This is a genomic window from Paraglaciecola chathamensis S18K6, assembly GCA_000314955.1.
GTDB lineage: Bacteria > Pseudomonadota > Gammaproteobacteria > Enterobacterales > Alteromonadaceae > Paraglaciecola > Paraglaciecola chathamensis.
Genome location: BAEM01000008.1, coordinates 1 through 57,671, shown reverse-complemented (window position 1 = coordinate 57,671; position 57,671 = coordinate 1). Strand labels below are relative to the sequence as shown.

General features: G+C 45.2%; 40 protein-coding genes and 1 pseudogene (1 of these 41 running past the window's edge). 18 read left to right on the top strand and 23 right to left on the bottom strand.

Features of this window, described 5'->3' with window-relative positions:
* Window positions 1–1,205: pseudogene (locus GCHA_RS03540) on the bottom strand (transposase) (it extends 10 nt beyond the left edge of the window).
* A 298-nt stretch (window positions 1,206–1,503) separates the two neighbouring features.
* Here GCHA_RS03540 and GCHA_RS03535 point away from each other — a divergent pair.
* From GCHA_RS03535 to GCHA_RS03520, 4 genes are read left to right on the top strand one after another with little or no spacing between them, the layout of a single operon-like run.
* Window positions 1,504–2,241 carry an ABC transporter ATP-binding protein gene (locus GCHA_RS03535; protein ID WP_007985112.1) on the top strand — a complete coding sequence of 246 codons (738 nt, stop codon included), beginning with the start codon at window positions 1,504–1,506 and terminating at the stop codon, window positions 2,239–2,241.
* Window positions 2,238–3,701: an ABC transporter permease gene (locus GCHA_RS03530; RefSeq protein WP_007985110.1), complete on the top strand. Its 1,464-nt coding sequence runs from the start codon at window positions 2,238–2,240 to the stop codon at window positions 3,699–3,701. The genes GCHA_RS03535 and GCHA_RS03530 overlap by 4 nt, the downstream gene beginning before the upstream one ends.
* Window positions 3,698–5,008 carry a DUF3526 domain-containing protein gene (locus tag GCHA_RS03525; RefSeq protein ID WP_007985108.1) on the top strand — a complete coding sequence of 437 codons (1,311 nt, stop codon included), beginning with the start codon at window positions 3,698–3,700 and terminating at the stop codon, window positions 5,006–5,008. The genes GCHA_RS03530 and GCHA_RS03525 overlap by 4 nt, the downstream gene beginning before the upstream one ends.
* 26 nt (window positions 5,009–5,034) lie before the next feature.
* Window positions 5,035–7,158, top strand: a complete 2,124-nt coding sequence (locus GCHA_RS03520) for a TonB-dependent siderophore receptor (RefSeq protein WP_007985107.1) — start codon at window positions 5,035–5,037, stop codon at window positions 7,156–7,158.
* 120 nt (window positions 7,159–7,278) lie between these two features.
* Here the strand turns inward: GCHA_RS03520 and GCHA_RS03515 are convergent, their stop codons facing one another.
* Together GCHA_RS03515 and GCHA_RS03510 are read right to left on the bottom strand one after the other, a co-directional pair.
* Window positions 7,279–8,544, bottom strand: coding sequence for a M24 family metallopeptidase (locus GCHA_RS03515; RefSeq protein WP_007985105.1), 1,266 nt, complete (start codon window positions 8,542–8,544; stop codon window positions 7,279–7,281).
* 536 nt (window positions 8,545–9,080) lie between these two features.
* Entirely contained in the window at window positions 9,081–9,386 is a 306-nt protein-coding gene (locus tag GCHA_RS03510) for a hypothetical protein (RefSeq protein ID WP_007985102.1), read from the bottom strand.
* 562 nt (window positions 9,387–9,948) lie between these two features.
* Here GCHA_RS03510 and GCHA_RS03505 point away from each other — a divergent pair.
* Together GCHA_RS03505 and GCHA_RS03500 are read left to right on the top strand one after the other, a co-directional pair.
* Window positions 9,949–10,407, top strand: a complete 459-nt coding sequence (locus GCHA_RS03505; RefSeq protein WP_007985100.1) for a hypothetical protein — start codon at window positions 9,949–9,951, stop codon at window positions 10,405–10,407.
* Window positions 10,408–10,678: 271 nt separating this feature from the next.
* A complete protein-coding gene (locus GCHA_RS03500; RefSeq protein WP_007985098.1) occupies window positions 10,679–11,452 on the top strand; it encodes a hypothetical protein in 774 nt (257 codons plus the stop codon).
* 199 nt (window positions 11,453–11,651) lie between these two features.
* Here the strand turns inward: GCHA_RS03500 and GCHA_RS03495 are convergent, their stop codons facing one another.
* On the bottom strand, window positions 11,652–13,781 hold the full coding sequence (locus GCHA_RS03495) for a TonB-dependent siderophore receptor (RefSeq protein WP_007985096.1): 2,130 nt from the start codon (window positions 13,779–13,781) through the stop codon (window positions 11,652–11,654).
* A gap of 273 nt (window positions 13,782–14,054) precedes the next feature.
* Between GCHA_RS03495 and GCHA_RS03490 the strand changes: the two genes are divergently transcribed.
* The 3 genes from GCHA_RS03490 to GCHA_RS22865 all read left to right on the top strand — a co-directional run bounded on the left by GCHA_RS03490 (window position 14,055) and on the right by GCHA_RS22865 (window position 15,455).
* Window positions 14,055–14,561 (top strand): LEA/WHy family protein, encoded by a 507-nt coding sequence (locus tag GCHA_RS03490; RefSeq protein ID WP_007985094.1) that lies wholly within the window; start codon window positions 14,055–14,057, stop codon window positions 14,559–14,561.
* Between the two features lie 214 nt (window positions 14,562–14,775).
* On the top strand, window positions 14,776–15,234 hold the full coding sequence (locus GCHA_RS03485; protein WP_007985092.1) for a cytochrome b562: 459 nt from the start codon (window positions 14,776–14,778) through the stop codon (window positions 15,232–15,234).
* Complete coding sequence (locus GCHA_RS22865) at window positions 15,210–15,455, top strand: hypothetical protein (protein ID WP_153810699.1); 246 nt, start codon at window positions 15,210–15,212, stop codon at window positions 15,453–15,455. The genes GCHA_RS03485 and GCHA_RS22865 overlap by 25 nt, the downstream gene beginning before the upstream one ends.
* Window positions 15,456–15,540: 85 nt before the next feature.
* Here GCHA_RS22865 and GCHA_RS03480 read toward each other — a convergent pair whose 3' ends face one another.
* Window positions 15,541–16,266: a substrate-binding periplasmic protein gene (locus GCHA_RS03480; RefSeq protein WP_007985090.1), complete on the bottom strand. Its 726-nt coding sequence runs from the start codon at window positions 16,264–16,266 to the stop codon at window positions 15,541–15,543.
* A gap of 193 nt (window positions 16,267–16,459) precedes the next feature.
* Here GCHA_RS03480 and GCHA_RS23145 point away from each other — a divergent pair, with 193 nt between their 5' ends.
* Window positions 16,460–16,711 (top strand): hypothetical protein, encoded by a 252-nt coding sequence (locus tag GCHA_RS23145; protein ID WP_007985088.1) that lies wholly within the window; start codon window positions 16,460–16,462, stop codon window positions 16,709–16,711.
* A 52-nt stretch (window positions 16,712–16,763) separates the two neighbouring features.
* Here the strand turns inward: GCHA_RS23145 and dgt are convergent, their stop codons facing one another.
* Window positions 16,764–18,212 carry a dGTPase gene (dgt, locus tag GCHA_RS03470; RefSeq protein WP_007985086.1) on the bottom strand — a complete coding sequence of 483 codons (1,449 nt, stop codon included), beginning with the start codon at window positions 18,210–18,212 and terminating at the stop codon, window positions 16,764–16,766.
* Between the two features lie 206 nt (window positions 18,213–18,418).
* A complete protein-coding gene (locus GCHA_RS03465; protein WP_318248921.1) occupies window positions 18,419–19,219 on the bottom strand; it encodes a hypothetical protein in 801 nt (266 codons plus the stop codon).
* Window positions 19,220–19,768: 549 nt separating this feature from the next.
* Here GCHA_RS03465 and GCHA_RS03460 point away from each other — a divergent pair.
* Window positions 19,769–22,411, top strand: coding sequence for a TonB-dependent receptor (locus GCHA_RS03460; protein ID WP_007985083.1), 2,643 nt, complete (start codon window positions 19,769–19,771; stop codon window positions 22,409–22,411).
* A 109-nt stretch (window positions 22,412–22,520) separates the two neighbouring features.
* Here GCHA_RS03460 and GCHA_RS03455 read toward each other — a convergent pair whose 3' ends face one another.
* Window positions 22,521–25,769: a tetratricopeptide repeat protein gene (locus GCHA_RS03455; RefSeq protein WP_007985080.1), complete on the bottom strand. Its 3,249-nt coding sequence runs from the start codon at window positions 25,767–25,769 to the stop codon at window positions 22,521–22,523.
* Between the two features lie 742 nt (window positions 25,770–26,511).
* Complete coding sequence (locus GCHA_RS03450) at window positions 26,512–28,443, bottom strand: fibronectin type III domain-containing protein (protein WP_007985078.1); 1,932 nt, start codon at window positions 28,441–28,443, stop codon at window positions 26,512–26,514.
* Window positions 28,444–28,734: 291 nt separating this feature from the next.
* On the opposite strand from GCHA_RS03450, the gene GCHA_RS22860 reads away from it, so the two are divergent.
* Window positions 28,735–28,989, top strand: a complete 255-nt coding sequence (locus tag GCHA_RS22860) for a hypothetical protein (RefSeq protein ID WP_039992016.1) — start codon at window positions 28,735–28,737, stop codon at window positions 28,987–28,989.
* Window positions 28,990–29,006: 17 nt separating this feature from the next.
* Here GCHA_RS22860 and GCHA_RS03440 read toward each other — a convergent pair whose 3' ends face one another.
* The 10 genes from GCHA_RS03440 to GCHA_RS03390 all read right to left on the bottom strand — a co-directional run bounded on the left by GCHA_RS03440 (window position 29,007) and on the right by GCHA_RS03390 (window position 45,600).
* Window positions 29,007–30,437 (bottom strand): efflux transporter outer membrane subunit, encoded by a 1,431-nt coding sequence (locus GCHA_RS03440; RefSeq protein ID WP_052017985.1) that lies wholly within the window; start codon window positions 30,435–30,437, stop codon window positions 29,007–29,009.
* A gap of 7 nt (window positions 30,438–30,444) precedes the next feature.
* Window positions 30,445–33,606, bottom strand: a complete 3,162-nt coding sequence (locus GCHA_RS03435; protein ID WP_007985073.1) for an efflux RND transporter permease subunit — start codon at window positions 33,604–33,606, stop codon at window positions 30,445–30,447.
* Between the two features lie 3 nt (window positions 33,607–33,609).
* Window positions 33,610–34,800 (bottom strand): efflux RND transporter periplasmic adaptor subunit, encoded by a 1,191-nt coding sequence (locus GCHA_RS03430; protein WP_007985071.1) that lies wholly within the window; start codon window positions 34,798–34,800, stop codon window positions 33,610–33,612.
* Between the two features lie 495 nt (window positions 34,801–35,295).
* Window positions 35,296–35,958: a methyltransferase family protein gene (locus tag GCHA_RS03425; protein WP_007985069.1), complete on the bottom strand. Its 663-nt coding sequence runs from the start codon at window positions 35,956–35,958 to the stop codon at window positions 35,296–35,298.
* 62 nt (window positions 35,959–36,020) lie between these two features.
* A complete protein-coding gene (locus GCHA_RS03420) occupies window positions 36,021–37,151 on the bottom strand; it encodes an FAD-dependent oxidoreductase (RefSeq protein WP_007985067.1) in 1,131 nt (376 codons plus the stop codon).
* A 310-nt stretch (window positions 37,152–37,461) separates the two neighbouring features.
* Window positions 37,462–38,394, bottom strand: coding sequence for an alpha/beta hydrolase (locus GCHA_RS03410; RefSeq protein WP_007985065.1), 933 nt, complete (start codon window positions 38,392–38,394; stop codon window positions 37,462–37,464).
* 134 nt (window positions 38,395–38,528) lie between these two features.
* The gene (locus GCHA_RS03405; RefSeq protein WP_007985063.1) at window positions 38,529–40,172 is read right to left on the bottom strand and encodes an AMP-binding protein; all 1,644 of its coding nucleotides are present in this window, start codon (window positions 40,170–40,172) and stop codon (window positions 38,529–38,531) included.
* Between the two features lie 77 nt (window positions 40,173–40,249).
* Window positions 40,250–41,032 carry an enoyl-CoA hydratase/isomerase family protein gene (locus tag GCHA_RS03400; protein ID WP_007985061.1) on the bottom strand — a complete coding sequence of 261 codons (783 nt, stop codon included), beginning with the start codon at window positions 41,030–41,032 and terminating at the stop codon, window positions 40,250–40,252.
* A 222-nt stretch (window positions 41,033–41,254) separates the two neighbouring features.
* Window positions 41,255–41,848, bottom strand: a complete 594-nt coding sequence (locus GCHA_RS03395; protein ID WP_013754758.1) for a winged helix DNA-binding protein — start codon at window positions 41,846–41,848, stop codon at window positions 41,255–41,257.
* Window positions 41,845–45,600, bottom strand: a complete 3,756-nt coding sequence (locus tag GCHA_RS03390; protein WP_007985057.1) for a hydantoinase B/oxoprolinase family protein — start codon at window positions 45,598–45,600, stop codon at window positions 41,845–41,847. The genes GCHA_RS03395 and GCHA_RS03390 overlap by 4 nt, the downstream gene beginning before the upstream one ends.
* 215 nt (window positions 45,601–45,815) lie before the next feature.
* Here GCHA_RS03390 and GCHA_RS03385 point away from each other — a divergent pair, with 215 nt between their 5' ends.
* Window positions 45,816–47,042: an Nramp family divalent metal transporter gene (locus GCHA_RS03385; RefSeq protein ID WP_007985053.1), complete on the top strand. Its 1,227-nt coding sequence runs from the start codon at window positions 45,816–45,818 to the stop codon at window positions 47,040–47,042.
* An 84-nt stretch (window positions 47,043–47,126) separates the two neighbouring features.
* On the opposite strand, the gene GCHA_RS03380 is transcribed toward GCHA_RS03385, so the two are convergent.
* The 3 genes from GCHA_RS03380 to GCHA_RS03370 form a co-directional block, all read right to left on the bottom strand.
* Complete coding sequence (locus GCHA_RS03380) at window positions 47,127–47,573, bottom strand: DUF3010 family protein (protein WP_007985051.1); 447 nt, start codon at window positions 47,571–47,573, stop codon at window positions 47,127–47,129.
* Between the two features lie 156 nt (window positions 47,574–47,729).
* Window positions 47,730–49,016: an MFS transporter gene (locus GCHA_RS03375; protein WP_007985050.1), complete on the bottom strand. Its 1,287-nt coding sequence runs from the start codon at window positions 49,014–49,016 to the stop codon at window positions 47,730–47,732.
* Window positions 49,017–49,098: 82 nt separating this feature from the next.
* Window positions 49,099–51,525, bottom strand: a complete 2,427-nt coding sequence (locus GCHA_RS03370; RefSeq protein WP_007985048.1) for a TonB-dependent receptor domain-containing protein — start codon at window positions 51,523–51,525, stop codon at window positions 49,099–49,101.
* Window positions 51,526–51,838: 313 nt separating this feature from the next.
* Here GCHA_RS03370 and GCHA_RS03365 point away from each other — a divergent pair, with 313 nt between their 5' ends.
* Window positions 51,839–53,776 (top strand): alpha-amylase family protein, encoded by a 1,938-nt coding sequence (locus tag GCHA_RS03365; RefSeq protein ID WP_007985047.1) that lies wholly within the window; start codon window positions 51,839–51,841, stop codon window positions 53,774–53,776.
* A 129-nt stretch (window positions 53,777–53,905) separates the two neighbouring features.
* On the opposite strand, the gene GCHA_RS03360 is transcribed toward GCHA_RS03365, so the two are convergent.
* Window positions 53,906–54,940, bottom strand: coding sequence for a LacI family DNA-binding transcriptional regulator (locus tag GCHA_RS03360; protein WP_083881817.1), 1,035 nt, complete (start codon window positions 54,938–54,940; stop codon window positions 53,906–53,908).
* A 184-nt stretch (window positions 54,941–55,124) separates the two neighbouring features.
* Here GCHA_RS03360 and GCHA_RS03355 point away from each other — a divergent pair, with 184 nt between their 5' ends.
* The 4 genes from GCHA_RS03355 to GCHA_RS03340 all read left to right on the top strand — a co-directional run bounded on the left by GCHA_RS03355 (window position 55,125) and on the right by GCHA_RS03340 (window position 57,444).
* A complete protein-coding gene (locus tag GCHA_RS03355) occupies window positions 55,125–55,787 on the top strand; it encodes a glutathione S-transferase family protein (protein ID WP_007985043.1) in 663 nt (220 codons plus the stop codon).
* 69 nt (window positions 55,788–55,856) lie between these two features.
* Entirely contained in the window at window positions 55,857–56,051 is a 195-nt protein-coding gene (locus tag GCHA_RS03350) for a zinc ribbon domain-containing protein (protein ID WP_007985042.1), read from the top strand.
* Between the two features lie 24 nt (window positions 56,052–56,075).
* Entirely contained in the window at window positions 56,076–56,432 is a 357-nt protein-coding gene (locus GCHA_RS03345) for a hypothetical protein (RefSeq protein WP_007985038.1), read from the top strand.
* On the top strand, window positions 56,401–57,444 hold the full coding sequence (locus GCHA_RS03340; RefSeq protein WP_007985034.1) for a hypothetical protein: 1,044 nt from the start codon (window positions 56,401–56,403) through the stop codon (window positions 57,442–57,444). The genes GCHA_RS03345 and GCHA_RS03340 overlap by 32 nt, the downstream gene beginning before the upstream one ends.
* Window positions 57,445–57,671 lie beyond the last annotated feature (227 nt).

Sequence of the window (57,671 nt, the reverse complement as noted above, 5' to 3'; positions counted from 1 at the left end):
TTCAGCAGCTCTTTTGCTTTGCCCATTCCTCGTATTCGTTGATGATGAGTGTGGCGTTTAAAGGCGTTCATCATTTGCTCTGCGCCTGCTGCGTAGCAGAAGTGTTTTTCAAATTCAGTGGTTAAGGCTAACCACTGTGCTGAGTCTAATCCTAGTCTTTCTAGAATAGGGCTTTGAGTGTTGTCGATATAACCTGCCTTGTCATCACGAATACAGCGGCCTGTGGTATCGATAAGCTCACAGTAGTCTTTGAGGGAGTAGGCGATTCCTTTGGGCATGTTTTCCCTTGAACTTCCCGCAAAGGGCATTAGTGTGCTTGGTTGGGCGTGATGATGTTTAGCGGCGTGAGTGCGCTTTTTGATACTGGTGTGTTTTGCTGTTTCGAGTGTTTTGGCTATTTTCGCCCTAATTGGGTTTAAATCTACATAGGCCATACACGCCAGCACGGCACTTTCATCTAACAAGGCTTGAGATTTAAATCGCCCTTCCCACTAATTTATCAGGAATAAATTAGAACAGCTTTAGCTGGCCCGCAGGGAGAGCGCCAAGGATGGCTGCGAATAAAACCGGCCTGTGCATTCATCTTCTTTATTGGCTTGACGGGCAATATATTCATTCAAGTCACGCATAAACCAGCTAATGTCGTACAAGCGTTTTCTGTAAATTTCAACGGTATCATCAAGGGTGATTAACTCCCCTTGGGTTAAGGTATCACCGTTTATAAATTTTTGAGTCAGTAACGTGCCTTTATGAAGCGTGTGATAACGCTTTAGTACCGATTCGGTATCCCAGTTATCAGCTAGGGCTTTATCCACACAAAGCACCACATGGGTCTACTTCAGGCATCCTGCCTTACGCCCTTCGGGCCAGCTAAAGCTGTTGTAAAATGCTCCCGACATTTTTACTGATTACTCATTACTGCATAAGCACAAATGCGGTAGCCGCGCTATCGATAGCGAGCACAGTAGATAAAAACAACAAACGCGCTTCTACCCAGCCACGACGATGCTCGTAGCTTTGCCCTGTCAGCGTGTTTGTACCGCATAAGAAAGACTGGCGTACACAACGGGACACACAGTGACAAATTTATCGGGAATATAATTTGAACAGCTTTAGCTGGCTTCGAAGAAGTGAACGACATGGATGTTGTGAATAAAATAAGGCGTATCGACTAAGCTGATTTGGCTTTTTCGTGACTGAGGCATAAACAGTCGACTCAATAAAATGAAACACGCATCAAGTGTAGTTGAGGGATGAAAATTAACCATTTTTATAATGGATGTCTTGATATCTTCCTATTTTTATCATGGGTGTCTCGATATCTTTCTTTTAGAGTACAACACGCCTTGCCCTAACATCACAGTGGTTAAAACCGAAATAGCACCGGTTACTAATCGAATAGTTATGTTTTGTTAAGTTGTTCTCATTTGTTAGTTGCAAACCATTACCGTTACATTATAACATATCTTAAATTATGTTATAATATAACGATGTGAGTTTCACGTGATAGAAATAGTGCAGGCTACGGCCGTCATTGAGGCAAATTCGCTTTGCGTCAATATTAAAAATAATTCCATTTTGAAGAGTCTCAATTTCCGCGTTGAAGCGGGTGAAATATACGCTTTGCTCGGTGGCAATGGGGCGGGTAAATCAACCACACTGAAGACCCTTTTAGGGTTTAACGCCCCAAGCAGTGGCTCGGTGAAAGTTGATGGTAAAGAGGTTATCAATGCACTCAATCATGTACGCGAAAAAACCGCCTACTTGCCAGAATCCGCAACCTTATATACTCATCTAACGGCCAGAGAAAACGTCAAATATTTCTTGTCTTTAGCTGATATACAAAAATCAGATGACGAGATTGACCAAGCGTTTGATCGTGTTGCTTTGCAACGTAACGCGCGGGATCGCCACATGCAAACTTATTCAAAGGGCATGCGCCAAAAAACCGCAATAGCGTTAGCCTTGCTGCGCGAAGCACCCATATTTTTGTTAGACGAACCCACCTCGGGCCTCGACCCTGTGGCTATCGATGAATTTAACCAACTCGTTCGAGAGCTTGCATCTGGCGGCGCTACCATATTAATGGTGACCCATGACGTATATGGTGCCTGCCAAGTAGCAGATCGTATTGGCTTATTGCGTGATGGCGAGCTTGTGGGCGAATTTTCAGCCCCGCAAAACGGACAAATTGAAACCGAACAAGTACACGCGGCATTTGCCCAACGAGGCGCAGCGTGAGCGAGCATTCATCTTCAACAGCACGTTTTGCAAAAATGATGGTTGTCGCCAAAGACGAATGGCGGTATTGGCTGCGCTCTAAATTAGCAATATCAGTGTTGGCAATTGGCTTGATCCTTACATTGTCTTCTGTGGTGGTAACCGCCATCAATACAATGGAACTAAGCCATACCCGTCACGCGCTGCAAGAGGACGCAGAGCAGACCTTTGCAGACCAACCGGACAGGCACCCCCATAGAATGGTGCACTATGGGCATTATGCATTTAGAGCCCCATCGCCACTCAGTGTGTTAGATCCCGGCGTTGATGCCTACACTGGAAATTCCATATTTCTAGAAGGACATAGGCAAAACAGTGCGATGTTCGCTGACCAAAAACAAGGTACAGCGTTAACTCAACTTGGTAGCCTAACGCCGGCTTTTATCCTGCAAACATTAGCTCCGCTGCTTCTCATTCTTATTGGCTACAGCTCGGTCAGTCGTGAGCGCGAATCCCAAACACTCACCTATTTACTATCTCAAGGCACGTCTGGTTTCACCCTAATTGCAGGCAAAGGCTTGGCCTTAATGTCAGTCATCGGCCTCATTTTAGTGCCTGTAGCCATCTCGGCGCTTTTTAGCCTGCATGAAGGTGAAAGTATCACGGCTATTGTTGGCTTTGTTTTGGGTTATGCCCTGTATCTGACAGTCTGGGCTTTGTTGGTATTACTGTGCTCTAGCGCACTTTCCAAAAACAGCGAAAGCTTTACCGCGCTGGCACTTACTTGGATATTGCTCTGTGTGGTCATGCCAAGAGTCGCTAGCTCTACAGCAATAACCACAGTTCCTGCTGCAGGTAAGTTAGAAACAGATTTTGCGGTTGCCGCCGAAATGAGAAAATTAGGTGATGGCCACAATGCGAACGACCCAGCATTTGCCCAAATAAAAGCGTCTTTATTAGAAAAATATAACGTGGACTCAATTGATCAGCTTCCTGTCAATTATCGAGGTGTGATAGCCATGACATCGGAAGCAAAGTTAACCCAAGTGTTAAATGAGTTTGCCGAAAAGCGCATGCAAACCGAGCTAGCCCAAACGGACGTATCGAGAGACTTCGGTTGGTTATCGCCGATGGTAGCCATTCGCTCTTTATCAATGCTCACAGCCGGCACAAGCATAGAGACCCACCATAAATTCCTACGTGAAGCTGAAGAGCTGAGATTCGATTTCGTGCAAGGACTAAACAAGGCTCATGTGGAGCAGCTCAGCTACCAAGTTGATATGAATCGAAACAAGGACACTGACTCTGGGCAAAAAGCCCGGGTAAATGCGCAAAACTGGCAAGTATTAGATGATTTTTCGTTTGCTGTTGATACGCCCAGCCTTCGATTGCAGCGCGGTGCTCCTGCATTTTTACAGCTGTTAGCCTGGATAGCAGCGCTAATCATTGTCATTCGATTGGTAGGGAAACGCTTAGTATGAGTTATATGTTTAAACAACTTAGCCGCGAATGGCGATTTATGTTGCGCCAGAAGTATCTTTTAGTGTTGCTAGGCTGCGCTATCTTAATATCTGGTTTTTCAGTACAAAGTGGCTTGAATGAGGTTGCGCAACAACAGCAAACCATTGAACGCTTAAAAGCAGCTGATGTAGCCGATCGCACTGACACGCAAAATAAGCAAGACGAAATCGGAATGTTAGCCTATTACACCTTCCATCTTACTTATTCACCACCGTCAGATTTAGCCTTTGCGGCGTTGGGTGAGCGCGATATTTACCCGTGGAAGCACCGCATTAAAATGCTCGCTATCGAAGGGCAAATTTACGAAAGCGATACCCAAAATGCAGAGCTTACCCAAGCAGGAAAAATCGATTTTCTGTTTGTGATAAGTGCGCTCTCACCACTTATTGTCATCCTATTGTTTCATGATTTATTCGCTAACGAGCGCAGTAGTGGCAGGCACGACTTATTAGTCACCACGGCTAAATCCCCTTGGGCTTTGTGGGGAGCAAGAGGCGCAATACGTTTCATCTCGCTTTTCCTGTGCTTAATGCTGCCATTTTATGTGGGCGCGTGGGTCAGTGGTACGTCACTGGTGGCTGTAGGGCTAGTCTCTTTATGCTGCTTCATGTACTTAGCATTTTGGGCAATATTAAGCGTTTACTGGGGCAAGAACGCAAACAGCGGCCCTAAAGTCGCCTCTGGGTTAATAGGAATATGGGTATTGTTCGCCTTTATTACGCCTATTTTAGGTGACTTAGCGATCAACAAATTTGTTCACTCTCCTAAGGGGGGCGACATCATGCTAACCCAGCGAGAAGCCGTGAACGACGCCTGGGATCTCCCGAAAGAAGCCACGATGGACGCCTTCACTGCAACCTACCCTGAATGGAAAGACCATGTCGCCATGCAAAGCATGTTTGAGTGGAAGTGGTACTACGCCTTTCAACAGGTCGGAGACCAAATTGCGGCTCCTATCTCTCAAGAATATCGTGCTGCATCCCAGAAAAAATATGAATTAGCTGGGTACGCTTCTTTGCTCTCTCCGCCTCTGTTACTGCAACGGGTGTTAACTCGCCTCGCTGAAACAGACGCCGTGGCCGCGCATAAGTACGAGCAGCAAGTACGAGCCTTCCATAAAACGTTGCGCCTGTATTACTACCCTTTCTTATTTGCACAAGGCGAATTCGACAAAGGGAATCTGGCTAACTTGCCTAGTTTTGACAAGTTCATTAATAAACAACACGGCGTAAGCGATACAGATAGCGCTCAAACGACCAATAAATAACACACAACTTTCAAAAAGGTTTCACCATGAACTCTGGTACACAAGGGCTAAAGCTCACCTATCTCAGTGCTTGCTTAGCTAGCTTGTTTATACAACAAGCTATCGCAGAAGATGAACAAAGTGCATCACAAAATGTCGACCAAGACAGTACTATCGAAACCTTAAGCATTGTAGGGTCACGACAAGCGTATCAAGGCAACTTTAGTCCTTTAGAGACTCCTCAATCAGAGTTAAGAATAAATTCTGAAGCATTAGCAAATGCAGGGGCGATTGACTTAAACCAAGCACTAGATTTATCTGCCTCTGTTTCCCGTCAGAATAACTTTGGCGGCCTTTGGAACAGCTTTTCACTACGTGGCTTTGTAGGCGATGAAAACCTACCGAGTAACTACTTGGTGAATGGTTTCAATGCGGGTAGAGGTTTTGGCGGCTCTCGTGACCTATCGGGTATCGAATCTGTTGAAGTGTTAAAAGGCCCACGTGCTGCATTATTTGGTCGCGGTGAACCTGGCGGCACGGTAAACCTAGTAACCAAACGCCCAACATTTGACACCCAGGGCGAAATAAAAATATCCGCAGGAAGCTATGATACATACCGAGCTGATTTGGATTACACCACTCCGTTATCCGACGATGTAGCAGTGCGCTTTGTGGGTTTTTATGAAGATGCTGGCAGCTTTCGTGACACTGTTAAAAGCAAAAAAGAAGGCTTTAGCCCTTCTATCGCATGGGAGATTGACGATCAAAGCACCTTAGTTTACGAATTAGAATATGCTCATCAAGAAGTGCCTTTCGACCGAGGTGTATTAGCGATAGACAACAAACTTGGGGTCATCCCACAAAGTCGCTTTCTGGGCGAGCCAGCCGATGGCCCAATCGAAACTGATGCGTTGGGTCACCAAGTAGAATTTCACCATGATTTTGATGATAACTGGAGTCTTTTGCTAGGCGCTAACTACCGAGATACTTCGCTAGAAGGCTTCGCGACCGAAACGGGTTTTGCAGGCGTTGTTGATGATGAAGTAAATCGTTTTCGTCGTTACCGCGAATATGATGCCGAGTATCAAGTATTTCGTGCTGAGCTTTCCGGCAGCCTAGTGGTAGCAGGTATTGAACATCGCCTCATCCTCGGGGTCGATTCAGACAAGTTTGATAATGACCAATTTGCGCTGCGCGACCGCACCACGGAGCAGTACATCAACATATATAATCCCGTTTACAGTGACGCTGATGATCTAGCGAATGACTTCTCTACTCAAATCGACCGCCTTGAAACACAAGAGTCTCTTGGCGTGTTTATACAAGACCAAATTAGCATAACCGACAAGCTTGATGTGCGTATCGGTGCTCGTTTTGATGACTATCAGCAAACCATGGATAACCGTTTATCTGATAGCAAGTCAAAGCAAAAAGAATCACGGGTCAGCCCGCAGTTTGGTGTTGTGTATGAAGCATCTGACGTGCTTTCGGTGTATGCGGCTTATGGTGAAAACTTCCGTCCATTGTCAGGTACAGACAGCAACGGTGATGGCTTTGAACCAAACCAATCAACCTCAGCCGAGATTGGCATTAAGTTCACTTTGAACGACGAAGGGTTGTTCGGCACAATCGCCATATTCAACGTTGAGCAAGATAACCTTCTGGTAGTTGACGACCCAACTAGTTTTACTTACGCCGCCATTGGCGAGGCCGAGAGTCAAGGTGTTGAAATTGACATCAATGGCGAAATTGCCGATGGACTAACCCTTTGGGCATCTTATGCGTATGTGGATGCGAAAACGAAAAATTCGTTTTTTGATGGCAATTTTGGTTACACGATTGAAGCCGGAACAGACCTGCTCAATGTGCCTGAGCAACAACTTAGCCTGCAACTGGTTAAGTTGCTTGAGTTAGATGGCAATGAATTAGAAGTCGGTGGTGGCTTAGTGTATGTGGATAAACGAAATGGCTACTTTGGCACTGATTTCACCTTACCTAGCTATACCATTGCCCGAGCATTCGTAGCGTATGACCTAACCGAGTCCGTAGCGCTTAGGGCAGAAGTCGATAATTTGTTTGATAAAGATTATTACACCAACTCATTCGCAGATGCTTGGGTACAACCAGGTACACCGCGCAGCTTTAGAGTATCGGCATCGTACCAGTTTTAACTGGTACGCTAAGACCTCTAGCAATTGAGTTTAAAAAAGCTCGCAGACTTTCGGTTTGCGAGCTTTTTGTTATTAACTATGACTGAGTCAGAGTGTCGCTTAGCTAAACTCACCAGTTTTTTACGTAACCGTTTCAGCTAGCCCAAAAGGGTTATCAATGCTCTCGCTTGGTTGGGTAAACCATCTGGGGCCGTCGTCAGTCATATAAAAATGATCTTCTAAACGAATACCGAACTCATTGGGTATCACCAGCATAGGCTCATTACTAAAGCACATGCCAGTAGCAAGCGGCGTTTTGTTACCACCAACTAAATACGGCCATTCGTGAATATCTAAACCAATGCCATGACCAGTACGATGTGGGCAGCCCGGTGTTTGATACGCTGGGCCTAATCCTTGGGAGGCCAAATACTGACGAGCCGCTGCATCAACATCTTCGCAAGGCGCGCCTAGTTTAGCAGCGTTGAAGGCTGCCAACTGGGCGGCTTTTTCATTATTCCAAAACTGTCGTTGCCTACTCGTTGGCTGACCAAATACATAGGTTCGGGTAATGTCAGAAATATAATCGTGCACTTTGCAGCCGGTATCGATTAACACAACATCCCCTTCATTAAGGGTTTGTGGATCCTTTACACCATGGGGGAAGGACGTGGCGACCCCAAAGAGCACAATACAAAAATAATTGCCCGGCGCCCCCACCTTTTGATGCGCTTGTTCAATAAAGGCCTCGACCTCTGTGGTACTTATACCTGGGTACAGCATGCTTGCCGTTGCTTGATGCACAGCCAGCGTCATATCCATGGCACCTTGCATTAACGCCAGTTCGTTATCCGATTTATGCATTCTGCAATGGGCGGTGACTTCTTGTGCATTGATAAGCGTTAAGCCCTCTTGGGCTTTATTAATGCCGTCGAAGATAAAAAACTGCGCACTTTCATCTATGCCAATCGTGGCGGTTTTCGCTATTCCTAAACCTTCTAGTACCTCTACAAACAAGCAATAAGGGCTTTCATGTTCCTGCCACCCATGTATCGGCCCATCGATGACTTTAAAACCGTTTAGACTGCCAATTTCAAAATGAGGCGCGATGTATTGCACATCTCCCTTTGCGGGTAAAATAGCCCCGACCATGCGCTCACTGGCATACCATTTCATACCTGTAAAATACGTAAGGTTTGTGCCTGCATTTAGATAAATAGCGTCGATTTTATGGCTTTGCATGTACGCTTGCGCTTTAGCAATACGCGCTAAGTGTTCCTCTACCTGGATAGGAACAAGGTGTTGCGTCATATCACTAAGCGTCGCCAATGCTTGCTCGGGTGTTTGCGTACCAATGCCGGTGCCTGCCTCAGTGCTGGTTGCAGTGCTGGCTTCAAGAGCCCCCATATTTTCTCCTATTTTGAGGCGCCAACCAAAAGCAAAGTCGAGGCGCCTTTTATGTATTTAACCTGTAATGTGGCTGATGATATCACTGACATTGTCAAAGCCGCACCGTCACAACTGACATATTGTTTTGACTGGGTTCGTGAGGTTAACAGTTGTTTTGTTTATCGGTATTGTGCCCGTTGCTATTTCATGTGGTTTCAGCCTGCTATATCATTTTACTAACGCGCTCTGTGCGCCTTAGGGTAGTTGACCTAACCGTGTTCAGTGAACTTCTTTCGCCACTGTGACGCTGCGCCTGAGAGCCTGCCAGTACTATTAGCAAACTCAACAGCTTGAATGAACACGCACAATCTATTTTGAAGATGCTACAGAACAAGTAAAATTGACTGCGTTAAGCGACCTTAACGCTGTTTTGTTCATTTAGCTGAGCAACTAAAACCGGGATGGACTACCTCACGTTGTAGTGGTCAACTCATTCCGGACTGTAAAATAGGTTGGCTCTGCGCTTTTGCAGGAGCCAACCCGCAGTTTGAAGATTAACGCTTAAAAGGAGGACGAGGGCCTCTCTTACGGCTTGTTTCTTCACTCAGTTGCACCCGAGCGTGCGTGGTACGTTGAGTAAAAGGAGGTTTTTTATTAAGGGCTGTTCGACCTTTTCTTATAACTACCTGCTCATTCTGATCTTTTTGCACTCCTTTTTTATCATCTGCTTCCATTTTTATTTCCCGTTTAAAAGGCGGTCTGTCAGCACCTTTGATTTTGGGTACTGCAGTAGCATTCGCATGTACGGAGAAGGACGAAAATAACGCTGGAATAGCCACAGCAAACAAAATACGTTTCATTTAAAACCTCACGTTAAGACGATACACCTTGCTTACACACTAACGTCATTTAATGACAGCAAGCCATGTGAATTAGACTAAAGTATAAATCGCCGCGATTTTAGTGTGTAAAAAGAATGTTATAAAGAGAGACTGGTGATAGCTATTGACTATCAGCTAATGAGTTTATCATAGCCATTAGCTTTCACTAGACAATTAGAATCAGCGAAAATTGAATAAAAGTCCTAGACCCAAACTAAGCAATTTATGACCGTTCGCCAAAACCTACTGTTCTTTTGCGCTCTGTCTCCTTTGGTCCATCGCCTTCATCATTATTGGTGGTATGAATAAACAATAGACCGTGTAATGCTCGCCGCCTAACTACTTCCCAATATGTAAGTCATAAGTTACACCAGACCACTCATGTGTCAGGTTTTTATGCACAACCCTTTTTAAAGAGAAAAGAACTCGATTAAGCGATTGATAATATTAGGAATTAAATTACGGCTTTAATATTGCTTAGATAGCTAGGGCTTAGTGGATTCAGCCGACCTGCCCACATAACCCCTAAAGGAAGTTTCAATTGAAAAACCCTCTACTAAAACCATGTTTATTTTGTTTCATATTGCTAATGAGCAGCTTCGCGAATGCAAACTTAATCACCGTCGAATTTGACCACATCAACGCAAATGACGATTTTGGAATATTTACCGGAAGCGATTTAGATAATGACGGTTTAATACAAGTAGGTGAGATGACAGCATTTCTGTGGTTGTGGGGTCCGCCGTTAAAAGTTGATCTTACTACGCTAGTTACATTTGGCGAATACGACATTGCTCGTAATATTGTCATCCAAGACCCGCAAGGATTTAGTTTCACCCATGGCCTAGGGCAAACAATCGTATTCTCAGGTAGAAACGCTATAAATATTTTGGCGGTCACAACACATGATGTTCCTGAGCCGGTACCTCTAGGCGTTTTAGCATTCAGTGTAATTGCATTAATCTTAAGTAGAAAAAAATCAAGTCAGTGTAAACCCTAGGCTTCTCATCCTTTCCTGTCAGGAGGGGTGAGATCTTTATATTACCTCATCCCATTCTGTGTTTTCCTCCATGATTAAAAGCGTCCCGAATCGAATTATCTAATCGTAGTTCTCATTCACAATTTAAGATAACTAGGTGGCCTTTCACGGTAAATTATTTCGCAAAATTTATGGCGAAATATAAAAGTCGTCATTACTCTTATTGGTACGCTTAGCGATATTACTGGATGTTGATATTGCTTCTTTTGTGGCTTATACAAGGAAGATCGTAATGAAGACTAAAACCCTACTCACTTTTATATTTTCACTTTTTTTATTTGTTCTTTGCGGATGCGCTAATCAACCACTTTTACGAGCTAATTTTGATGACACAGTTGGAACATTTCCTGATTTAACACTTGCTGGCGATCCAGCCGGTGATGAAATAACCTGGACTGGAAGTACTGCAAATAGCTCGGCAAGTTTAGCCCCCTTAAAAGTCATAAATGACCCTAACGGAGAATCTGGCGATAAAATTCTTCGTCTTTTTTATCACATGAGTGAACAACCTATAGCTCCATATTTAGGGTTTCATGCTAGGCCAACTACAGAGACAAATAATATTTATAGCGTGCTCTGGGATGGCGTCGTTGAATACCCTGGTAATCGAAACTCACAAAGGCTTTGGATCGAGTTTTACGAAAGTGTCCAATGGCATACCCGCTCCCTTATCAAGCTGTCTATTCAGCGAGCGACTGACGGCCCAGGCCAGGATTGGTCAAGCGTAACGATATATGAACGCGGAGGCACTTCAAGGCAAATCGGGTTTATACGAAATAATCTTCCTCATGCAGGTCTAGTTATATTAAATCTTGAAACCTACAAATATAGTCTTCTTTTTGGTGGTGTTACCGCTACGGGTGACTTAGCGTCTGATACAAACATCAACCGATTAAGCCTATATTTTCATTACGACACGCAGGACGTACAGGGAAGCTCACCTGGGCTAGGTAGCTATTCTATTGATGACGTAAAAATGCTGCTAAGTATTCCTGATGAGGATTGATATTAGCAAGCCCGAAAATCCGACTTAGATTATTTAAATGCTACAAACCCAGGCTGATTGCAGTTTCGGCAAGTAACATTGCTGTCTGCTTCAACTCAACTAAATGCAAGATAAAACTAAAAAAGGCCAGCATGTTCGCTGGCCTTAAAATCGTCCAATTATTCTAGGACCGAGTATGAGCTATTTTGCAGTAGCGGCCTCAAAAGCGTTTTTCGATCCCCACTTCGAATCTACGCTGTGCGCCGTACCAACAATTGTTGGTATCGAAACATGCACCGACGTATTCTTTGTCAGTGAGGTTACTCACACTACCTGTTAGTTTTAGGTCGTACTTAGGAATATCGTAAGACAAAACAGCGTCCAGTAACGTATACGACGGCACGACTTGGCTGTTGTATTTATCCGCTTGAGTTTCTCCCACGTAACGCACACCCGCGCCCAACATTAGGCCATCAAGCGCATCGTCGAAGAAGTAGTTTGCCCACACAGATGCACTTTCTTCTGCTACCCACACTGGGGTTTTGCCAACGATGTCAGTATCAAGCGGGTTATCGGTCACTTCCATGTCTAAGAATGTTGCGTTCGCTTGTACAGATAGCGCCTTGGTTATTTGGGTAGAAAGCTCCAGCTCTACGCCTTTTGATTCCACTTCACCGTTTTGTGTTTTCAGCGCAAAATCAGGTGTGTTAACCACGACATTCTGCTTAGTAAGCTCAAAGTACGCGCCGGAAAAGGTAGTTGCACCATTATCACTGATATATTTTGTGCCTATCTCTATTTGGTCAGCTGTGGTGGGTTTGAACGCTTCACCCGTTTGTGAATCAACGCCTGAGACCGGCTCGAAAGACTCTGAGTAGTTTGCATACATGCGCCAGCCAGAATCGAAGGTATACATGGCTGCAACGCGACCAGAAAACTCGTTTTGGTCAATTTCTGTGGTGCTACCATAGGGTGTGCCCGCATATACATTGGCCACTTCATCTGTGCTTTCAAACTGGTCATAGCGACCGTTTAGCAACAAAGTAAATTTGCCGAAACGCATTTCATCTTGAAGGTAAAATCCAATTTGCTCGATGTCGATATTGTGATCTTCTTGGTAGAAATCCAGAGGTAGCGCATCTACGTCAAACAGGTTGTTATCAATATTACTCAAATCAAGCGCTGGCGTATCCGTACCCAAGGTATCACGATAGGCAACTGTCGAATCAGAGTCTTGGTAATCTATGCCGAACAATAAACTATGTGATACATCACCAGTTTGAACAAAACCCGCTACCTGTGTATCAACTGTTACGCCGTCGATTTCTTCGTCAGTAAGATACGCTGAGCGTGCTAAAAAGATGCCATCTGTTGGTTCAACTGTATGGTAGGTATTTTGTTGGAGTGCTTCAGCATCTGTATATCGAAACTTCTGCAATATAGACCAATCCTCATTCAGCTGATGGTTTAACTTGTAACCCAACATCAGCACTTCTCGAGAAAAGCTGTTCCAGTTTTCGTCACCTGCATAACTACTGACATCAAGCTTACCGTAAGGGGCTTCGTTTAGTGTTCCTATGCCAGGCAACGACGTTGACGGGATTAACTCAGGATCGTCTTGATAGTAAGCTGACAAGGTCAGTTCAGTGGCCTTACTGATATCGACTGTCACTGAAGGTGCAACGGTATAGCGTTCGGTTTCAGTGGTATCTTGATAACCATCTCGATTACGGCCCAAGGCCACGAAGCGATAACGAGCATTGTCACTCAATGCTCCTGTGGTATCTAACCCTAACTCTATTAAACTGTCAGAACCAAATGCAGCCCGCACTAACGTTTCATCATCGTCTTTGGGGTATTTTGCGACTTGATTCACCAAGCCGCCGGGGGGCACCAAGCCATACAAGGATGATGCAGGGCCTTTTAATATTTCCAGTGATTCTGTCGCGAAGGCATCAACCTGAGGATAAAGGTTCCAGCTATTATTGCTTAACAAAGGAAGGCCATCGTAAAACGTTTGATAGGTGGTAAATCCGCGAATGGTAAATTGATCAAAAATTGTGATTGTAGGGCGACTTTCTGTCGTTACCCCTGAAGTATAACGAAGCGCTTTTGATACTGAATCGGCTTGACGTAGCTGCAGTAACTCTTGATCAATCACGCTGATACTCACAGGTGAGTCAATGGGACGCAATGAAGACTTAGTGGCTGTGCTTCGATAAGATTGCATAGCATTCACTTCAATATGCTCAAGGCTATCTTCTTGCTCTTGCGCGGCAGATGAAGCGGCAACCGCTATGGCTAACGCAGACAGAGATGGGTAAACCCAACCTTTGCGAACTTTCGGCATTCTATTTTCCCTCAAAAATGTATAACTAAATAAACGTGTATGCGATCACGTTAATATACCTCAATCACAACACAAATAATAACAATTATCATTACCTTAAAATAAATTAGCGCAATATTTAACGGGGAAATAAAGCTAAACATCGATAAAAAGGGTAATAAAATACGCGATCGTGGCTTACCTACATAAGCTTGTTGCAGAACGTTTGACTCACTTAATCGCTGCGGCGATGATGTGTACTTCTATGATGTCGTTTAAAAAGGGAATTGGATTATGCAAGCTTACCATCAGGCACGTGACGTATTAGCGAAATTACAATTCGCCACCCTGCTCACTCTCATTCTATTGCTATCCTCTTGCGCTACGTTAACCCCTGACTTCGAAAAACCCGAATTACAGCTAACCAATTTAAGCATGTTGCCTGCACAGGGGTTCGAACAACGCTTTCGCCTTACGTTTCGCGTGACCAACCCGAATAACATCTCTTTCCCGGTGGATGGCATGAACTTCAAACTTAATTTACGTGGCGTACAGGTCGCTACAGGGGTTAGCGACAAACAGTTTGTATTAGCGCCCTTAAGCGACAACACCTTTGAGGTAGACGTAACGGCCAACTTGTTTAACTCAGGCCGCGTTCTGCTCGATATCATGAATACGAAGCCTCAGGAACTGGCTTATGAAATCAACGCTAAAATATTCACCAGTAAAGGTTTATGGGGCAGCATTCCTGTTAGCCGCAGTGGAGTGATCTCATTTGGTTTATACAAACCAAGCAATTGATTAGCTGAAACTGTTTAGCTAAATATGTGCGGATCAGTCTGAGTTTTGTGAGTTGTTTTTGTGAATGGTTTTTGTGAATGGTTTTTGAGAGTGTTTTTTGATGGTGCTTTGCTGGTTAGTTTATTAATGCGGATTGGTATAAGAAACGGCTAGCAAGCTAAGATACGCCGCTTTTATGCTAAACTGCGCGCGTTGTTAATTTCATGAGTAATAAATGCAGATATTAAAACACATTGTCTTAGCGCTTTGCGTTATGTGTAGCCCCTTAGCACTGGCCAATCAAGCTCTAAATCAAACGCCTAGCCAAGCATCTGCTAGCAGCTCCGTTAACGAGGTAACACCAAGCACAGATGTGAAGGCAACCATGAAATCAATGGCGCTGACCTACAAACAAGCCATGCAATCATCTGAACCTGGCGCGATGCTCACTCTGGTAGAGAAGTTTCAGCGCTTAGTGGCATCAGTGCAGCTGGTGCAATTTGATAAGAAGCGCCATAGCGTTTTGCAACAAGGCTTAGACAAAGTACAAACGCAACTTGGTTTGGTGCACGCAAGTCTAGAAAGCAAGGATATCAATACGGCCAAAGCACAACTGACAAAAGTAGCTGCTCTAAGAAAGCGTTATCATAAAGAACGAAGCCCTGATATTTGGCAATTAATTTTTGGCAGCTAGTAAATATTCTGTCGCTAAATGGCGTTTCGTTTTACGGCTTTTCGTTTAAAGCTCGCAAGAACGATGACAGTGAACGCCTTTCTATAAGTCACCGACGCTATCAGTCACCGACGCTATCAGTCACCGACGCTATCAGTCACCGACGATATCAGTCACCGACGATATCAGTCACCGACGATACCAGTCACCGACAATTGATAAGTTACCACCCAATTGGCTAACTACTATCAGCTAAAATATAAAACACATTTCTGTAGGGGGGCAAATAATTGCTAGAGCAAGTAATAAAACAAGGCCAGCAACAGCTTATTTCAGTTTTTTCAAAAAGGTGTTAGCGACTTTTTGTTGAATTGAATCTATTTCACCTGAGGCTTTCATCTGCGTTAGCTGCTGATTGATCTGAGGTAAAATGGCAAGGTGCTGCTTGTGAATATAAGAATAAAACCCGTGTCTTTCTAAAGCAGGTTGTAAGATGACAAGTTCAGCCGACTCATTGAGCATTACCCTTGAGCCTATAAGTTGTTCTGTCGCTATCATCATATCTATTTTACCTACGCTTATTAATTTAAAAATTTGTTCATTTGTCTCAAGCGGGTAAATGGAAATATCGTGCTGCTTTGCGGCTTGTTCAATGTAGTGTGTACCTTTGCGATACCCGATGACTTTGCTAGGCGGTATGCTTTGCCAACCATCGACTTTGAACTCGTTCCCCGCCAGGGTATACAAGTTGACGTCGTGGGCATAACACGACACGCCTGTTTGAAATAAGTCAGGGTATTTAGCGTTCAATCCTTTTACTCTGGCGGTTTCACCATCTGTTTCCCCCCTGCTGGCACTGAGTATTGAACGTTCTAAAGACTTAAAATTTAGGGACATATCAATACCGATGCGACTAAGAGCAAGGCGCAAGACTTCAGAGCACACTATTGGCGGAAGGCCACTGTTTACCGGCGCTGAAAAAACCAATCTGTCTTTTGAATTTGCACAAGCAAAACAAGCACCAAACAACAGAATAAAAACAAGATACTTCATCTAATACCAATTCCATCTTTTCATACCATCACATGAGCGACCGAAAGCTAATTTTTAAAGCTCGCGCTGTGTGTTCGGTTATTAACCTGGAATGGTATAAGCGGTTATATACACCTAATTAGTCTTTAACATTTTGTTTTGATATCCCTACACTGTAAGACCAATTAACTAACTAGAAATACTATAGACCATTGTGGCAAAACCAAATTCTAAAGCCCCTTCAAAAAGCGTCGATATTTTCTGCGCAAACTGCCAACAACAACTTTTTCGCTATAAAAAAGGTGGCAAAGGTGCCTTAATAAAATGTTTTAAAGAAAGAATAAGCAAAGACTTCACAGTAACTGAAGGCACCTGCCCTACATGTGAAACGGTCTTTGCCAGAGATACACTCGTGCGAGGCACACCTGCACTCAAAATTATCGGTGGCAAGGTGCGCTTCAAATAAGTTAACAGCTAATCCCCAATCACATTAGGCTAACTTAATGCTGTAGCCCGCTCTAGTCCACCACCATAAGTGCGCGATACTCATCATAGGCATACTGATCCGTCATGCCGCTAATGTAATCTTGTAATAATCGGCAACGATAATAGAACTCTAATTCGTCATTTTGTTGATTTTGGATCCCATGCAAATAAGCCCGAAAGTGCTTACCTGGTAGCTTTTTAACCAACCTTTTTGCTAGTAGGGGGGCATCCTTTTCTTGCTGATACACTTGGGTGAATTGCGCTTTAGTCAACTTGAGTAAAGGTTGATAACAATCCAACAGACCAGTGATAATTTTGTAGCCTTGTAGTTCTCGTGCTTCTACTTCTTTGTTGCAAAACGCATATTTAAGCGCGACTTTTTTAAACGCTTCAGAAAGCGCATGAGCGGAGCTTTTGTCCTCTAATAACGCTTGATTAAACGAGCCATGAAAAATTGGTTCTATGTTAGTAATGAAACGTTCGACCGCATGATTGACCAAGGGATGAAGAACGCCCACTCTAAGGGATATAAAGAATTGACTGTCTCTAGAAATATCATCCTCTTGTGCGGCTTCATAAGCTTTCATCGTGGCATATTGCATTACGTTTTTCTTCGGCTCCAATCCAAATTCATTGAGCAATAGCTGATATTCTTCGCAAAGAGATATTTGTAACTTTTCGATATCCAGAATGCCTTTTTCGACAGCATCTTCTAAATCAGCGATACAGTAAGATATATCATCAGCAGCTTCCATAATGTACGACGCAGGATGGCGATGCCCCACTTCCATCTCTAAGGTTTGGCACAAGGCTTCAACATATTCTTTTTCGCTGTAATAAAACCCAACTTTTTTCTGTAAATAACTGAGTCTATGGGTTTTATCTGGCTTTATATCGGTACCACATCGCGTGTATTTAAGTATGCCTGCGACTTGGCTGAAAGTGAGGTTTAACTGCAACAAGGAATGTATCAGTCTAACCGCTTGAGCATTGCCTTCAAAGTTGCATATGTCGCGCTGTAAGGTTTGATTGAAGACAAATTCACCGCCTGACGTTTGCGGAAATGAATCTCGCAAGTTGAGGCTAAACCAGTCATTAATCGCTTGCTCGCCGAAATGGCCAAAAGGCGGGTTGCCGATGTCGTGCATCAGGCACGCCATTTCCACTACACTCTCTAAGTGTCGTTCGAATTCGATTAGATTAAATTGCGTTAACTTTGCGGGATCTAACTTATTGAAGATACTTTGAACAATGAAACGCCCCACTTGCTGAACTTCAAGTGAGTGGGTTAAACGACTACGAACCGCCGCATTTCGCTCTAGGGGAAACACCTGGGTTTTTTGCTGTAGTCTGCGCACGGCCGCAGAATTAATAATACGCCCACGGTCGCTTTCAAAGTCGAACAAAATGGATTTAATCGACTCTCTTTTTCTGGTGTTGTGAAGTCGATCACTGGTTAGCTTTTTAGAAAAATCAATCATGGGTACGTCTTACAGCAGTAAAGTTGATTGACCATACAACAGAGGTTGTCAGTATGACAATTTTTACACGAAATAAAACAATAGGTTAGCTGGGGTACTGACCGATAAGTTTGAAGGCAAAATATAAAAGAGTCACACACATTCAGCTTAAGCTGCAAAAGAGTAAACTGCCCTTATACCAATCCGCATTAATAAGTGGAATGGTATTAGCCTCGAATAGCGATCCGGTAATCCTGTATACGTTTATCGAATTTGCGCACTAATCTGCCAAAGCGCCCGCGGTACACATGAATGAGGGCAATTTCTTTTGCCTTTAAGGTCGCAGTTAAATATTTCTCATGCAAAATAGCGATGCTTTTATTTTTAATCACCTCATTGTTACTCGTGTGAGCGCGATACCAGCCCTTTCCTTCTGGTCTCAGCCAGCCATTGATGTGTTCCTGCATGGCGCTATCAACCACAGAGCTATCAAAATTAATTGATTCATCTGTCACCTCTCTCACCGCGTCGGTCAGTCGAGGATTGGTGAAAACTAATGCTTGATATGCAGTGTAATCTACAATAAAAAAATAAGATGAAACCCATTCAGTGAAAGGTAAATGATCGACCTTATACTCGATATTGCGCGTGTCTACTCGCCCCAATATAAAGCCTTGATACTGTTTCACTGCTTGTTTGAGTTTTCTATGATAAAGCAACACAGTTAACCACGAAAAATAATGGTTCTTGTCAAAGGTATCGTTCACAAAACAAAATGTATCATCCGATTTTAGACAGTAACGTTTCTCTATATATTGCTTACCGGCTTCCCAACCTGAAAATTCGAAACAGCGGTTGTCCCCTTGAATGAATTCAACATTCTCACGATTCACATGCTGTCGTTGAGGCCCGTTGTTGATTACAATGATCTGGGCTTTTCGCCCGCCCATTGTCAGAAGTCGGTTCAGACGCAGTAAAGATTTATCAAGAGCAACAGGCTCATAGATTAAAAACAGACAATAAATCATAAGTCGGTAACTTTATTATTGGTTTCAAGATATTGCTGCGCAATCATCTCAGTATAAGTAAAAAACGTATTGTCACACCAATACTGGTTCTACTCGAAAAACTACGGAATAACAACAGCTTGCTGTGGTGCACATATCTTACACGATTTATTCGAAAACTATCTTCCCCATGCGTATTTTGTAACAGATTTAATCTACGCCCTTGGCACAACCTAAACCGACTTTGTGGAAACAAAGCACACTGCTGTAACCCGAAACAAACCGCGCAAAACCACACTTGTTTCAAAAGAGGTAGCACCACCTTAGCGCCTGGGTAAGTTATATTCTCTAGTGCTTAGTTCGTTTTAAAGGGATGCCGAAATACCTGTTAAAAACCATTGGCGCAGCTATTTTTCGACGGCTATAGTTGCTCTATCCTCATGATTTTAAAGCGAGGACTAAAATACGATAAAAAGCAAATACTGGTCAACATTTCTCTAGTTGTGCACATGTTAACCGGATAACCCTAACGGACATGGATATAAACGCCCTAAAAAAGGACACGCACACATGGACAAAACCGCCTCATCTAGATTTAACAAAACCCCGATCGCTCTTTGTATTTCACTTACCTTAGGTTTTCCCATCCCTATTGTCAGCGCACAAGAAATAGAAGAAGAGGTTGAAACACTGCGCTTAGAAACCATCACGGTTGAAGCACAAAAGCGTAAACAAAGTATGCAGACAGTGCCTGTTTCTGTCAGTGCATTTTCTGGTAAGCAGCTAGAACAAGCCGTACTCAAAGATATTTTCGATGTTGCTGGGTTGGTGCCAGCCTCATCAGCTTTTCAAACTCAGAATGTGACCAATACAAGTTTTTCGATCCGTGGGATCGGTACGTCATCGCAAAACTTCGGGTTAGATCCATCCGTAGGCTTGTATGTTGATGGCATTTATCGCGCTCGCCAAAGCGCTATGGTCAACAACTTGGTTGATATTGAAGCCATTGAAGTGCTGCGTGGTCCACAAGGTACCTTATTTGGTAAAAACACACCATCGGGCGCAATACTCATTCGTACTGTTGCTCCTAGTCATCAAAATTCAAATGACTTCATCGAAGGCACAATTGGTAATTATGGCTTAGTGAACTATTCGGCTGCGGCATCATTCTCAGCTATCGACAACGTGTTAGCGTTTCGCGCGACAGGCTTTGGTAGCCAGCGCGATGGTTTCGTGAGTGACGTGAATAACGCCAGTGATGTATTAAATGACAGAGATCGCTGGGGAGCTCGACTGCAAGCCTTGTACACCCCAAGTGATGATATTTCGCTGCGTATCATTGCGGATTACTCTGAAATTGACGAAATTTGTTGCGCGGCCCCAACGCAAGTAAGCAATGCGCAAGCCAATGGTATAGCAGGTAAATTTGGTACCGATAGCCTACTGTCTCAACCTCCCTTTAACGCAACGATATTTGACGACAGTGACTTTTTTGCTAATAGAGTTGCTCTGTCATTTTTGCCTGAATCAAAGGTTGAAGACAGTGGTATTTCAGCCGAGTTAAACTGGGATATCGATGATCAGGTGTCCTTTGTTTCCATTTCCGCTTATCGGCGTTTTGATTCATTTGACAACATCGACAGTGACTTCACCGACGCTCACCTATTTGGCACCCAAAACGATGCTGAGCAGCAATCATTTTCGCAAGAAATTCGACTGGATTATAGCGGTGATAACATGTCGGCAATTTTAGGCGCTTATTACTTTAGACAAGATTTAGATTTGGATTATAGCCTGTACACAGGCGAGCAATTTAATGACTTTTTCTTACTGGGATTTGGTCAAGGCGCATTTAATGACTTACTCGCTGGCATTGACGCACTAAGTGTTGCGACCAACGGTCTTGTTGCGCCATCAGCGGCTCCAGCTCCGGCGTCATCAAGCTTTGATCATTACGCCAAGCAAGAGCACGAAAGTTACGCGATTTTTGGCCAAGTAGATTATCAGCTTACCCAAAAAGTCACCCTAACCGCAGGCTTGCGCTACACGGATGAGAGCAAAGACTTGTCTACTGTATTTACTGAAAGCTTGCCAAATTCAGCTGAGTTTCCAACGTTTTTCACCTCAGTAGGCGACCCAACCAACCCAGCATCGCTTGTCCCTGGCACTCTGCTCTATGGCGCTGGCGTAGCTGGCAACGTATTAGCCGGTATACAAGCAAACACCATTGATATTACGAGTGCAAGCGGTCAGGCAGCACTTGCCGCCCTCGCCCCCTTTCAACGTTTAGGCTGGGGCTTCAATCCCCTTGGGGCAATTACCGCAGCGCGTTCGAATATTTCGGACGACCTAGATGATGACCAAGTCACAGGCACAATTAAGTTAAGTTACACACCGGATAGACATACACTATTTTATGCATCATACGGTACGGGGTATAAATCCGGCGGTACAAATACCGATAGAATAGCTGACGGTTTTGACCCTGTTTTTGGTGCGGAAAAGTCTAAAGCGGTTGAGATAGGTTTGAAGAAAGACTTCCCTGCGCAGGATTTACGGATCAATATCGCTGCCCACTCCACCCAAGTAGATGACATACAGGAAAACACGTTTATCGGCACCGGCTTTAATCTACAAAATGCCGGCGATTACCAAACCTCTGGGGTAGAATTAGAACTAAAATGGCTACCGACTGAGACAATTGAAGTCGACTTTGTGTATGCCAGAGTTAATGCCGAGTACGATAACTTCATGCGCGGTAACTGCTGGATTGCCTACACTTGGCACACAGGTATAAACGACCCTGGGCAGCAAAGCTCAGATCCTGATGCACCAAATCCGTATTGTGATCGCTCAGGAGGCCGACCTGCGGGCGAGCCAGAAGATTTTGCCATGCTCAAAGTTAAAAAAGATTTCACTATCAGTGATAACGTCGATGCTTATTTGGTTGCTGAGTATTCCTACACAGGGGATATAGTCCTAGATGCGAGCAACGACCCTTACGCCGTGCAAGATCACTACAATCTGCTAAACCTACGCTTTTTTATGAACTTTGCGAGTTACGATATGGATGTGATCTTCTGGGGGCGCAATGTCTTGGATGAAGAATATATCAATCACGTTAACTTCAACACGCCATTACAAGAAGGGAAAATGAACGCTTACGTGTCAGACCCTGCCACATTTGGCATCACGGTGCGAAAACGCTTTTAATACCAATCCGCATTAATAAGTGGAATGGTATAAGCAGAGCAACCACTCTTTTACTCGCAATCTCCCACTGTTTTTTAATCTACATTAACCGGCACATGCCGGTTAATGTTCATTGCCAGCGAGCTTCTCTTGCGTTGTTGATATTATTGCGCGTAGTCACCACAAAAGGATGATCATTGCCAAAAATATTAATGCCGACCGTCAACGCTGATTCATAATATTTCAGCGCTTTTTTATACTGCCCCTTGGCCTGCCATGCGCTGCCTAAATTAGCTTGCGTAGTGGCAACAGAAGGATGCTCATCACCAAAGTAATTACGTCCACTTTCTAGTGCTAATTCATAGAACTTAATCGCTTTATTGAAATTACCTTTAGCGTGCCAAGCACTACCAAGGTTACTTCGGGTGGCAGCGACGTTAGGGTGGTTTTCGCCAAACGTTGACACATAAGTAGACAACGCCTGTTCATAGTACTCAATCGCTTGATCGTAATCGCCTTTGGCCTGCCATGAACTGCCCAAGTTATTTTGCCGAAGCGCCACTGAGGGGTGCTCGTTACCAAACAAGCGAATTCCACTTTCAAGCGCTAACTCATAGTTTGCTATTGCCTTATCGTACTCACCTAACACTTTGAATACACTGCCTAAGTTACTGCGTCTTTTGGCCACTGCTGGGTGGTCTTGGCCAAAGTGGTTAATCCCCCCTTCAAGCGCCAATTCATAATAAGTAATCGCTTTGTCGTATTCCCCAAGTGACTCCCAAGCACTGCCCAGATTACTCTGCCGAATAGCAATGGCTGGGTGGTCTTTTCCAAACGTTTTTATGCCGCTCGCCAGCGCTAACTGGTAATATTCAATTGCCTTGTCATACTGGCCTTGGGCTGACCATAAGCTCGCTAAATTGCTGCGCCGGATAGCCACCGAGGGGTGATCTTCGCCTAACGTGCTGATACCACTGTCTAGCGCCAACTCATAATACTCTATGGCTTTTTTATACTGGCCTTTGCCCTTGAATATTCGCCCTAAGCTACTGCGTATTTCAGCAACGTCAGGATGTGTTTCTCCTAAGGTTAATAGGTTGCTGTTAAGAGCCTGTTGATAAAATGACTGGGCCTTATCGTACTGGCCTTTTGCTAACCAAAGACTACCGATATGACTTTGTGTAGAAGCGATAACAGGGTGTTGCTCGCCAAAAGAGTGCTGAGCGCCTTGTAACGCCAGTTGATAATATTCATTGGCTTCGTCGTAGCGGCCTTGTGCTTGCCATGCGCTGCCCAAATGATTGCGTGTTTTAGCAACTTCTGGATGATTTTCACCAAATGTCGCTAAACTTTCTTTCAACGACAAAGAGTAATACTCGATGGCTTTTGTGTACTGCCCTTGCATTTGCCATAAACTGCCGAGCAATCGATGCGTTACCGCAATATCTGGATGATGTTCGGAAAAGGTTTTAATGTCGCTCTCTAACGCTTGCTGATAAAAAGCTAACGCTTTTTCATACTCGCCTTTCTCTTGCCAAACACTACCCAAACGCCTGCGTGTATTGGCAACCTCAGGGTGGCTGTCGTCAAATGTCAGTAGGCTATTATTCAGAGCCGACTGGTAAAGCTCGATTGCTTTGTCGTACAGACCTTTTGCCTGCCACAAGCTACCGAGTAGACGCTGGGTTATCGCCACATCAGGGTGCTGGCTAGTGTATGTTTTTAAGTCACTGCTTAATGCCTGCTCATAGTAGTTCAAAGCTTTATCATAGTGACCTTTTTCCTGCCAGGCTCGGCCAAGTTGTCTTCGCGCGTTAGCCACTTTAGGATGAGTATCGCCAAACTTTAAAAGTTGACTCGTCAGCGCCTTATCATAATATCCAATGGCTTTGTCATACTGGCCTTTTGCTTCCCAGAGGCTACCTAATAGCATTTCAGTAACAGCGATATTGGGGTGCGCTTCACCAAAAGTTTCTGTCTCACTGGCAAGTGCTTGCTGATAGTATGCAAGGGCTTTTTCATAGCGTCCTTTTTCCTGCCATGCACTTCCAAGGAGGCGGCGGATACTGGCTACATCTGGGTGATTTTCTCGAAAAGTAGATAAACTACTACTGAGCGCCTGCTCATATAACGCAATGGCGTCATCATATTGGCCTTTTACCTGTAACAAACTGCCGAGGCGCTGGCGAGTAGCTGCAATGCTAGGATGACCATTACCAAAGGTGTTAATATCGCTAGCTAGGGCTTGCTCGTAATAATCGAAAGACTTTGCATACTGGCCTTTACTCTGCCAAGCGCGGCCTAATAAGCGACGGGTGTTTGCTACATCGGGATGGGTATCACCAAAGGTCGAAATATTGATCTCTAGCGCTTTGTTGTACTGTTCAATCGCTTTGTCATATTCGCCTTTAGCTTGCCACGCACTGCCCAAGCTATTAAGCATAACCGCCACAAAGGGGTGATTTTTACCCACTGAGTTTAGGCTGCTCGACAGCGCCAAAGAATAATATTCGATTGCTTTGCCATACTGGCCCTGCGTTTGCCATACATTGCCAAGTTTATTGCGTCTGGTGGCGACGGTAGGGTGGTTTTCTCCTAACTGACGAATGCCGCTAGCCAGGGCTAATTCATAATACTCGATTGCTTTTTTATACTGGCCTTTTGCTTCCCACGCGCTGCCCAAATTACTACGCCGAATTGCCACCGAAGGATGATCCTCTCCATAGGACTCGATGCCATCTTCAAGGGCTAGGGTATAATATTCAATGGCTTTGTCGTAATCGCCTTTTGCCTGAAAAACCAACCCTATGTTGCTGCGTAACGTCGCAACAAAACCATGATCTTCAGCAAGGTTATCTTTACTGGTAGCAAGTGCGAGTTCAAAATATTGAATCGCTTTATCGTATTGGCCTTTCGCATGCCACACCAAGCCCAAGTTACTGCGAATTAACGCAATTTCTTGGTGCGCTTCACCGTAGTGCTTTAGGCTACTGGCAAGCGCTAGCTCGTAATATGCAATCGCCTTGTCGTATTGTCCTTTCGCTTTCCAGGCCAAGGCTAGATTATTTTGGGTGGTAGCCACATTTGGATGCTCCTCACCGAAGTTTTGAATATCTTCGTCGAGAGCTTGTTGGAAATATTCTATCGCTTTGTTGTATTCGCCTTTGGCATACCATGAGGCTCCTGACTCACTCAGGGTAATGGCACTGTTCGCTTTAGCCTCTTGGCTGTGCGCGGGCAGTATGCTTAGCGCACAAGCCGTAAAAAAGAGGATAATAAATCGAATGTTTAAATTTTGAGGAGCGTATCGCAACCGCTTATTTACTGGCCGTGATGACGCAAAAAAAGACGCAAAGTGACTATTATGTTTTCCGTTCATATGCACTCTATTACCAATTGCCAATCTAACCCATTTTGAAATCAAATGATAAGTTGCTGACACATTGAAAGCACAGTGAATAACCTTACTTAACTTTGCTTGGTCAGTTTATATCGTCGTTGTTTTCGTTTTTTAAGAAAGAAAAGAATCAATACACGGGGTATACGAGACACAGCATCCTAGCTCTTCATCTTGTATATTAGTAATTCTGCATTAAATGTCTATCACTCAATGCGATTACAGAGCTTGTCGTACCATTGCCTTTCATGAGCTTTATACTCATTTCAATAAATAATTAACCACTCAGCGAAGATTTAATGTGATTTGTTGATAAAAAAGCAGTAGCGCCCTGTTATGCCATTCCACGTTAATAAGTGAGCACTTATTGAAGCGACTTGGTATTAGGTGCTACTGCCATCTAGGTAAATTTATAGCCCCGCATCAGGTTTTGTATCGGTGACGAGTTAGCTACCTATTATACCATTCCACGTTAATAAGTGATGACTCAGCGAGAGTTTAAAAGGGCTTAAACAAGGCGCATGACTGAATGAATAGTTGTTCTCTTTCGAAGTCATGCAAAGCAGTGTAAGCCCTTTTAAAACTCGCCTGCAAGGAATGCCCCAGCGGCTTTTGCTCTGCGTTCTCACTATTTAAAAGGGAACAACCATTACTACATAGCGACGCCTTAATCAAAAACCGCTGCACGCATTCTGAGGCGGTCACTTATTAATGCGGATTGGTATTATTGCAAAGAGAACTCATCAAACAACTGCACTTCAGAATCCAAATCTGAGGGATCAAATACATAACTTTTTACCGTTCCTGACCCCGTATCCATAACGGAAAATACAGATAGTGTATTGCTCGTCACAAAAGGTAAGTTAGGGTAATTTTCATTTTCAAAATCCATCGGACTAAATACACTTGGAAAGCTCATAGTACGCCCTTGTGGATCGCCATTTGGTGGATAGTTTTCGATTGACCAACGTGGCGTATCTGAGTTTACATCAGCCCAGAAATCAGCATAACTGGCACGGACGTCATTGGTGTATACGCCCGTCGTATCAACGTAATAAGCCCCATAAGAATTACCCACGTTCGAGCTTTCCAAATAATGCATGTCTTCTACTTGTGCGCGGTTCCACAGGTGCGAATGACCGATATGTACCAAGTCGACACCGTTCTCAAGGAGCAAAGGCTCAATGTCATTTAGCCACACATCTTGCGCCAACGGGTATTGATAACGCACTTCACTTATATCACTAAGCAGAGGCTCTACTGTGTCAGTCCACGTCTCTTTCGATAACGGAAAGGTTAATTCAGTGATTGTTTCAACGCCTTCGCTATTGGTTTCAACCAGTTGCATCACTGGCTGTGAAAGTACAGGTACTGTGTTATCTCCTAAACCAAACACGCCTTGGTGAGCCATCACAACCTTGTATTTTGCGTTCTTAAAGTCATCACTTTGCAACACACTTTCTAGCCAAGCATATTGATCTGAGTCTTTGTCAAAACGTTCAAACAAAAACTCACCGAATCCCCATTGAGATGGGTCTTGCAAAGTACTTAAGCCTTCTACGAACTTCGACTTATTAGCACCAGATACACTCCACGAACGCCATATTCTGGAAACGTTCATAGAGATAATAAACACGTCGCCAAAAGAAGTAGCAAAGTACTCCTCACCACCTTGCCCATCATCAGGAAATGAGAAGATATCTAAGAAGCTCTGTTGGTTGTTAGAGTTATCAGCCACCCACTGCGCTTTTATTTCTTCATCATCAGTTGGGTTAACCTCAGCTTTCACTTGCTCATAGGCAACCTCTGCATACCACTGTGGTTGCGGATCATTAAAGCTCCCATTTAAGCTGTAGTTCTCATCGTCTGGTGCATAACGCCCCATGACTTCGTGGTTACCTATGGTACCGAATAAAGGAGCATGCTGAAGGATTTCACCTCCGTTGTACGCAAAGCCCGGTAGGTATTTTTGATAGTGCCCCTGCAGTGCAGGGAAAAATCCAGGCGCGTTATCTTTTGCTTGGTCAAACCATTCTGACGCACGATCAGGTACGTTGACGAAATCCCCCGCAAACAATACTGCGTCAGGCGTACCCACGGTTTCGACCACTTTTTGATAGTTCGCCACAACGTTCTTTTTCGACTGTAAGTCCGAGGTGAGTAAAATCATCAGCGCTTGATCTTTAGCTGGCTCAGGTGCCAAAGTAAATTGTTCACTGGCAAACTCGAAACCGTCGCTATCTTTACTGGCGACAGAGTATGCCACGCGCTCGCCTTGAGTTAACTCTGTGGCGGTGGCCTCATGACGGTATACGGGGCGATAGGTCACGCTGTCGTAGGTTTGACCAAATTGCTGGGATGATGCATCTTCCATCATACGCGTTAACGCCGTGGTAGTGACCTCAGTAGTCGTTTTATCACCATAGGTCAGGGTATGTTCAGCACCTTCAAAATTGGTAAACCATACAACGTTTACCGAATCTTCAGAGGGCATTTGCAAGAACGGGTCACTCAATAGCTTGTGGTCAGGGTTAACACTGACCGGAACTTCTACAGGAACTTCCACCTCAACTATTTTGTCGTCATCACAGGCACTAAGGCCAGCTATCAAACATACAGCACCCATTGAACGGGCTATCTTCGACATATTTTTCATCTTTATTCTCATCAATTAACGGTAGGTTGAATTGCTTATTCATAACCAAGCAGTTTGAACGACTAAATAATTCGAAGAAAAGACTAGATGAGTAGAAAGACAGAAATGTTACATAGCAAAACTGTTATAAAACTTTAATAATTCACTGCATTATGACAGAAAGGCGACTAAATCAGCTGTGAGCTAGGTATTTTGCAGGATGAAAAAGATGTGAGCGGTAAGCGAATTCCCCTTAGCGAGGAAAATTGACACTGTATTTCCAAATTCAGGTACAACAATAATGCCAGCGTCATGTGTGCTTTTAGGCAGAGAAGAGCCATCAGCCAACAAGAGCCTTCAGTCAATAAAAGCCGTCAGCCCAAAAGTACCACCAGCCAACAAGAGCCATCAGTTAATAAGAGCCTTCAGCCCGAAAGTGCCGTCAGCCCGAAAGAGCCGTCAGCCCAAAAGTGCCGTCAGCGGATAACAGCGTCTCTGGCTATAAGTAACACTAGACGATCGCGTTTAGGCGGCGATGCGCTTTCACCGCCCATCGCCACCGAATAAAAATTCCAGATAAAGGCTTAGCCTTCTTCTGGGGTCACGGCAACTGTCATATTCTCATTCGAGGTATCAGCCAAACCGCCGCCTAATACGCGATAAAGATTGATTCTATTGGACAAATCAACCTGACGAGTACTAATCAGCGACTGGCTAGCGCTGTACATAGTGCGCTGGGCTTCTAAAGCGTTTTGAAAGCTATCAACCCCATTTTTATAACGCGCCAATGATAATTCATAGCTGCGTGTCGCTGCTGCAACCAAGGATGCTTGCGCATCAAGCTGTTCATGAATCGTCGCTCGACGAGCCAACACGTCTGCAACCTCAGAAAACGCACTTTGAATAGCATATTCATATGCCGCTAAGTACTTTTCTTGTTGGGCTTTGCTATAGGCTAGGTTGGCCTCATTCTCTCCGCCATTGAAAATAGGCAGCGAAATACTCGGTGCTAGCGTCCATATTGAGCTGGCTCCACCACTAAAAATATCCGACAAAACAGAACTGGCTAAGCCCCCTGTTGCCGTTAAAGAGACACTTGGAAAAAACGCAGCTCTTGCGGCGCCAATATTGGCATTGGCAGATTTCAAATCATGCTCGGCGGCTAATACATCCGGGCGCGCAAGCAAAACCGATGACGATAAACCAGCGGGTACGTCGTTGATGAGGCTCTCACTTTGAGGTAATGCCCCTGCTAACAAGCTATCTTCAAATTGCTCGCCAACCAATAAACGCAGGGCGTTCTTATCTTGGCTGACTTGCGTGGTAAAACTGGCAATATCTGAACGTGCTGTCTGGTAAATAGTTTCTGCGCTGGCAACATCAATTCTTGAATCTACACCTAACTCTAAACGCTTGTTGGTGATGTCCATGGTTTTTTGCGCGTTCGCCGCTGTCTCTTTAGCCAAAGTGAGTAAATTACTGTCGGCAGCAAGGGTTAACCACGCATTCGCTATTTCACCTATCAGGGCAATCTGCGCCGCTTTAGCAGTTTCGGCACTGGCCAGATAAGCTTCCATTTGGGCTTGAGTTAGACTTCGATTTTTACCAAACAAATCTATTTCATAGCCACTTAAACCCGCCTCTGCTTCGTATAGGGTAGAGATATCCCCTGTGGAAGTTTTGGTGCGATTACCACTCAGGCTGGCATCAATTTGCGGAAACAAGTCTGATCGCTGAATACGATAGGTCGCTCTTGCAGACTCAACATCCGCCAACGTTTCTCGCAAACTACGATTACTATCAAGCGCCAGCTCTATGAGCTTGGCTAAACGCTGATCTTTAATAAAATCTTTCCATGGAACCTGCTGAGCAAATTCAGAGGATATGCCTTTACTTTGCGCATCTGGTTGCTCTTGCCACGTATTAGGAACCGGCAGCTCCGTTCGAGCGTAATCCGGTGCCAATGTGCTACATCCAGCGAGTATTAATGCCCCAGCTATGGGCAGTATATTCATCTTGAATTTAATCACGGGCGTTCTCCAACTTCTTTGGTGCATCATCGTAAACAGGACGTCGTTTAGGGAAAATGCCGCGAATAATCACGAAGAATAAAGGCACGAAGAAAATCCCTAAAATGGTAGCGGTTATCGTGCCCCCCAAAATACCCGTACCAATTGAGATCCGGCTGTTAGCACCTGCACCAGATGAAATCGCCAAGGGTAAAATACCAAATGAGAATGCCAGCGATGTCATGATGATCGGTCTTAAGCGCAGCTTCGCCGCTTCAACAGCTGCCCCCACCAGCGACATACCTTTTTGGTATGAGGCCTCAGCAAATTCCACAATCAAAATGGCATTCTTAGAGGCTAGCCCTATGGTGGTTAACAAGGCAACTTGGAAATAAATATCATTTTCTAACCCGCGTAAGGTCGACGCTAAAGCCGCCCCTACTACGCCAAGTGGTATCACTAAAATGACTGAAAAGGGTACCGACCAGCTTTCATATAGTGCCGCGAGCGCTAAAAACACCACCAGAATAGAAATTGCATACAAGGCGGTAGATTGTCCGCTAGAAAGCTTTTCTTGATACGACAAGCCACTCCAAGCATACGTCAGTTTGCCTTGGCCTACTTCAGCGGTTAAGCGCTCCATTTCAGCCATCGCTTGTCCAGAGCTCACACCACTGGATGCAGAACCTTGTATTTGATAAGACGCAATACCGTTAAAGCGCGATAGGCTTTGCGGAGCACTCGACCAAGACGCTGTGCTAAAGGCCGAAAACGGCGTCATAGTTGTCTCACCATCGGCGTTTTGTCCGCGTACATGCCAATCGCTTAAGTCTTCAGGCTTAGAGCGATATTGGGCTTCACTTTCGATATACACCTTTTTCACCCGGCCGTCATCGATAAAATCATTGACGTAAGACCCAGCCCAAGCAGCAGTTAATGTGTTAGACACATCACCTAAAGACAAGCCAAGCGCCGAAGCTTTACCTTGGTCAATATCAATTTTCAGTTGAGGCGTGTTACTCAGCGCCCCTTCGCGAATACCGCCCAGCAGTTCACTTTGACGCGCCTTAGCAAGTAACTGATCTTTTAACTCAGTCAACTCCTCTCGGCTTGTGCCTGTAGCCGCTTGAAGCTCAAAACTAAAGCCATTGCTTTGTCCCAGACCTTGGATTACAGGCTGTGACAAGGCAAATATTCTTGCATCACGTACCGTTGATAGATTTTTATTCATGCGCCCGATCAGCGCATCAGCACTTTGCTCGTCCTCTGTACGGTCGTCCCAAGGGGTTAATGACACAAACCCCATTCCAGCGTTTTGGCCGCTGCCAGAAAAGTTAAACCCAGAGATACTAAATACTCGCAGGATGTCTTGTGACTCTTGATTCAGTAGATAATCCTCTACTTGCTCAGATACTTCCCGGGTACGTTTGATTGACGCACCTTCTGGCAAGTTGACTTGAAACATAATGCTGCCCTGATCTTCTTGAGGCAAGAAACCAGTAGGCATGCGCATAACCAACACACTTAAAATCCCAATAATAATGCCATAACCCAGCACCCAACGTACTTTACGCGTTATCAATCGTCCCACATGACTGGTGTAAGAGGCCGTTAAATTATTAAAACCACGGTTAAAGCGAGCAAAGAAGCCTTTGCCTTCAGAGCTGTGCTCTTTATTGGTTAGAAAGCTAGCACACAAGGTTGGGCTTAACGTCAGTGCCACAATCACCGACAAGGTCATCGATGACACAATCGCGATTGAAAACTGCTTGTAGATAACACCCGTAGAGCCCCCGAAAAAGGCCATAGGCAAAAATACTGCCGACAACACCACGGCAATACCAATCAACGCGCCGGTAATCTCAGACATAGACTCAATAGTGGCGTCGCGCGGAGAAAGGTTTTTCTCTCGCATTAAACGCTCAACGTTCTCAACCACCACTATGGCATCATCTACCAGCAAGCCAATAGATAGCACGATACCGAACATGGTTAAGGTATTGATAGAAAACCCGAAGGCGGCAAGCACACCAAACGTCCCTAATAATACGACCGGTACAGCGATAGCGGGAATTAAGGTTGCACGCCAGTTTTGCAAAAACAACCACATAACCAAGACCACTAACACCACGGCTTCGCCTAGAGTTTGTACTACCTCACTAATGGATATTTTTATGAAATCGGTACTATCACGAGGAAAGGTTACCTCGTACCCTTCAGGTAAGTTGACGGCTAACTCCGCCACTTTGTCTTTTACCCGTGTGGCCGTATCAAGCGCATTTGCTCCAGGCGATAGCATCACGGCAATACCTGATGCAGGGTGACCATTTAAGCGTGGTATCGCATCATAACTCTCACTGCCAATCTCAACGCGCGCTACGTCACCTAAACGAACATTCGCGCCAGTAGCATCAGATTTTAAAATAATCTCACGAAATTGGTCTGGGGTTTCCAGCATAGACTGGGCTGTAACGGTTGCATTAAGCTCTTGGTTATCTAAGGCAGGAACAGCCCCTATTTTACCTGCAGGTACCTGAATGTTTTGCGCAGCCAATGCCGTGGAGATATCCGAAGGCATTAATTCATAAGCGGCCAGCTTCGTTGGGTCTAACCAGATACGCATAGCGTACTGTGAACCAAAAACTCGTGTGTCGCCCACCCCTTCGATACGGGCCAGCGAGTCTTCCATGTTTGACGAGATATAATCAGAAATATCAAACGCAGAAGCTTTATCGGTAGAGTCATATACGGCAGTAACTAATAAGAAGTCGGTATTCGACTTTGTTACCGTTACCCCTTGTGACTGCACAGATTCTGGCAAGCGAGAGTTAACCTGCTGTACTTTATTTTGTACTTGTACTTGGGCGTAATCCGGATCGGTGCCCTCTTCAAACGTGATGTTCACAGAGGCTGAACCGTCTGAAGTGCTCGATGAAGAAAAGTACAATAGGCCATCTAGCCCAGTTAATTGCTGCTCTAAAATCTGAGTAACACTGTTTTCTACTGTTTCGGCGTCAGCCCCAGTGTAAGACGTGCTCACCGAAATAACCGGCGGAGCAACCGTAGGATATTGCGCCACAGGCAGGGTCATAATTGACGCTATGCCGGTTAGCATAATAATGATCGAGATAACCCATGCAAAAACGGGCCGGTCGATAAAAAAGCGTGAAAACATAGCTTACACGCCCCCCTGCATAGCAGTGCCGCCGCCTGATTGTTGATCAACGCGAACCATCTCACCGTTGTTCTGCATTTCTACTTCTACTGTTTTTACATCACTGCCAGGGCGTACTTTACTTGACCCTTCTACAAGCAACTTGTCGCCGGCATTAAGGCCTGAACCAATTAACCACTGGTTATCAACCGCACTCAGTGTGGTGACCCCGCGAGACTGTACTTTGTTATTTTCATCAATTACGTAAGCATAAGCATCGCCCGCGGCACTGTGGTAAATACCCTGCTGGGGCACCAAAATAGCGTTCTCATCTACTGCATCATTTATTTGCGTGCGCACAAACATGCCAGGCAGTAACAAACCATCAGGGTTCGCAAACTCTGCACGCAATGTTACGGCGCCAGTTGAAGCATCTACCGCAACTTCCTGCATTTTTAGCTGGCCTTTTAATTCATATTCACTGCCGTCTTCAAGAATAAGCGAAACGTCAGTTGAGCCTTTTTTGATACCTGATTTTGCAAGCAATTGGCGAAGTTTTAAAATCTCAGTACTGCTTTTGGTCATATCCACAAAGATAGGATCTAAGGTGCGAATAGTCGAAAGCGCAGTAGCTTGTGATGCCGTCACTAATGCCCCAGGGGTGACCGTAGAAATGCCAATCTGGCCAGAAATAGGGGCCGTTACCTTAGTGAACTCTAAATTGATACGCGCCGTCTCAAGAGCCGCTTCAAAGCGCTCAATATCCGCTTTTGCTTCTAAATAGGTCGCGTGAGCGTCGTCTGCATCTTGCTGTGACACCCCTTCAAACTCTAATAAATCGGCAAAACGCTGATCTTTAAGCTTGGCCGTTTCAAGACTCGCTTCAGCGCTGTTTAAATTTGCTTGAGCTTCATTGACCGCAGCTTGGAAAGTAGCAGGTTCGATTTGATACAACACATCGCCTTGTTCTACGTAATTCCCCTCAGTGAACAAACGCTCATGCACAACCCCACCTACTTGCGGGCGAACTTCAGCCGTTAGCGAAGCTACCACTCTACCTTGCATCTTAGTCTGCATTGTATGCTCAGTTGGTGTTACCGTCACAAACGCCACTTCCGTTGCACTTGGGGCTTGAGGCTGGGCGGCCTCCTTCTGACATCCACTTAATAATACCGAGACAAATATGAGCGCCCCGATACAAGCTGCGTATTTCATGATTAAGCATTCCTCGTAGTAAATTGAAAACGTGAGACAAGCATGCCGTCGCTACAAAGTCGAGTAAGCGCAGTCACTGTCTATAATGGCGAAAATAGTAGCAAAAAAAGGGTTAAGGCAGGGTTAACCCTTGTTAGTAAAGATGTACAAATGGCAGGAAATACGCGGCGAACGGCAGGTTAAATGTAAGTAAGTATGTAATTTATTAATGCGCTACACGATTTACGAAATATACATGTAATAACGCGGTTAAAAGTATATTGAGCGACAGATATGCCAACCAATCCACAAGGCTAATCGGGATGTTATTTCTAGTTCCGTAAAGCCAAAGCATGCCTTGCTCATGTTTTGGTGAATGTGTTGTCAAAACGTTCGCATTTTGCAAGTCTCCACCTTATGGAGCTTGTCATGCCCTCATGACACGTAATTGATGTCACGAATCTTACTATTGTGAAGGCAAATGACTTACATGTCGGGATTTCAAAAGATCCCAGATTAAAACCAGCGTCGCGTGCTGGCCGAATAACGAGCATAATCATTAGGATGGGTTTGCGCTAAATGTTCTTCTTCGACTAACGCTTGGCGATAAAGAGACACAATGCCAATTATCAGACACACAAGTGAAAAAATAGACGGTAACGCGAGAAAGAACCCCAACTGAGAAACGCCAATAGCGACGAACATTGGGTTGCGTGAAAAGCGGAAAAAACCACTCGTAATCAAGCTGTTTGGCCCTTGAGGGTCGACACCTGAGCGCCACTGACTTCCCATGCTTAAATGCACAATGATGGTCGTTAGAAAACCGCAGGTTAATAAAATATTGCCCGCAAATATAATCGGCACATTCATCATGGAGGTGAACATACCGAGATATGCATCAGTACTAGGATAAAACAGCCTCACTACGCACACCATCCATATCGTGACGCGAAATAAGCGAAATGTGAGGTGATTCCACCACGATGTACAAAAGCGTTGCCCCGGGAAAACCTGTTCCTGTCCAGAGGATTTTTTCGCTAATATAATCTTACTGGTATAAAAAAGTGCAACAAAGGTGTAAAAAACAGCAAGATAGAGACGGGTAAATTCAACAACCCCTTGAGCAGTTTCAGTAATTAGCATAAGTCCTTTCACGTATTCATTGTATATTTGCGGCATTAACGCATGAGTTCACTAAAAATAAACCGCAACTAAGGCGAAAGCGAGTAAAATTTAAATTTTTACAGACCAGCAAAAAAAGCTTGGCTCTCGCTTAAAATCCGCTCGGTCTCTAAAGGCTCGGGGTGAGTAGTCCAGTCGTTGACCTTAAATGTTCCCCCTAAAATCATATAGTCATTGCGCGAAAACATATACAAGGGTGCTTTGCCGCTGCCCCCACCTACCGTGAGATAGTCCACCGCAGGATCCGGTGGCAACAAGATCAATTGGCCTTTCGCCGGCATTATCCCTTCATCCGCGAACAGTACGCGTGAGCCTAACCCAGTGCAGTTAAACACGACAGGCTCTTGCAACGCGTGTAGCTCCTCTTTGTCCTTTACGTTGCGGATAACAAATTCGCCACCAGCCAGTCGTACATCTCGAATTAGGCGGCGTAAGAATGTGCTGGTTTCTACCAACATGGTAGCCGACACGGTGCAATACTTTGTCGGGAACGGGTGCTTACCTGGGCCATACGTCTCACGGAAAGGGTAAAACTGACTAAATGGGCTATCTGCCTTAGGTGCTGTTTGGCTTGCACTGTAAAGCTCCATCCACTGAATGCCATAGTCATTCCCCACCATTCGGGCAAAGGTTTCGTGGGATATTTGGGCGGCAAGCTGCAGTTGTAACTTAAACGCGTCAGACGATATCAACGGGTCATGTACGCTAAACGGCCCCCATTCGCCACCCGCGACTTGAGATGTTGTATGACGAGCCATTTCTCGGGTGTAAATGGTCACGCGCCAACCCGCCTCTTGCAGCAACCTAGCCGTAGTCAGGCCCATAACGCCTCCACCTATAATGGCTGCTTCTTTAACGGCTGAATTTTTTACTTCGCTGACCGCTAATGCAGAAGAGCCCCAAGATAGGGTGACGCCGCCCCCGCCATGTCCATAATTGTGCACTAGGGTTTTATTACCAAACGCTTCGCTTTTTACCACAAACCCAGCGGGGCGATATGGGCGATGCCCGACTATTTGAGTGATAATATTGTTAGCAGAAACTTTTGGCGCCACCATGGGCCGACGAGAAAAAGGCCGTACAAAGCCATTATTTACTGGTGTTTGCGCACACCCATTCAGTGACGCGGCCACTGCGCCGGCTCCCAATCCTTGTAAAAAATCTCTACGTTTTAGTGCTCGATGAAACATGCATGCCTCTTATTTTTTATTATAATTTTATCGTTAAATACCACTTTGCAGCGCATGTCTCATAACAAAAACATTCACCTGTCTCGTCCTAAGCAAAGCGCCTGCCAGAAAAGCTCCTACTTGAAGAGCTCCTGTCAGAAGAGCGCGAGCCAAAAAGAGCTTCAGCCAAAAGAGATGAAATTGATGCTCCTTGATAGTGAGGAGCAATAGTAGAAACTTAAAGTGAAAAACACCTAATAACAATTCCATTAAATTGTCGCTAAGTGGTTAATTATTTATTGAAATTGGTGTAAAGCTAGGCCTTAAAATCTTACTTGATGACGTGAAGCGCCCAGTCAAGAAAGTCTGTGGTGACCTCGTCACGATTGGTTTCATTGAGCATTTCGTGCCGACCGCCTTGGTAGAATTGGTGGGTTACTCGGGTAAATCCGTACTTTTGATAAGCATTTAATAAACGCTGAACGCCCTTCCCTCTTTCGCCTACGGGATCGTCAGTGCCTGAAAACACATAGATGGGCAGGGTTTTATCCATTTTCTTAATGGCGGGATCAGAGGCAAGCGAGCCTAATGCGGCGAACATATCGGTCCAAGTTTGTGTCGAGCACTCAAAGCCACATAAAGGGTCATCCACATACTTATCAACTTCACTTTCATCTCTTGAAAGCCAGTCAAATTCGGTGCGACTGGGTTTAAATGCCTTATTGTATGCGCCAAATACCATGCTCAAAATGACAGGACTGTGCCCAGTGGGGCTCAACCGACGGCGTTCAAATCGCGCTAACATCTGTGCAATTTTAAGTAACGCCCCTGCCGGCCCATTTGAGGCGGAATTTGTGGCAGAGAGCGCCGCTGCCGAAATAGTATCGCCATAACGAGCCATATAATCTTGGGTCATAAACGAGCCCATGGAGTGCCCTAGCAAGATAATCGGTTTATTTGGTATGCGTTGCTGAATCTGTTGGTTGACCACGGCTAAATCATTTACTGCTTTGTGCCAACCGTTTTCATCAGCCATGTGGCCTAACTCACGCCCAAGCAATTTCGACTTTCCATGGCCCCGATGATCATTGGCAACCACAGCAAAACCCGCTTTATTCAGGGCTATAGCAAATCGCTCATAACGCAGCGCATGCTCACTCATACCGTGAGCAATATGCACTATCGCTTGTACTTCTCCAGCAGGACGCCACTGATAACAGTGCACCTCTATACCATCAGTTCCTGTAACAATAAATGTTTCCATTCTCTGTCTCCTTCTGGCTAGATTACCGTCAAAGCCGGTGCGTCACCCAAGCGGTGCCCAGGCAGCGAGTTTACATCCAAAAAGCACAGTAAGAATGTCATGAATGTAGGTAGCATTCAAAGATCGTTTCTCTGCTAGTGCAGGTCTTCTTCCCATAGTATGCCCTCACCACGGTCTTCATCAAACAGCCAACCATAGTGGCGCTCTACATCATTGCGCTTAACCTTAGTCGTTGCGGTGAGTAAGTCATTTTCAACTGTCCAGCCGTGACTACACACCATGATAAAATCTAGCTTTTGGTGACTTTCTAACTGACTGTTGACCTTCGCCAAGGTGTCTTGAAGAGACTTAATGATCTCTGTTGATTTGCGCTTGCATGACTGATTAAGCACCACCATAGCCACGGGTTGCTTTTGTCCTGCACCAAGCACGCAGGCTTGCTCAACGTTTAAATTCGCGAACAGTAAACTTTCAATGGGCACGGGCATAACGTACTTACCTTTGGCCGTTTTAAATTGCTCTTTAATGCGCCCGGTAATCTTATACGCGCCTGTCTCGGTAATGGTCGCTACATCACCTGTTTTAAACCAGCCATCGACGAAGTTTTCTGCTGTTGCTTCAGGATCGTCATAATATTCTGAGAAAACCAAATCACCGCGAATCAATATCTCGCTATCTGGGGATAACTTCATGTCGATATTTGGCATTGGCTTGCCAATTGTGCCTAAATCTTGATGACTAAAGGGCATATTTCCACTGGCAAGGCCTGTGGTTTCTGTCATGCCCCAACCCTCATTGATAGGCATACCTAAACGGTGATACCAAGCTAATACCGACTCCGACATAGGCGCAGCACCTGAACCAAAGGTACGGGCTTTATGCAGTCCTAGTTTTTTACGAATTTTGCCAGCCACTAGCTTACCGATGATCGGTAGCCTCAGCATTTTATCTAGTTTCTCAGCACCCACTTGGCTTATAACTTGCGCCTGAAAAACCGACCATAAACGCGGCACCGATGAAAACCCAGTAGGGCTAGCATGTTGAATGTCAGCCACGAAGGTTTGCAGGTTTTCAGTGAAATAAACCTCCACCTTACAGCGCACAAAAACGGCCACTAAGCTGCGCTCAGTGATATGCGCCAAAGGTAAGTAACTGATAGAACGGTCACCATCTCTTATTTCAAATAGCTTAATCACATTATCTGCCGCAGAGGCAAAATTTTTGTGAGAAAGCACCACCCCCTTAGGCAAAGAGGTTGTGCCAGATGTATAGGAAATAGTGGCCATATCGTCACGTGTTGGCAAGTAAGGCTCAGCAATAGGCTCATACGCGCTTAGCCAATCGTCCCACTTTTCATGACATTCAACCGTGGGGTAAGGAAAAGATATACTTAAGATTGTATTAGGGATGGCCGCTTTGGCAGCATCAAGGTTATCCAATTTACCAACAAAAATAGCTTTCGCGCCGCTATGATTAATCACGTGCTCAATAATATTTTCGCCCGCTGTGGCATAGATAGGCACACTGACCATGCCCGCCATGGTAATGGCGAAGTCAGCAATGATCCACTGGGCACAATTTTTTGACATGATGACAATACGATCGCCTTTTTCGAAGCCTTGAGCTTGTAACCCCTGGGCGATACGCTTAGCTTGCTCTGTGACTTCCCCCCAAGTGAAGGTATGCCACTGGCGCTCAATGGGTTGATGAAACAAGGGCTTATCTGGGTGTGCTTCGTTACCTGCAAATAAGCTATGCAAAACCGTTGTATTGTCCATTATCTACTCCTAATTCAATCTGTTAGAACAACGGCGCATTACCCAAAACATGCCGTTTCGCCCTTATGTTAATACCATTAGCGACCAATAAATTGCGCTTTTCGCTTGGCTAAAAACGCGCGACTGCCCTCTTTAGCATCTTCACTCTCGGCGCATATTTTTTGTAATTTGGCTTCATGGTTAAACGTGTTACTCAAGTTACTTTGCATGGCTTCATTTAGCGCTTCTTTGGCGTAACGTAAGGCTAAAGGCGCTTTATTGTCTAGCTCATTGGCCAGTAACATCGCTTCGTCGAACAATTTGTCCTCTGCTACGACTCTATTACACAAACCTAACTGCAAACATTCCTGTGCACCTAGTTTAGTACCAAGTGCAATCAACTCGAACGCGCGTTTACGCCCCACGGTTTGTGCTAAGTGCCAGGTTGCCCCACCATCAGGAATTAAACCAATCGCGCTAAACGCCTGATAGAGATAAGCATTTTCGGCCATCACAGTTAAATCGCAGGCCATAGCGAATGCACTACCAATGCCTGCAGCAGCGCCATTAACGGCACTGATCCATGGTTTTGGGGCTTGGGTTATCGCCATCAAGGCGGGTTTGTATTCTTGGATCAAGCCTTGTTCTACATCTAACTCATCAGGCATGACTTCACTTAAATCGGCCCCAGCGCTGAAGGCTCTGCCTTCGCCCATGAGCACCACTACACGTATGTTTTCGTCAGCGTTCACTTTATGCGCTGCATTCCGAAAGGCCTGACGTTGACTCTGATCAAAGGCGTTAAGCTTTTGCGGGCGATTAAAGCAAATAACGGCAATGCTGCCCTGGATAGAAGTGGTAACAGATAAGGCTTCAGACACGATATTGGCTCTCTAATTGAGTTGGCTGGGCGACTATCAACGCCACACACATGACGTGAAAGAAACAAACCATGCCATCGACAAAGCAAAAAGATAAATTGAATCTAACTATGAGTGACCATATTCAGATGTTATAGAAGTGTTAATGCACTATAAAATACGGGGTTGGCAGGTATTTGAAGCCGCACTTAGTCAGAAATGCGGCTCAAAGCATACAAATTATTACAAAGAAGCAGCAGCTCGAGAGGCTTGGTCGTACAAGCCAGACATGGATCTGAGGGTAGAAGCCAGCTTAGCCAACTCCTGTTGATCTACATCGAGCATCTTTAGCCCGTCGAGTAAACATTGTTCGCGCACTCGGCCGTAATCTTCACAGGCTTTTTTACCTTTAGGCGACGTTGCGTAAAAAATTTCCTTTCCGCGTTTTGTTCCTGTGACCAGTTCCAATTTGAGCAGTTTTTTTATCGCGTAGTTCACTGTATGGGTATCAATGATATTTAATATAAAGGCAATATCGCTCAGACGCTTTTCACGGTTTCGATGATTGATGTTGTGCAATATTAAAATATCTAACACCGCCAGCTCACCGATACCAGCGGCATTGGCGCAGCGCACCATCCACTGGGAAAACGCGTTATACACCACTGTCATGCCGTATTCGACCTCCGACAGTGGCCAGTTTTCATCTGATGCTAAATGCTCAGATGAGACGATTTTTCGCTGAGGTTCGCCCCTTGCCACTTTATCCGTTTGACTCATTGAGCCTTCGCGTTCAGTTGATTCAGCGGGTGCTTTATTCTTTTGACTCACCTTCATTCCCCTTGCTCAGGCGAAGCTGATTTTTTATCGGCAAGCGCGCCAAAACCGCCTCCGGTGGGCGTTTGTATCACCACTACGTCATCTGCTTGTACTTGGGTTTCACCGTTACCGCTTAAATCGAACCATGGCTGCGCGTCTCGCTCAATCCAATTATGCCCAAGTTCCCCTGACTCGCCGCCATTCACGCCGGCCAGAGGGACTTCGCGATGCCCCGATAAAATAGCGCACTGCATATCAGCTAAAAAGCGTATGCGCCTTTCAATTCCATCCCCAGCATCCCACTGGCCTTTACCTCCTGAACCTCGGCGCACAACAAATTTATCCAGCAATACTGGGTATCGTGATTCAAGTATTTCAGGGTCTGTTAGGCGCGAATTGGTCATGTGAGTATGCACTGCCGCAGCCCCGTCAAAGCCCGGCCCTGCAGGCGCACCCGAACAAATGGTTTCATAGTATTGATACTCTGCATTTCCAAAGGTCAGGTTATTCATGGTGCCTTGGCTCATACCCAGCGAGCCTAACGCACCAAATAAGGCATTCGTCGCTGCTTGGCTAACCTCAACGTTACCCGCAACCACAGCCGCGGGATAAACAGGATTGAGCATAGAGCCTTGTGGCACGGTAATACTAAGGGGGCGCATACAACCTGCATTAAGAGGAATATCACTGTCGACCAGACAGCGAAACACATACAGTACCACCGCTTGAGTGATCGCAGCGGGCGCATTGAAGTTATTTGGTTGCTGGGCGCTTGTACCCGTAAAATCGATACGGGCGCTACGTTCTTGCTGATCAACTTCAACGGTTACACAAATTTGTAAGCCACCGTCCATTTGATAGCGATACTCGCCACCTTCAATAGTCTCTATGGTGCGTCTTACGCTTTCTTCTGCGTTATCCATAATGTGTTGGGTGTAGGCATTGACCACCGGCAAGCTGTATTCGTCGACCAGTTTAAGCAGCTCTTGATAACCTCGGCGATTCGCCCCAATCTGCGCCTGTAGGTCGGCCACATTCTGGGCGAAATTGCGCACAGGGTGAGTCGCCCCTAGCATTAATGCTTTGAGCTCATCATGTAAAAAACGCCCTTTTGATACCAGCTTCATGCAAGGAATAACCACCCCTTCTTCAACGATGGTTTTCGCTTTCGGTGACATAGAGCCAGGTGCAATACCGCCTATATCAGCGTGGTGCGCCCTGCTTGCCACGTAGAAGATCACCTTGTCATCTTGTTTATCAAAAATGGGGGTAATAACAGTAACATCAGGCAAGTGTGAGCCGCCATTGAACGGGTCGTTATGAATAAACACGTCCCCTGGTTCAATGCTCAAACCACTTTGAATCAACACTTTAACCGTGGCATCCATGGAGCCCAAATGCACTGGTATATGAGGTGCGTTAGCGATTAACTGGCCTTGTACATCAAATACCGCACAGGAAAAGTCTAACCGCTCTTTGATGTTGACCGAAGAAGACGTATTGCGCAGCACGATACCCATTTGCTCCGCTATAGACATAAACTGGTTATTGAATATTTCTACCAGTACAGGATCGCTTTGCTCACTAGCTGCTGAAGCCGCTACAGAACTTTGATCTTGGTTGTTGTCGTTTTCTAAGGCGCCAGTAACGTTCTTTTTCAGCACTAAATGCTTATGGGCTGTCATGCTGGCGGTCCAGTTTGGCTCAACAATCACTGTGCCATTGTCCTCAATGATAATCGCCGGCCCCGGCACGTTATGCCCTGGTAGTAATTGTTCCAGTTGATAAATAGGCGTGTTGTGCCAAGCCCCTGCAGAGAATATTTGCGTGCTGTTTTGCGCAGCGGGCAACACATCGTTCGTCAGTGGATAAAGTGGCTCATTAATATCTTGCCCGCCACCAGCAGATTCCATGGAAATAGATTCAACGATGATCTCTTTATCAGGAGAGATAAAGCCATACTGGGCCTTATGCTGCGTCTCGAAGTCTTGTTGCATCTTGTCCATAGCGCCATGGCTGACAGGTAAAGTAGTATCGGTTCCCTGATAACGTAAAAATACCGTTGCACTATGGGTTTGCGCGCTTTCATCTATTCCTTGCTCTAGCAGCTCTTCGCTGGTGTGCGTTTTTAACCGCGCGAAAGCCGCGTTTAATGCTTCGAGTCCACTGGTATCCATCACCTGTTGAAAGGTTTCAGTGCGCTGACTGCGAATATCCGCTAACCCCATGCCATAGGCTGATAAAATACTGGCGAAGGGGTGAATAAAGATAGTGTGCATGCCTAGCCTGTCTGCTACCAAACATGCGTGCTGACCACCCGCACCACCAAAACAGGTCAATGCGTACTGCTGCACGTCATAGCCCCGTTCAATAGAAATTTTCTTGATCGCTTGGGCCATATGCTCAATTGCTATGGTTAAAAACCCTTCCGCTATTTGCTCACCGCTACTGGCTGTACCTTGTTGCTGCGCAATCTTTGCAAAGGCCGCTTTTACCGCTTCATCATCGATAGCTTGGTTATGCTGTGGGCCAAACAACTTGGGGAAAAATCGCGGGTCGACTTTGCCTAAACACACGTTGGCGTCAGTCACTGTCAGGGGCCCGCCGTTTCGATAAGACATGGGGCCAGGAAATGCGCCCGCTGATTCAGGACCTACTCGAAAACGCTGCTCATCCACATGCAGCACCGAACCACCACCGGCGGCTACCGTATGCACACTCATCATGGGTACACTCATACGCACACCCGCCACTTGGGTTTCAAAGGCACGTTCAAATTCACCAGCATAGTGAGATACGTCTGTGGATGTACCGCCCATATCAAAGCCAATTATTTTATTAAAACCCGCTAATTCACTGGTACGCACAGCGCCAATGATGCCCCCTGCAGGGCCAGATAAAATCGCATCACGCCCCTGAAATTTGCTGGCAGCAGTTAAGCCCCCTGATGAGCGCATAAACTGTAGGCGCTTGCTATCCGTCGAGCCTGCTTGCTCAGCACGTGTTTCAGCACCAATGGCTTTCCCCACTCGCTGCACATAGCGTCGCAAAATGGGCGATAAATAAGCATCAACCACTGTGGTATCCCCTCGTGGCACGATGCGCACCATAGGGCTCACATCATGACTGGTGCTAATTTGGCTAAAACCAATTTCTTTGGCAATTTGCGCAATACGCAGCTCGTGCTGTGGGTATTTATAAGCATGCATCAGCACTATGGCTACTGAACGATACCCTGCTACATATCGCTGTTGCAGGCTTTGACGCACAGCGTCTTCATTTAAAGCCTTGAGCGTGTTGCCTTGATCATCCATACGCTCAGGCACTTCGATCACGTCTTGATACAACACCTCTGGCTTTTCGATGTTCAAAGCGAAGGTTTTAGGGCGCACTTGATAACCGATTTCAAGCACATCGCGCAGACCTTCGGTGATCACAAGTACGGTGGCTTCGCCCTTACGTTCTAGCAACGCGTTGGTGGCCACGGTAGTACCCATTTTAACGCTACCAATGAGATCCGTAGGAATAGGAGCTTGGCCGTCAACCTCAAGAAAGTCACGAATACCTTGTAAAGCGGCGTCTTCGTAAGCGGTTGGGTTTTCAGATAGCAGCTTTCTCGTCAGTAGCTGCCCTTGGGGGGTTTTGGCCACAATGTCAGTAAACGTACCGCCTCTATCTACCCAAAAGTCCCAGCGCTGGGCATCTGTATTAGCCGTATCTGAAGAAGATTGCGGTTCAGGAGTAGAATGTTCGCTGGCAGTACGTGTCATGTTTTTATCCCTTTGGGTAACTCGATAAAGATGTGCTTAACTTCAATCTAACCATTCGATGATAATTTATCAACATTTTATAAATATAATGTTGATATGCGTTTTTTATGTTGCTAAGTTGACCTAGCAACAAAGCTAACTGATATGCTTGCTCCACGTAGATAAGGCTCAACTGAATTAGATTCGCTCAAGCGAACACAAAGGGAACACCTAATATGGCGTCACTGAACTTTTTAAAAAACGTAGGGCCTGGGGCCTTAGTAGCCGCGGCCTTTATTGGCCCGGGCACAGTGACTGTGTGTACATTAGCCGGGGCGAATTTTGGATATACCTTGTTGTGGGCGTTACTGTTCGCCACTGTTGCAACCATTATTTTCCAAGAAATGTCTGGCCGATTGGGCACCATAGCGCAAAAAGGTTTAGGTGAAGCCCTGCGAGAAAGCTTGCAACATTCCATCTGGAAGTGGCCGTTATTTGCGCTTATCGCGATAGCATTATATGGCGGCAATGCCGCATACGAAGCGGGCAATTTGTCTGGGGCGGCTCTTGGGGTAAGTGCGATACTCGATGAACCGAGCGACAATGTGTTCACATGGACCATTATCATCATTGCTCTTGTGGCCGCACTTGCACTTTGGCGCGGCAGCTACAAGCAAGTAGAGCGTCTACTTATGGCGTTGGTGCTGTTCATGGGAGTAGCATTTATCAGTACCTTTATTGTCAGTCGCCCAGATCTAGCTGCGTTCATGCAAGGTATGTTTACCCCAAGCATAGAGAATGAAAGCTTAGTGACTGTGGTTGCCTTAATTGGCACCACCGTTGTGCCCTATAACCTCTTTTTACATGCCTCTGCCGCGAAAGCCCGCTGGCAAGGTGAAGCCGACTTACCCGCAGCGCGAACAGATTCAATTGTATCCATTGGCCTAGGCGGCTTGGTTGCCATGTTTATTGTATCAACCGCCGCCGCAAGCTTATTTTCTCGCGGTTTAGGGGCCAGTAGCGCCGCCGATATGGCCATTCAGTTAGAGCCTTTATTCGGTAGCTTTTCGAAATATTTATTAGGCGCTGGGCTTTTCGCCGCAGGGTTGAGTAGTTCGTTGACTGCGCCCTTAGCAACAGCGTATGCGATTACCGAAATCATTAACCCGAACGCCAACATAAAAGAGAAAATCTTTCGCGGCGTTAGCTTAAGTGTGCTGTTGGTGGGCGTGGTATTCGCTTTAAGTGGTGCCAAGCCAATTAACATCATCATTGGTGCCCAGTTTGCCAATGGCTTGTTGCTGCCCATCATTGCTGCCTTCTTACTTTACACCATGAACAACAAAGCGCTGCTGGGTAAACACACCAATGGCTTAGTCGCTAATAGCTTGGGCGCAATCGTGTTTTTAGTCTCTGTAGGGCTCGGTGTGCGCTTAGTGCTTAAATCATTATCAGTCATGTAGCGGTTATTCAAACCTACTTAAGCAGGTACAAAAAAAGGCGCTAAGCGCCTTTTTTCAATTCTGAATTGTCACTGTACCTGAGCGTTATTCATCTTTCGGCGCGTATTTGTCTTTCATCAAATAAGCGAACGCGGTATTAAACGCGGTTTCTTGAAACACTTTCAGCCCTGTTTCAGCATAGGGAATATGCACTGGGTTACGACGTAATGATTCTTTTATATCTGTTGGTGACATGATCACCACGTCTAAATCTTCAATAAGCTCAATTGCGGCTTCAAGTTTAAAGCCCACCGCGCCTCCAGCAAATTTGCCTTTCATCGGCCGCTGGCGAATAACCACTTTATCTACCTGGTAATCAGCCATTAGTTTGGCGAAGGTCTGCTGAAAATAGCGTAAATCTTTACTGCTATTGATGTTGGTTAATGTGAGACGGCGGCTGCGAAAATCTGGCAACTGAAACACGTCATCTGCCAAAGACAACAAGCACACATTTACATCATTACTGTTTAATTCAACACCACAAACTTTCATATATCACCTAACTTGTTAAGACCGGCGCAGTATAACGCATTGCTCACTCAGGATCTTGACATAATTAGCCTGAAATCTCAGCCAAGAATAACAGCTTCGTTTTCACCACCAGCGCAACATACCAGCGCAAAATAATGGCATAAGGCGATATGATCCCTAGCTGTATTCTACTGCTTCGATTTCACGTAAACGTTTCTCGGTGGGGTTAAAAACAAAGTTATATAACAGGCCTAAAAACAACACCACACTAAACCCAGTTGCTACCATAAATCCGTATTTTGCATCTCCGCCGAAGGCATCACTGACTAAGCCCATAATAAATGGCCCTGCTGCTGCCCCTGCGGCGGTGAAGAATAAAATCACCCCAGCCACAGTGCCATGCTCACTTTTAGCAAAGCAGCAAATTCCTTTTGAGTTAAAGGTCGGGTAAATGACTGACATAAATACGCCAGTAAGTGGAAACGCATACAAAGCAACGTTCTTTCCTCCTGCTAAACCTGCGATAAAACACAAGGTAATAGCAAGACTAAACAACATTAACACTAAGGCCCAATTGTAGCGTTGCATCATCCAAATCCCGACAAACCGGCCAAGGGCTCGCAGTGAGAAGAATACAGAAACCGCGTACATCGCCAGCATTTTTTGCGGCCCATCAGTGTAACAAGCGAAAGACTCTGACACGCTCATGGCATCACAGACTAGGTAACTAGGCATCCATACGTAGATGGCGCTTTCTGCGGCAACATATAAAAAAGCCCCGATTGAGAACCCCATAGCATAAGGGTTTTTCAGCAATCTTAAGCTACTGATAAAACTCACCGGTTTCTGGCCGTGTGTTGGCGGCGCCTGAACCGGATAGTCTGCTTTCCAAGCCATCAATATGAGTAAGGTGCATAACCCGCCCGCGAGCACATAGAGTAACTTCCAGTCAACGCCTTCACGTACCATCCAAGCAACAATCAACGGCCCAATAATCGCACCTACGCCAAAGAATGCTTCGGCTCCGTTCATGGTGCCTGTATGCTCTTTAGTAGAACGCGATATGTCACCAATCAGCGCTAGGGCGGCGGTTTTAAACACCCCCACCGCTAAACCGGAAAGCGTAATCAAGCCTAAAATGAATTCGAAGCTAGAACCGACCAAGAATAAATAACAAGACAGGGCAAATAGTGCCAACCCAAGGATAATGGTTTTCTTGCGGCCAAATTTATCAGCTAAAAACCCTAAAAATAGCCCTGAGAAAGCGATACCAATCATGAAAAGCGAATGCATTAGACTGGCTTGTGTATTACTCACATCAAACTCACGTTTGACTTCTTTTATGATTTCACCCACCGAGTCAGATGTCATCGCGAACATCATAAACATCAAATACGTCAGCCAGCGTATTAAGTGCACATTTTTTTCGTGCATCGCAGTGGCGGCTCCAATATCAGTTTGCATCTAGTGCGCCTCGTTTTAGCAATAATGTCTTGGTCAATAGTCATTCGCTAGCCAGTGATTTACTGGCTAGCGAGCCTCGGGATTAGAACTGATATTTCAACGTCATAGACGTCGTTCTGCCGTTAATTGAACGTGCGCGAATGATGCTTTGATCACTAGCCACAGCGCCTTCCTCAGCCTCGGTAATACCCACAGTATCAAACAGGTTATTAACGTTTATTGCCACACTTAAGGCGTCAGTGATGTAGTAATCAGCAAATGCATTGACTTGGGTATAACCGTCAAACTTCAACTCATTGCTATCTTGTGCGTAAGCATCTGTGGTACCAATAAAGTTCACACCCACGGCGGCCATGTCCATTTGGTATTGCGCCGTTAACTGATAGATAAAATCAGCTTGGCGACGAGGCGTATTGCCAACCACATCTGGAGTGACATTGTCTTCAACAATTTCAGCGTCCGTCCAGGTGAAGCCACCTTTTATCGTTAAGTTATCACGCGTGTAGGCAACTTCCGTTTCAATACCATATGCCTCGTATACTCTATCGAAGAATTTTTGGCTGGTCGCTTCAAAGTTTTGCTCTTCTGTTTCGGCGTAGAAACCTGTCACAAATACACCTAAACCTGATTGACGATATTTAACCCCGGCTTCTACTTGATTTACCATGTCCACGGCGTCAGCGGTAGCCACACTGCCATCTTGATTAATTTTACCGAAAGCCAAACGATCGGCATTCGCTCGACCGCCACGACTGATTCGGGCAAACGTTGCTAAATCATCGTTAACTCGATAGTTACCACCAATAGAGTATGAGGTGTAATCCCAGTCGTAATCCACCACACTGGCGTTAGCTAAATCAATCCCTACTACATTCATTTCAGGCTGAGAGATTTGCCCGTCACGGTTGACATCAAGTGTACTGGTGACTGCGCCTGCGTATGAGCCAAAGGCGTCTCCACTGTCTCTACGTACACTGGCTTCCCATGTAAAATCACCATATTCACCCGCTAGCGCTAAATAAGGAGCACTGATATCGTATTGAATGTCATAATTACGTTGGCAGCAATTTCCCCAAAAAGGAGTGCCGTACGCGTACAAGCCGTTCTCAGAGTATTGGGTTCCATCTGCACCAACCACGTTTAGCAGCGCCGCATTATCCCCTTTTACTTCCATCAAGTACGAGTTCCACAACCAGCTCATATCGATGTTTTGGCGAGACTTATAATACCCAGCAGTAACAGAGATATCGCCGAAGCTACGCGATAATTGCAGGTCATTCACGTAAGAACCAAAGTCGTTCATTTCTACATCGAAAGTGTGCGTGCGCATAACTAGACCGTTGCCGGTCGCGTCAGTAAATGCTTGCCCAGCACTTGGACCATTTGCATACTCAAGTGATGCACCCGCACCACCAATGCTCTGAGCAATAGAGGTAGGGTCTGCCACTTCAGCTGGAAACGGGCTATTAAAACTGCCGGAAACATCAGAAAAACGGAATTTGTTGACTAAGGTCCAATCTTCGCTGACATCAAAATTCGCCTCAAAACCAATACTGGTTACCGACGGATTCATACCATTTGCAATACTGCCTCGGGTGATCTGATTGTCACCGTTCAAACGCACGGTATCTTGCAAGTAAACACTGTGTGGCGTGTCACTTTGGGCGTCAAAACCTGGAATTGAGTCACCATTGGCGTACATAGGCATAGGTAAATAACCGATACTCTTGTCATCTAGGTGCTTAAAGTAAACTCGGATAAACCCAGTATCGAATTCTTTGGTGAGGTTTGCCTTGATTTGACCACCTGAATTGGCGTTATAGCCCGCCTCTCTTGGTCCCTCACCTTCCCGGAAAAAGCCCCCAATGTGGAAACGCATGGTGTCACTGATATCACCACCGTATTCAAAATCAGTACGAGTCGTGTCGTAATCCAAACCGATAGTGGTTGAGATGCTGCCACCTTCACTATCACCTGTTTTACTTATAAAGTTGATAATGCCGCCGGGCGAATTACTCGCCAAGGTTGAAGATGAACCACCACGAATAGCATCAATCGTGGCAATAGTTGAATCAGCACGCAAGAAAATATCTGCATTACCAAAGGCAACATCACCAAACTGCATAACCGGTAAACCATCTTCTTGTAATACTAAAAACTTAGCGCCACCAGATGCTACGGGTAAGCCACGAACCGCAATGTTTGCGTTACCTTCACCGCCGGTAGACTCAGAACGGATACCCGGTATTGAGCGAAACACTTCCGCTGTTGCGCGAGGCGCAGCAACGGCGAAATCCTCTGGGCTTATAGAACTAACCGAGACACTTGAATCCATTTTGGTGCCACCGCGCACAGAGCCGGTAACAACAATTTGTTCAAATCCTAGGGCATCTTGTGCATCATTCGCGGCTTGCGGGCTTTCACCCTGTTCTTGTTGTGCAATAAGGGGCGCACTAAATGTTAAAGCGATTGCCATAGATATGGCGCTACGGTTAAAGGGTGTGCTCATGTGTGTTTCTCCGTTTAATACCTGCTTAAGTACCTGTTTAGCGTCAACCTAGGGTTGGCTAGTGTCCCCCATGTTCAGTGTAGGGCAAGGCCGAGCACTGAACATGAGTTTAATAAAATAATGTGTAACGTCAAAAACGATTTGTAGAAGCATTTAAAAAATTAACTTAATCGTTTAAGATAACTGTAATAAAGCTAACAAAGAAATTAACATTTGTAAAACATTTGTTGATTATTTATCAAATTAATGGGCTAATATGATCATTAATTGAGTTTAACATTAAATCTTAAACGTATAAGTTTATAGGTGAGAAATGGATATAGAACGTGAATACAAGCGCTCATTAGAGCGCATTTTAACTGGCTTAGATTTAAGCGGAATGTCCAAACGTGAGCAGGCAGTGTTCATTGACCGTTTAAATGAACAATTTCCTCGGCTTTTCGCTTTATTGGTAGAGATCTATGGTCAGCGGTATGATTTTTTTTACTATCTACAACAGCTGGTTCAAACATTGGCAAACGGATTCGCTAAACGCTCAAACGTTCTTAAGCAAAAAGACAATGCTAGGTTGGCTGCCCCTCATTGGTATCAAGGTGAAAACATGTTGGGCATGGCGTGCTACGTGGATTTATTCGCCGGTGATTTAAAGGGCTTACAGCAGCGCATTCCTTACTTAGTCGAAACCGGCATAACCTATTTACACCTGATGCCGCTTTATGATTCGCCTAAAGGAGACAGTGACGGTGGCTATGCGGTCTCTGATTATCGCAAAGTAAATGACACGCTCGGTACCAATAAAGATCTGGAAGAATTATCAAAAGCACTCGCTGAAGCAGGCATTAGCCTGGTACTTGATTTTGTGTTTAACCATACATCAGATGAACACCCTTGGGCGCTGGCTGCCAAAGCCGGTGATCAAAAATATCAAGAGTTTTACTACATGTTTGATGACAAACACGTGCCTGACGAATACGAAAAGCATCTCAGAGAAATATTTCCTCAAGTGCGTCGTGGTAACTTCAGCTGGGATAGCGATAGCAATAAATGGGTTTGGACCACCTTTAATAATTTCCAGTGGGATCTAAATTACACCAATCCAGCTGTGTTCAATGCCATCACAGATGAGATGCTCTATTTAGCGAATCTGGGATGCGAAGCGCTGCGCTTAGACGCTCTGGCATTTATCTGGAAAGAAATGGGCACAAATTGCGAAAACCAAGCTAAAGCTCACAGTTTGATTCAAGCATTTAACAGTTGCTTGCAGATTGCTGCGCCTGCTGTGGTGTTTAAATCTGAAGCCATTGTGCACCCTGATGAAGTGCTGAAATACATTGACAAACAAGAGTGTCAACTGTCTTACAATCCCCTGTTGATGGCACTAATTTGGAATACTCTAGCCACCAGAGATACTCATTTATTGACTGAGTCCATGCAGAAAAGCTTTGAGATATCGCCTGATTGCGCTTGGGTAAATTATGTACGCTGCCACGATGATATCGGTTGGACCTTCGATGATGCAGTAGCAGGACAACAAGGGGTGAATGGTTATGATCATCGTCGTTTTCTTAACCAATTCTATACAGGTCGCTTCGAGGGCTCGTTTGCCACTGGCGTTGCATTCGGTGAAAACCCAAGTAACGGAGATTGCCGTGTCTGTGGCTCTTTGGCTTCGTTAGCGGGCTTAGAACAAGGTATTGAGCAAAATAATGCAACATTGATCGAGCATGCCGTGGCGCGAATTTTAATGGTTCACAGCATCATTTTAAGTATCGGTGGTATTCCGTTGATTTATTCTGGTGATGAATTGGCCCTGCTTAATGATTATAGCTACGAACAAGACGACAGTAAAAAACACGATGAACGTTGGGTGCAAAGGATCCCAGTAACAGATGCCGACATACAAGCCAGTAAGAAAAAAGATACACCACAAAATTGTGTGGCAACTGGCTTAAAAACGCTTATCGGTCTGCGCAAGCAATACAGCGTTTTTGGTCAAGCAAGCACTCGGATTATCACCCCTCACCAGAACGCAGTATTTGCTTATCAGCGCACGGCAAAAGATGGCACGTCTTTGCTGGCCATTTGTAATTTTAGTGAACATAAACAAAGGGTATCAAGTATTACACTAGGTTTGGGTAATGGCGATGTATGGCAAGATTTGCTGTCCTCTGTGCGGGTTTCTCCCGCTCCTCAAGAACTTGACCTCGCACCCTATCAGGTGATGTGGTTACTCAATTCGCAACCCGTGTAGTGGGTTGCGAATTAAGGGCAGCGAATTTAGGTTTGCGGATTTAAGGCTGCCGGTTGAGCTGTAAGTTGTGAGTTGTGAGTTGTGAGTTGTAAGCTAAGAGCTGTAAGTGTTGAGACACATTCTAGCCAACTAGCCACAACTGGCTCTAATCACCAGTCGAGTATCGAGTATCACACTGTCTTTAGACTCATTATTCAGCAAAAGCCGGGTTGCCACTCGGCCTTTCTCTGAGCTTTGCTGACACACAGTCGTTAACCCTGGTGAGCTGCGCTGCGCCTCTGGGATATCGTCAAACCCTGTCACTTTTACCTGCTGTGGAATAGCAATATTCAGCTCGTTCGCCACTCTCAGTACACTGAGCGCAATCACATCACTCATGCATAAAATCACTTCAGGCAAAGGGTTGAGGGTCAAAGCCTCTTTGGCGGCTATTTCTGCCATTTCTGGGGTATTAAGCGGTATATGCCAAACGTGACTAGGTGAGATTGCTAATTGCTGCCCTTCAAACGCACGCAAATATCCTTTTAATCGACTACGAGATATTTCTTTTGACTCAACACTCATATCTTGTGCTGTGAGACGGCAGATACGTTGCGAGTCGACCAAGCGCAAGCCTAGCACGGCAGCATGCTTCGGCTTATTAGCTAGTGCGTGACTCGCAACGCTAAAAGCCCCCTCTTCATTGTTAATATTAACAGATTCGCTATCGTGAGTTTCAAAGTCCACGGCAATAATTGGCTTACCTGAGCGACTGACTCGCTCAAAAATATCGCCGCTAGGGGCACCGTAGAAAATAAAACCATCAGGCAGTGACTCAGCACTGCTTTGCTCTAGCTCGTCTGATTCACTTGAAAGCAATAACAGTTGTTTCTTATTTTCACCCAATACCTCAGCCACGCCTTGCAGAAATTGACTGGCAACAGGATCCGAAAGGCTGTAGCTAATGGAATCCGCGAGGACCACGGCTACTACATCTGATGCCCCTTTTCGTAATGAGCGGGCGGCAAAATTCGGCCCGTGATAACCCAGCTCAGCTGATTCCCTTAAGATCCGCTCACGTAACTTGGCTGACAATTGATCCGGGCGATTAAACGCATTAGAAACCGTCGCCGTAGACACTCCGAGCTGTTGAGATACTTGTTTTAAATTGAGTTTTTTATTGATAACTGTGACTTTCGATGAACCTTAATTGCGCCATAAGTTAGCACAAGTGGTAATGAAGTCGCTAGCGCAAACCCGTGCACAACCAAGGTAAACGCCAGTGATAGTTAACTATCACTACTTGCATGTTGAGAAGCGTCTCGGGTTATCTGATGATGAAGGGTAAACCACCACAGTGAGAACCAAGATGCTTAAATTATATGGATTCGATGTCAGTAATTACTTCAACATGATCAAATTAGCCTTAGCCCACAAAGGCCTAGACTACGAAGTAGTTAATGTTTACCCCAATCAAGAACCTGAATTTCTAGCTAAAAGCCCGATGGGCAAAGTCCCTGCCCTTGAAACAGAAGACGGGATCATTGTTGAAACGAATATCATCATGGAATATCTCGACGCTAAGTATCCAGATAAACCACTCTACCCTGCTGACCCGTTCGCCCAAGCCAGAGTCAAAGAATTGGTCAAATTCATGGAACTGTATTTAGAACTACCAGCACGGCGCTGCCACCCCGAAGCTTTCTTCGGCTCAAAAGTCAGTGATGAAACACGTAAAGAAGTAAAACGTGCGCTATTTAGAGGCATGACGGGGCTTAATAGACTGGCTTCTTTCTCACCTTATGTGGCAGGTGACGCATTTAGTGCGGCAGATATTATGTTTTTATACAGCGTTGATTTAGCCGCTGGTGTTGCACATAAGCTGTATGAGGTTGATTTACTAGATGGCTCCACTGGGGCTAAAAACCTGATGGCAAAATTAAACGAATTACCTGAAGTACAAAAAATCGCTGCCGATCGCAAGGCCGCTAATAAAGCCTTTGTGGAGTATGTAACAAGTTTTCAAAAATAAAGCACGATAAACGGTAGGAAGATTACCCAATCTTCCTTTACCATATAAGGCTCATATAGGAGTACCAAAATGAGCCTTACATCAAACGCTGAGTTCAGTTGCCCATACTGCATGGAAATCAATGATATAGAAATTGATCAAGACAACGATGTCAATCAGCAGCAAATTGTAGATTGTCAGGTTTGTTGCAGCCCTATAGAAATCCTCATTACCCAAGACAGTGATAACGACTTCATTATTCACGCTCGAACCGACAGCGAATAGCCTGTTTTTATACGGAGTTCTACTTTGATTGATATTTTCCATGCGTCAGACTCTTTACGACGTAAATTGCACACCATAGACAACGAGCGCGACTTGATGCAGCTCGTGATGAAAAACCTAAGTCAGTATCGTTTCGCTACTCGCGTTGAGCATAGTGAATTAGATATTGCGTTTGCCGCTTCTGGTGGGCCCAGCCATTTCGCCAATGGTGATGCTGCCAATATTGCATGTACCCCAGCGGTGAATCGCCCCACTGAATTCAATGACATCTTACTTGAGCGTCAAACTGGCTATATTAACCTGTCGACGCCGGCTGGTTTTATCCCGTTAGTTGACGCAGTAGAGCGCAATGGTTTCTTGCATAAAAAACTACTTAGCTAAAAATGCCCGTCCGGGCAAACACAATGGCGGTCTTACAGGCCGCTATTTAGCTCGCTATATAAAAAGTGTTGTCAGCGTTTTATTCCCGCTAATCATCGTGGTTATGACCCCTATCCACTTTGCTCACAGTGAGCAAATCAGCTTTAATAAAACGCCTCTCGAAAACGATGTTCAATTAAGCTACAAGTGGCGTGACCATGCGAATGAAAAGCATCAGTTTTCATTCACCTTGCCTTTGGAGCAGGTCAAAAACCGTCATCATAAACGCTTTGTGCCTGAACAAGTGACCCGCTATCAGCAAATCGCCATGCTCAAAGAACGAAACAAAATTGACGCCAAAGATGCGCGTATCGAAATAAAGCGCATAGGTGAAAGCCTGCAACTGAGCGTGCGAAGTCGTTCTGAAGAGCAGGTAAAAAAATACCAAAAACAATTACTGCAAGCCAAAGATGATGCATTCGAGCAATATTTAGAGGATCACTACTATACCCAATTCAGTAATTATCTGGGCCAAGAAGGCATCAAACCCGACCATTTGCGTTACATAAAAGAAAACCAAACGCTTTTAAAACCTTTCGCCGAAGCTATGTATGCCGAAGCGTCTGAGAGCCCAGACATGCGCGCTTTTCTAAACTTATTGTTAGGTTGGCTACAGAGTATTCCTTATGACGATTTGGAAAGCCGAGTATCCTCTAACGGCGCAGGTTTCTCTCCACCTTTCACCCTGCTCAGTAACAACCAAGGAGATTGTGATAGCAAGTCGGTATTGATGGCCAGTGTTATTCGTGCGCTGTTCCCAGACATCGAATTAGTCATGCTCTACTTACCTAACCATGCTTTATTGGGTATCGCCATGTCCCCTCAAAAAGATGAAGCAAGCATGCTGATAAATGGCGAAGAATATTTATTGATGGAGCCCACTGGACCGGCGCTTTTTTCATTGAACGAAGTTGCCCCAAGCAGTCAACGCTTCCTCGATACGCGTATGTACAGCTACGAAGTTATTCCCTAACACTATCAGCTCAGCGCTGTAGCGCTCTTTCTATTTTTTAGAGAACAAATTAAACAAGAATTGATAATTGCCATGCGCTTATCAACGGCCGTGGGGTATATCTAACAATACTGACGTTCATAACTAAGTGACTAATTATGACCCCATACGATATTGCGCTTCTGCTCCATATTTTGCTTTTTTGCTATTGGCTAGGCGGCGATGTAGGTGTGTTCTACTCAAGTCAA

Excerpts from the sequence above, each read along its gene's own strand:
- GCHA_RS03525 (WP_007985108.1), top strand. The coding sequence starts at position 3,698 with ATGAGTTATATGTTTAAACAACTTAGCCGCGAATGGCGATTTATGTTG.
- GCHA_RS03520 (WP_007985107.1), top strand. The coding sequence starts at position 5,035 with ATGAACTCTGGTACACAAGGGCTAAAGCTCACCTATCTCAGTGCTTGC.
- GCHA_RS03515 (WP_007985105.1), bottom strand. The coding sequence starts at position 8,544 with ATGGGGGCTCTTGAAGCCAGCACTGCAACCAGCACTGAGGCAGGCACC.
- GCHA_RS03510 (WP_007985102.1), bottom strand. The coding sequence starts at position 9,386 with ATGAAACGTATTTTGTTTGCTGTGGCTATTCCAGCGTTATTTTCGTCC.
- GCHA_RS03500 (WP_007985098.1), top strand. The coding sequence starts at position 10,679 with ATGAAGACTAAAACCCTACTCACTTTTATATTTTCACTTTTTTTATTT.
- GCHA_RS03495 (WP_007985096.1), bottom strand. The coding sequence starts at position 13,781 with ATGCCGAAAGTTCGCAAAGGTTGGGTTTACCCATCTCTGTCTGCGTTA.
- GCHA_RS03490 (WP_007985094.1), top strand. The coding sequence starts at position 14,055 with ATGCAAGCTTACCATCAGGCACGTGACGTATTAGCGAAATTACAATTC.
- GCHA_RS03485 (WP_007985092.1), top strand. The coding sequence starts at position 14,776 with ATGCAGATATTAAAACACATTGTCTTAGCGCTTTGCGTTATGTGTAGC.
- GCHA_RS03480 (WP_007985090.1), bottom strand. The coding sequence starts at position 16,266 with ATGAAGTATCTTGTTTTTATTCTGTTGTTTGGTGCTTGTTTTGCTTGT.
- dgt (WP_007985086.1), bottom strand. The coding sequence starts at position 18,212 with ATGATTGATTTTTCTAAAAAGCTAACCAGTGATCGACTTCACAACACC.
- GCHA_RS03465 (WP_318248921.1), bottom strand. The coding sequence starts at position 19,219 with ATGATTTATTGTCTGTTTTTAATCTATGAGCCTGTTGCTCTTGATAAA.
- GCHA_RS03460 (WP_007985083.1), top strand. The coding sequence starts at position 19,769 with ATGGACAAAACCGCCTCATCTAGATTTAACAAAACCCCGATCGCTCTT.
- GCHA_RS03455 (WP_007985080.1), bottom strand. The coding sequence starts at position 25,769 with ATGAACGGAAAACATAATAGTCACTTTGCGTCTTTTTTTGCGTCATCA.
- GCHA_RS03450 (WP_007985078.1), bottom strand. The coding sequence starts at position 28,443 with ATGAAAAATATGTCGAAGATAGCCCGTTCAATGGGTGCTGTATGTTTG.
- GCHA_RS22860 (WP_039992016.1), top strand. The coding sequence starts at position 28,735 with ATGTGTGCTTTTAGGCAGAGAAGAGCCATCAGCCAACAAGAGCCTTCA.
- GCHA_RS03440 (WP_052017985.1), bottom strand. The coding sequence starts at position 30,437 with ATGAATATACTGCCCATAGCTGGGGCATTAATACTCGCTGGATGTAGC.
- GCHA_RS03435 (WP_007985073.1), bottom strand. The coding sequence starts at position 33,606 with ATGTTTTCACGCTTTTTTATCGACCGGCCCGTTTTTGCATGGGTTATC.
- GCHA_RS03430 (WP_007985071.1), bottom strand. The coding sequence starts at position 34,800 with ATGAAATACGCAGCTTGTATCGGGGCGCTCATATTTGTCTCGGTATTA.
- GCHA_RS03425 (WP_007985069.1), bottom strand. The coding sequence starts at position 35,958 with ATGCCGCAAATATACAATGAATACGTGAAAGGACTTATGCTAATTACT.
- GCHA_RS03420 (WP_007985067.1), bottom strand. The coding sequence starts at position 37,151 with ATGTTTCATCGAGCACTAAAACGTAGAGATTTTTTACAAGGATTGGGA.
- GCHA_RS03410 (WP_007985065.1), bottom strand. The coding sequence starts at position 38,394 with ATGGAAACATTTATTGTTACAGGAACTGATGGTATAGAGGTGCACTGT.
- GCHA_RS03405 (WP_007985063.1), bottom strand. The coding sequence starts at position 40,172 with ATGGACAATACAACGGTTTTGCATAGCTTATTTGCAGGTAACGAAGCA.
- GCHA_RS03395 (WP_013754758.1), bottom strand. The coding sequence starts at position 41,848 with ATGAAGGTGAGTCAAAAGAATAAAGCACCCGCTGAATCAACTGAACGC.
- GCHA_RS03390 (WP_007985057.1), bottom strand. The coding sequence starts at position 45,600 with ATGACACGTACTGCCAGCGAACATTCTACTCCTGAACCGCAATCTTCT.
- GCHA_RS03385 (WP_007985053.1), top strand. The coding sequence starts at position 45,816 with ATGGCGTCACTGAACTTTTTAAAAAACGTAGGGCCTGGGGCCTTAGTA.
- GCHA_RS03380 (WP_007985051.1), bottom strand. The coding sequence starts at position 47,573 with ATGAAAGTTTGTGGTGTTGAATTAAACAGTAATGATGTAAATGTGTGC.
- GCHA_RS03375 (WP_007985050.1), bottom strand. The coding sequence starts at position 49,016 with ATGCAAACTGATATTGGAGCCGCCACTGCGATGCACGAAAAAAATGTG.
- GCHA_RS03370 (WP_007985048.1), bottom strand. The coding sequence starts at position 51,525 with ATGAGCACACCCTTTAACCGTAGCGCCATATCTATGGCAATCGCTTTA.
- GCHA_RS03365 (WP_007985047.1), top strand. The coding sequence starts at position 51,839 with ATGGATATAGAACGTGAATACAAGCGCTCATTAGAGCGCATTTTAACT.
- GCHA_RS03355 (WP_007985043.1), top strand. The coding sequence starts at position 55,125 with ATGCTTAAATTATATGGATTCGATGTCAGTAATTACTTCAACATGATC.
- GCHA_RS03350 (WP_007985042.1), top strand. The coding sequence starts at position 55,857 with ATGAGCCTTACATCAAACGCTGAGTTCAGTTGCCCATACTGCATGGAA.
- GCHA_RS03340 (WP_007985034.1), top strand. The coding sequence starts at position 56,401 with ATGGTTTCTTGCATAAAAAACTACTTAGCTAAAAATGCCCGTCCGGGC.